General features: G+C 48.1%; 54 protein-coding genes (2 of these 54 running past the window's edge). 40 read left to right on the top strand and 14 right to left on the bottom strand.

Annotated elements, in window-relative coordinates:
* The 3 genes from HA050_RS10885 to HA050_RS10875 form a co-directional block, all read left to right on the top strand.
* A protein-coding gene (locus tag HA050_RS10885; RefSeq protein ID WP_166825736.1) for a sensor histidine kinase crosses the window boundary here: on the top strand, positions 1 to 1,482 show its 3' portion. The gene continues 1,320 nt to the left of window position 1, outside the view; 1,482 of the gene's 2,802 nt are visible here — the last part of the coding sequence; its start codon lies beyond the left edge, outside the window; it ends in the stop codon at positions 1,480 to 1,482.
* A 176-nt stretch (positions 1,483 to 1,658) separates the two neighbouring features.
* Complete coding sequence (gene recG / locus HA050_RS10880) at positions 1,659 to 3,680, top strand: ATP-dependent DNA helicase RecG (protein WP_166825734.1); 2,022 nt, start codon at positions 1,659 to 1,661, stop codon at positions 3,678 to 3,680.
* 139 nt (positions 3,681 to 3,819) lie between these two features.
* The gene (locus HA050_RS10875) at positions 3,820 to 4,386 is read left to right on the top strand and encodes a putative metalloprotease CJM1_0395 family protein (protein WP_166825731.1); all 567 of its coding nucleotides are present in this window, start codon (positions 3,820 to 3,822) and stop codon (positions 4,384 to 4,386) included.
* An 18-nt stretch (positions 4,387 to 4,404) separates the two neighbouring features.
* Here HA050_RS10875 and HA050_RS10870 read toward each other — a convergent pair whose 3' ends face one another.
* Both HA050_RS10870 and HA050_RS10865 read right to left on the bottom strand, forming a co-directional pair.
* Positions 4,405 to 5,160, bottom strand: a complete 756-nt coding sequence (locus HA050_RS10870) for a type IV pili methyl-accepting chemotaxis transducer N-terminal domain-containing protein (protein ID WP_166825729.1) — start codon at positions 5,158 to 5,160, stop codon at positions 4,405 to 4,407.
* A 225-nt stretch (positions 5,161 to 5,385) separates the two neighbouring features.
* Positions 5,386 to 5,688, bottom strand: a complete 303-nt coding sequence (locus HA050_RS10865) for a c-type cytochrome (RefSeq protein WP_166825726.1) — start codon at positions 5,686 to 5,688, stop codon at positions 5,386 to 5,388.
* Between the two features lie 181 nt (positions 5,689 to 5,869).
* Here HA050_RS10865 and cysG point away from each other — a divergent pair, with 181 nt between their 5' ends.
* Positions 5,870 to 7,252 (top strand): siroheme synthase CysG, encoded by a 1,383-nt coding sequence (cysG, locus tag HA050_RS10860; RefSeq protein ID WP_166825723.1) that lies wholly within the window; start codon positions 5,870 to 5,872, stop codon positions 7,250 to 7,252.
* 85 nt (positions 7,253 to 7,337) lie between these two features.
* Here the strand turns inward: cysG and HA050_RS10855 are convergent, their stop codons facing one another.
* From HA050_RS10855 to HA050_RS10845, 3 genes are all read right to left on the bottom strand, one after another.
* Positions 7,338 to 7,841, bottom strand: coding sequence for a M48 family metallopeptidase (locus tag HA050_RS10855; protein WP_166825720.1), 504 nt, complete (start codon positions 7,839 to 7,841; stop codon positions 7,338 to 7,340).
* Between the two features lie 274 nt (positions 7,842 to 8,115).
* Complete coding sequence (locus tag HA050_RS10850; RefSeq protein WP_166825717.1) at positions 8,116 to 8,541, bottom strand: hypothetical protein; 426 nt, start codon at positions 8,539 to 8,541, stop codon at positions 8,116 to 8,118.
* A 3-nt stretch (positions 8,542 to 8,544) separates the two neighbouring features.
* Complete coding sequence (locus HA050_RS10845) at positions 8,545 to 9,474, bottom strand: Nudix family hydrolase (RefSeq protein WP_166825714.1); 930 nt, start codon at positions 9,472 to 9,474, stop codon at positions 8,545 to 8,547.
* A 266-nt stretch (positions 9,475 to 9,740) separates the two neighbouring features.
* Here HA050_RS10845 and HA050_RS10840 point away from each other — a divergent pair, with 266 nt between their 5' ends.
* The gene (locus tag HA050_RS10840) at positions 9,741 to 10,913 is read left to right on the top strand and encodes a PilT/PilU family type 4a pilus ATPase (RefSeq protein ID WP_166825711.1); all 1,173 of its coding nucleotides are present in this window, start codon (positions 9,741 to 9,743) and stop codon (positions 10,911 to 10,913) included.
* Positions 10,914 to 10,959: 46 nt separating this feature from the next.
* Here the strand turns inward: HA050_RS10840 and xseA are convergent, their stop codons facing one another.
* The gene (gene xseA, locus HA050_RS10835; protein WP_166825708.1) at positions 10,960 to 12,315 is read right to left on the bottom strand and encodes an exodeoxyribonuclease VII large subunit; all 1,356 of its coding nucleotides are present in this window, start codon (positions 12,313 to 12,315) and stop codon (positions 10,960 to 10,962) included.
* Positions 12,316 to 12,823: 508 nt separating this feature from the next.
* Between xseA and HA050_RS10830 the strand changes: the two genes are divergently transcribed.
* Genes HA050_RS10830 through adk form a run of 6 tightly spaced genes read left to right on the top strand, consistent with a single transcriptional unit; the run spans position 12,824 to position 16,524 of the window.
* Entirely contained in the window at positions 12,824 to 13,432 is a 609-nt protein-coding gene (locus HA050_RS10830) for a MotA/TolQ/ExbB proton channel family protein (protein WP_099399440.1), read from the top strand.
* 9 nt (positions 13,433 to 13,441) lie between these two features.
* Positions 13,442 to 13,864, top strand: coding sequence for an ExbD/TolR family protein (locus tag HA050_RS10825; protein ID WP_099399441.1), 423 nt, complete (start codon positions 13,442 to 13,444; stop codon positions 13,862 to 13,864).
* A 27-nt stretch (positions 13,865 to 13,891) separates the two neighbouring features.
* Positions 13,892 to 14,884 (top strand): tetraacyldisaccharide 4'-kinase, encoded by a 993-nt coding sequence (gene lpxK, locus HA050_RS10820; protein WP_166825706.1) that lies wholly within the window; start codon positions 13,892 to 13,894, stop codon positions 14,882 to 14,884.
* A gap of 7 nt (positions 14,885 to 14,891) precedes the next feature.
* Positions 14,892 to 15,074, top strand: a complete 183-nt coding sequence (locus HA050_RS10815; RefSeq protein ID WP_099399443.1) for a Trm112 family protein — start codon at positions 14,892 to 14,894, stop codon at positions 15,072 to 15,074.
* Positions 15,071 to 15,841: a 3-deoxy-manno-octulosonate cytidylyltransferase gene (gene kdsB, locus HA050_RS10810; protein WP_166825703.1), complete on the top strand. Its 771-nt coding sequence runs from the start codon at positions 15,071 to 15,073 to the stop codon at positions 15,839 to 15,841. Before HA050_RS10815 ends, kdsB begins: the two co-directional genes overlap by 4 nt.
* Positions 15,842 to 15,867: 26 nt before the next feature.
* Entirely contained in the window at positions 15,868 to 16,524 is a 657-nt protein-coding gene (gene adk, locus HA050_RS10805; protein ID WP_166825700.1) for an adenylate kinase, read from the top strand.
* An 81-nt stretch (positions 16,525 to 16,605) separates the two neighbouring features.
* Here adk and HA050_RS10800 read toward each other — a convergent pair whose 3' ends face one another.
* From HA050_RS10800 to HA050_RS10775, 6 genes are all read right to left on the bottom strand, one after another.
* Entirely contained in the window at positions 16,606 to 17,826 is a 1,221-nt protein-coding gene (locus tag HA050_RS10800) for an EAL and HDOD domain-containing protein (protein ID WP_099398255.1), read from the bottom strand.
* Between the two features lie 104 nt (positions 17,827 to 17,930).
* Positions 17,931 to 19,841 (bottom strand): chemotaxis protein CheA, encoded by a 1,911-nt coding sequence (locus tag HA050_RS10795; protein ID WP_166825697.1) that lies wholly within the window; start codon positions 19,839 to 19,841, stop codon positions 17,931 to 17,933.
* 42 nt (positions 19,842 to 19,883) lie between these two features.
* Entirely contained in the window at positions 19,884 to 20,678 is a 795-nt protein-coding gene (cheZ, locus tag HA050_RS10790) for a protein phosphatase CheZ (protein WP_166825694.1), read from the bottom strand.
* A 33-nt stretch (positions 20,679 to 20,711) separates the two neighbouring features.
* Positions 20,712 to 21,101 carry a chemotaxis response regulator CheY gene (gene cheY, locus HA050_RS10785; RefSeq protein WP_046351200.1) on the bottom strand — a complete coding sequence of 130 codons (390 nt, stop codon included), beginning with the start codon at positions 21,099 to 21,101 and terminating at the stop codon, positions 20,712 to 20,714.
* Positions 21,102 to 21,160: 59 nt separating this feature from the next.
* The gene (locus HA050_RS10780) at positions 21,161 to 22,099 is read right to left on the bottom strand and encodes a chemotaxis protein (protein ID WP_099398252.1); all 939 of its coding nucleotides are present in this window, start codon (positions 22,097 to 22,099) and stop codon (positions 21,161 to 21,163) included.
* A gap of 33 nt (positions 22,100 to 22,132) precedes the next feature.
* On the bottom strand, positions 22,133 to 23,083 hold the full coding sequence (locus HA050_RS10775) for a chemotaxis protein (protein ID WP_115226713.1): 951 nt from the start codon (positions 23,081 to 23,083) through the stop codon (positions 22,133 to 22,135).
* Positions 23,084 to 23,319: 236 nt separating this feature from the next.
* Between HA050_RS10775 and HA050_RS10770 the strand changes: the two genes are divergently transcribed.
* From HA050_RS10770 to fliJ, 18 genes are all read left to right on the top strand, one after another.
* A complete protein-coding gene (locus HA050_RS10770; protein ID WP_205836408.1) occupies positions 23,320 to 24,501 on the top strand; it encodes a sensor histidine kinase in 1,182 nt (393 codons plus the stop codon).
* Positions 24,502 to 24,586: 85 nt separating this feature from the next.
* Positions 24,587 to 24,892, top strand: a complete 306-nt coding sequence (locus HA050_RS10765) for an STAS domain-containing protein (protein WP_099398249.1) — start codon at positions 24,587 to 24,589, stop codon at positions 24,890 to 24,892.
* An 8-nt stretch (positions 24,893 to 24,900) separates the two neighbouring features.
* Positions 24,901 to 26,622 carry a fused response regulator/phosphatase gene (locus HA050_RS10760; protein ID WP_166825688.1) on the top strand — a complete coding sequence of 574 codons (1,722 nt, stop codon included), beginning with the start codon at positions 24,901 to 24,903 and terminating at the stop codon, positions 26,620 to 26,622.
* 258 nt (positions 26,623 to 26,880) lie between these two features.
* Complete coding sequence (locus HA050_RS10755) at positions 26,881 to 28,077, top strand: methyl-accepting chemotaxis protein (RefSeq protein ID WP_166825685.1); 1,197 nt, start codon at positions 26,881 to 26,883, stop codon at positions 28,075 to 28,077.
* A 122-nt stretch (positions 28,078 to 28,199) separates the two neighbouring features.
* Positions 28,200 to 28,565, top strand: a complete 366-nt coding sequence (locus HA050_RS10750; RefSeq protein ID WP_166825683.1) for a response regulator — start codon at positions 28,200 to 28,202, stop codon at positions 28,563 to 28,565.
* Positions 28,566 to 28,599: 34 nt separating this feature from the next.
* Complete coding sequence (cheA, locus tag HA050_RS10745) at positions 28,600 to 30,804, top strand: chemotaxis protein CheA (RefSeq protein WP_166825680.1); 2,205 nt, start codon at positions 28,600 to 28,602, stop codon at positions 30,802 to 30,804.
* A 37-nt stretch (positions 30,805 to 30,841) separates the two neighbouring features.
* Complete coding sequence (locus HA050_RS10740) at positions 30,842 to 31,327, top strand: chemotaxis protein CheW (RefSeq protein WP_115226718.1); 486 nt, start codon at positions 30,842 to 30,844, stop codon at positions 31,325 to 31,327.
* A 22-nt stretch (positions 31,328 to 31,349) separates the two neighbouring features.
* On the top strand, positions 31,350 to 34,265 hold the full coding sequence (locus HA050_RS22345) for a methyl-accepting chemotaxis protein (RefSeq protein ID WP_205836407.1): 2,916 nt from the start codon (positions 31,350 to 31,352) through the stop codon (positions 34,263 to 34,265).
* 284 nt (positions 34,266 to 34,549) lie between these two features.
* The gene (locus HA050_RS10730; protein ID WP_166825677.1) at positions 34,550 to 35,404 is read left to right on the top strand and encodes a CheR family methyltransferase; all 855 of its coding nucleotides are present in this window, start codon (positions 34,550 to 34,552) and stop codon (positions 35,402 to 35,404) included.
* Positions 35,401 to 36,009, top strand: coding sequence for a chemoreceptor glutamine deamidase CheD (cheD, locus tag HA050_RS10725; protein WP_099398241.1), 609 nt, complete (start codon positions 35,401 to 35,403; stop codon positions 36,007 to 36,009). The genes HA050_RS10730 and cheD overlap by 4 nt, the downstream gene beginning before the upstream one ends.
* Positions 36,010 to 36,025: 16 nt before the next feature.
* A complete protein-coding gene (locus HA050_RS10720) occupies positions 36,026 to 37,108 on the top strand; it encodes a protein-glutamate methylesterase/protein-glutamine glutaminase (protein ID WP_166825674.1) in 1,083 nt (360 codons plus the stop codon).
* A gap of 14 nt (positions 37,109 to 37,122) precedes the next feature.
* Entirely contained in the window at positions 37,123 to 38,481 is a 1,359-nt protein-coding gene (locus HA050_RS10715; RefSeq protein ID WP_205836406.1) for a sigma-54-dependent transcriptional regulator, read from the top strand.
* Between the two features lie 154 nt (positions 38,482 to 38,635).
* Complete coding sequence (fliE, locus tag HA050_RS10710; RefSeq protein ID WP_115226722.1) at positions 38,636 to 38,959, top strand: flagellar hook-basal body complex protein FliE; 324 nt, start codon at positions 38,636 to 38,638, stop codon at positions 38,957 to 38,959.
* A gap of 114 nt (positions 38,960 to 39,073) precedes the next feature.
* Entirely contained in the window at positions 39,074 to 40,801 is a 1,728-nt protein-coding gene (gene fliF, locus HA050_RS10705; RefSeq protein WP_166825671.1) for a flagellar basal-body MS-ring/collar protein FliF, read from the top strand.
* Between the two features lie 59 nt (positions 40,802 to 40,860).
* Positions 40,861 to 41,868, top strand: coding sequence for a flagellar motor switch protein FliG (gene fliG / locus HA050_RS10700; protein WP_166825668.1), 1,008 nt, complete (start codon positions 40,861 to 40,863; stop codon positions 41,866 to 41,868).
* 144 nt (positions 41,869 to 42,012) lie between these two features.
* The gene (locus HA050_RS10695; RefSeq protein ID WP_166825666.1) at positions 42,013 to 42,981 is read left to right on the top strand and encodes a flagellar assembly protein FliH; all 969 of its coding nucleotides are present in this window, start codon (positions 42,013 to 42,015) and stop codon (positions 42,979 to 42,981) included.
* 55 nt (positions 42,982 to 43,036) lie between these two features.
* The gene (fliI, locus tag HA050_RS10690; RefSeq protein ID WP_240929050.1) at positions 43,037 to 44,371 is read left to right on the top strand and encodes a flagellar protein export ATPase FliI; all 1,335 of its coding nucleotides are present in this window, start codon (positions 43,037 to 43,039) and stop codon (positions 44,369 to 44,371) included.
* Between the two features lie 18 nt (positions 44,372 to 44,389).
* Positions 44,390 to 44,821: a flagellar export protein FliJ gene (fliJ, locus tag HA050_RS10685; RefSeq protein ID WP_166825663.1), complete on the top strand. Its 432-nt coding sequence runs from the start codon at positions 44,390 to 44,392 to the stop codon at positions 44,819 to 44,821.
* A gap of 338 nt (positions 44,822 to 45,159) precedes the next feature.
* Here fliJ and HA050_RS10680 read toward each other — a convergent pair whose 3' ends face one another.
* On the bottom strand, positions 45,160 to 45,672 hold the full coding sequence (locus HA050_RS10680; protein WP_099398233.1) for a TIGR00645 family protein: 513 nt from the start codon (positions 45,670 to 45,672) through the stop codon (positions 45,160 to 45,162).
* A 233-nt stretch (positions 45,673 to 45,905) separates the two neighbouring features.
* Here HA050_RS10680 and HA050_RS10675 point away from each other — a divergent pair, with 233 nt between their 5' ends.
* The 6 genes from HA050_RS10675 (at position 45,906) to nagE (ending at position 52,319) form a co-directional block, all read left to right on the top strand.
* Entirely contained in the window at positions 45,906 to 46,457 is a 552-nt protein-coding gene (locus HA050_RS10675) for a GbsR/MarR family transcriptional regulator (protein ID WP_099398232.1), read from the top strand.
* A 2-nt stretch (positions 46,458 to 46,459) separates the two neighbouring features.
* Positions 46,460 to 46,645, top strand: coding sequence for a cytochrome oxidase putative small subunit CydP (cydP, locus tag HA050_RS10670; RefSeq protein WP_166825660.1), 186 nt, complete (start codon positions 46,460 to 46,462; stop codon positions 46,643 to 46,645).
* Positions 46,646 to 46,771: 126 nt separating this feature from the next.
* Positions 46,772 to 48,328 (top strand): cytochrome ubiquinol oxidase subunit I, encoded by a 1,557-nt coding sequence (locus tag HA050_RS10665; RefSeq protein ID WP_166825657.1) that lies wholly within the window; start codon positions 46,772 to 46,774, stop codon positions 48,326 to 48,328.
* A 9-nt stretch (positions 48,329 to 48,337) separates the two neighbouring features.
* Positions 48,338 to 49,471: a cytochrome d ubiquinol oxidase subunit II gene (gene cydB / locus HA050_RS10660; RefSeq protein ID WP_205836405.1), complete on the top strand. Its 1,134-nt coding sequence runs from the start codon at positions 48,338 to 48,340 to the stop codon at positions 49,469 to 49,471.
* 95 nt (positions 49,472 to 49,566) lie between these two features.
* Complete coding sequence (gene cydX / locus HA050_RS10655; RefSeq protein ID WP_099398228.1) at positions 49,567 to 49,713, top strand: cytochrome bd-I oxidase subunit CydX; 147 nt, start codon at positions 49,567 to 49,569, stop codon at positions 49,711 to 49,713.
* A gap of 587 nt (positions 49,714 to 50,300) precedes the next feature.
* A complete protein-coding gene (gene nagE / locus HA050_RS10650; RefSeq protein WP_166825654.1) occupies positions 50,301 to 52,319 on the top strand; it encodes an N-acetylglucosamine-specific PTS transporter subunit IIBC in 2,019 nt (672 codons plus the stop codon).
* Positions 52,320 to 52,419: 100 nt separating this feature from the next.
* On the opposite strand, the gene HA050_RS10645 is transcribed toward nagE, so the two are convergent.
* On the bottom strand, positions 52,420 to 53,400 hold the full coding sequence (locus HA050_RS10645) for a malate dehydrogenase (protein WP_166825651.1): 981 nt from the start codon (positions 53,398 to 53,400) through the stop codon (positions 52,420 to 52,422).
* 382 nt (positions 53,401 to 53,782) lie between these two features.
* Here HA050_RS10645 and HA050_RS10640 point away from each other — a divergent pair, with 382 nt between their 5' ends.
* From HA050_RS10640 to HA050_RS10620, 5 genes are all read left to right on the top strand, one after another.
* Positions 53,783 to 54,505 carry a GntR family transcriptional regulator gene (locus HA050_RS10640; RefSeq protein ID WP_166825648.1) on the top strand — a complete coding sequence of 241 codons (723 nt, stop codon included), beginning with the start codon at positions 53,783 to 53,785 and terminating at the stop codon, positions 54,503 to 54,505.
* 129 nt (positions 54,506 to 54,634) lie between these two features.
* Positions 54,635 to 55,009, top strand: coding sequence for a succinate dehydrogenase, cytochrome b556 subunit (gene sdhC / locus HA050_RS10635; protein ID WP_099398257.1), 375 nt, complete (start codon positions 54,635 to 54,637; stop codon positions 55,007 to 55,009).
* Positions 55,003 to 55,350 (top strand): succinate dehydrogenase, hydrophobic membrane anchor protein, encoded by a 348-nt coding sequence (gene sdhD / locus HA050_RS10630; protein ID WP_099398223.1) that lies wholly within the window; start codon positions 55,003 to 55,005, stop codon positions 55,348 to 55,350. The genes sdhC and sdhD overlap by 7 nt, the downstream gene beginning before the upstream one ends.
* Positions 55,351 to 55,353: 3 nt before the next feature.
* Positions 55,354 to 57,117: a succinate dehydrogenase flavoprotein subunit gene (gene sdhA / locus HA050_RS10625; RefSeq protein WP_166825645.1), complete on the top strand. Its 1,764-nt coding sequence runs from the start codon at positions 55,354 to 55,356 to the stop codon at positions 57,115 to 57,117.
* Between the two features lie 25 nt (positions 57,118 to 57,142).
* Positions 57,143 to 57,671, top strand: partial view of a succinate dehydrogenase iron-sulfur subunit gene (locus HA050_RS10620; RefSeq protein ID WP_276527792.1) — the 5' portion only. It continues 167 nt past the right edge of the window; 529 of the gene's 696 nt are visible here — the first part of the coding sequence; its start codon is at positions 57,143 to 57,145; its stop codon lies beyond the right edge, outside the window.

Here is a 57,671-nt window from a genome sequence, read left to right as displayed (position 1 = left end):
GCCTGCGGAGATTTTCCTGAGGCTTATCAAAACAGCCTGGCTGCAGCAGAGGCGCGGAGACAATCGTATTCAGAAGTGGCAGCCAAGCGCGCACTTGCGATGCAGATCAATCACGAAGTAGAGCGGGCCCATGCAGAAACCGAGCATCACAGGAAGGTGGCCAAGGCATTCAGGGAAACCAGTGCTACGCTGGAAACGCTGGGTATGGTTGGCCGTGAAATAACGGCCAGCCTCAATACAGGTGAAGTCTTTGCAGCCCTGCACCGCCATGTTCATCTGCTGCTGGAAGCCAGTAGTTTTGTGGTTTATTTAATCGATGGTCAGGCAGCAGAATTAACCATGGTTTTTGGGCTGGAGCTGGGCGAGCCATTGCCCGCGCTTGTGATTGCTGTGGATCATCCAACTTCAAATATTGCCCGCTGTGCCCGGGAGCGGCAGGCTGTTTTGATTCACCTTGCGTCAGATAATCAGGATACAACGCTGATTCCGGGTACGGTGGATACACAAAGCCTGCTTTATGCGCCTTTAATTGTGTGCGAGCGTTTGCTGGGGGTGATGTCTATTCAGGCTTCGCAAGCCAATGCCTATGGTGAGCGTGAGCTGTCCATTTTTTTAACGCTCTGTGCTTATGGCGCAATTGCGCTTGATAATGCGGCGGCTTATGCAGCAGCAGAAGCGTCTCAAAACCGGGCTGATCAGGCTTTGAGTGAGCTGAGGCAAACTCAGGGTGAGTTAATTCAGCGGGAAAAACTGGCCTCACTGGGCTCATTAGTTGCAGGCATTGCGCATGAGCTTAATACGCCTATTGGAAATAGCTTGCTGGTGGCCAGCACATTAAAGGATGAGTGTCAGCAGTTTATTCAGCAAATTCAGCAGGGTGCAGTTAAGCGTTCAGATTTAGAGCGTTATTGCAAAAGTGCGGAGGAATCGTCTGATTTACTGATGCGTTGTTTGCTTAAAGCGGCAGATTTGATTGCACGCTTTAAGCAGCTGGCGGTTGATCAGACTTCAGACTTACGCCGCTCATTTGATTTACGCACCGAGTGCGAAGATGTGGTGCTGATGCTGACCAGCCGCCTGAGAGGAGCAGGGCATCAGCTCAGGCTGGATGTGCCTGAAGGGCTGCTGATGGACAGTTATCCTGGTGCTTTTGGTCAGGTGCTGAGTAATCTGATTATCAACGCCATCGTTCATGGTCTGGATGGAAAAGAGCAGGGCCTGATTACGATTGAAGGAAGGTCGCAGGGCGATACACATATCGCGCTTATTGTTCAGGATAATGGTAAAGGCATCTCTGCCGAACATTTGGAGCGGGTTTTTGAGCCGTTTTTTACAACGCGTTTCGGTCAGGGGGGCAGTGGTTTGGGTCTGCATATTAGCTACAACATTGTAAATTCTGTTTTGGGTGGCAGTATCAGCGTAAGAAGCCCTTTGGGTGAAGGTGCAAGGTTTGAAATGATTCTGCCGCGATCTGCTGGCTGAGTGTTTGTTTTTGTAAGTCAGAGCCTGAACGGCATGAATTCAGGATTTAGGTGGCAGTTTTTAATGTGGTTTAATTAGAACTTCATCCATATTTGCACGTTAAAGTAATCTCTTCCCTTTCCCTTGCGCTGCTTATGCCCTAAAGTAGCGTTTAATCGAACGATCGTTCAAAAGTCATGGATCTAGCCGCCTTACCCGAAGCACTAAAAAGCCGCCTTACAAAACTGGGGCTGATACGCCCCTTTGATCTGGTGCTGCACTTACCGCTGCGTTACGAAGACGAAACGCATCTTTACCCCATGGTGGATGCGCCTATGGGGCAGTCGGTGCTGGTAGAGGGCACGGTGGAGTCGTGCGAGGTGCAATATAAGCCGCGCAAGCAGCTTGTGGCGCGGGTAAGCGATGCGGGTGGATCACTGAATGTGCGGTTGCTTAATTTTTATCCCAGCGTGGCAAAACAGCTGGCGGCAGGCAAAACGGTGCGCCTTTATGGCGAGATTCGGCGTGGCTTTTTGGGCGACGAGATGGTGCACCCTAAAATACGTGCCGCCAATGAGAAGGGCCTGAACGAAGCTTTAACACCAGTTTACCCGACCACGGCGGGTTTAAATCAATTGCAGCTGGCTAAACTGATTCGTCTTGCGCTAAAGCATTGCGATTTGCGCGACACATTACCAGCAAGGGTGACCGAACCGCTTAACTTGCCAGATTTTGCTTCCAGCGTGCAGCTGCTTCATTCGCCTGCGCCGGATATCCCGCATATTTTACTGACCGAGCGTACACACCCGGCATGGCAGCGCTTAAAGTTTGATGAGCTGTTGGCGCAGCAACTGAGCCTGCGCACAGCCCATGCCGCAAGGCGCGAGCGAACCGCGCCAGTGATTGCGCCTGAGGGCACGCTGGCGGCCGGTTTGCTGTCCAGCCTGCCGTTTTCCTTAACCAGCGCTCAGCAAAAAGTTTTGCAGGAAATCACTCAGGATTTAAATCAGCCTCATCCTATGCAGCGCTTGTTGCAGGGGGATGTAGGCTCGGGAAAAACCATTGTGGCGGCACTGGCGGCTTGCCAGGCCATCGAAGCGGGTTACCAGGTGGCCTTAATGGCGCCGACCGAGATTCTGGCCGAGCAGCACTTTAATAAATTATCCGCATGGTTTGCGCCGCTGGGCATCAAAGTGGCCTGGCTGGCTGGCTCATTAGGGGCAAAAGCCAAGCGCAATGCCATCGAAGACGCCGCCTTGGGTACTGCGCCTTTGGTGGTGGGCACGCACGCTATTTTTCAGGCTAGTGTGACTTTTGCAAAATTGGGTCTTGCGATTGTTGATGAACAGCATCGCTTTGGCGTGGCACAAAGGCTGGCGCTGCGTGAAAAAGGCGGCAGCCCGCATCAGCTGATGATGAGCGCCACGCCGATTCCGCGCACCCTGGCGATGAGCTATTACGCCGATCTGGATGTGAGCGTGATTGACGAGCTGCCACCGGGTCGCACGCCGATAGTGACTAAACTGGTGAGTGATGCACGCCGTGATGAAATCATTCAGCGTATCGCTGCCAAGGTTGAAGAAGGCAGACAGGTGTATTGGGTTTGCCCGCTGATTGAGGAATCTGAGGCACTGCAATTGCAAACGGCGGTGGATACCCATCAACAACTGACTGAAGAATTGGAAGGCATGGTGGTGGGCCTCGTGCATGGCCGCATGAAAACGGCTGAAAAAGCCGAAGTGATGTCTGCTTTTTTAAGAAATGAAGTACAGGTCCTGGTTGCCACGACGGTGATTGAAGTCGGCGTGGATGTGCCAAATGCCAGCCTGATGGTCATTGAACACGCCGAGCGTATGGGCTTATCGCAACTGCATCAGTTACGTGGCCGGGTAGGGCGCGGCGCGCATGCTTCAATGTGTGTATTGCTTTACACCACGCCACTTGGCGAGCTGGCCAAGTCCCGCTTGCGGGTGATTTATGAAAACACCGATGGCTTTGAAATTGCCCGGCAAGACATGGAAATTCGCGGCCCCGGCGAGCTGGCGGGTGTGCGGCAGTCGGGCGTACCGATGCTGCGTTTTGCTGATCTGGAAAAAGACGCTGATTTGCTCGAAGAAGCGCGGGCTGTGGCAGAAGACCTGCTGGCTCATCATATGCCAACAGCGCTGCTGCATTTGGATCGCTGGCTGCCAGGCAGGGAATTGCTGCTAAAGGTTTGATATCAGTGCGTTTTTAATCACTGGTGCAGAATCAAATTTTATAGCACTTTGCAAGGGGTGGCCGATTAAAGGCAGGGGGTTTTGTATTTTTACTGGGGTATAATTTATTTATATCGCATAAATGCGGGCCTTTTTCATCATGAGCGGCATCGGCGTTGTTTCCTCTGCTTCCAGTAACGCACTAAATTTGCTTCGCGGGATAAGTGCTGCCGGGGCTAAAACGTCTGATTTAAATTCGCCTGATTTAAGTAAAAAATCCAAGTCTGCTCAAACTTCCGTCAGTGGCAATACACTTAGCGAATCAGAGCTTGCTACCGTAGAAAATATGGCCAGGCGTGACCGGGAAGTGCGCCAGCACGAGCAGGCTCATTTAGCAGTGTCGGGTGGCCTGGCTACCAGCGGTGCATCGTATTCAATGGAAACAGGGCCGGATGGCAAGCAATATGCCATGGGCGGAGAGGTGAAAATTGATGTGGGCCCTGGCAATACCCCGGAAGAAACACTGAGTAAAGCCAGAATCATTCAGGCGGCTGCACTAGCCCCTGCGGATCCCAGCGGAGCAGATCGCGCTATTGCTGCAGCAGCCGCTGCAATGGCCCAGAACGCGCAGGCAGAAATTGCAAAGCGCAGCCCGACAGAGCAAAAACTGGCGTCTCATTACGGGCAGAACGAATATCCAAAAAGCACTTTGGCAACCTCTGCATGATCTGGTGGTATTAGCAGCCTAGTTGCCCAGTCTTTCGTACTGATTGCTTAATTTATCCATGACTTCAAGTAAACGCTCACTGGTTGTCGCGATGTTATTGTCTGCCTCTGTATCGAGCCCGCTGAGCGCATTTTCTAAAAAGACCCATTGCATCTGTGCTAAATCAAGCTGTTTGATGGTGGCTGGCGTGTTTTGTGATGAAGCACGCAAAGTAATTAAGCCTGCTGCAAATTCTTTCTGGGACTGAGACTGTTGCAGCTTGAGAGCAGGGTTGGCGTGCCAGCTTTGCATGCAGGCGGTTTTGGCCAGACGCTGACTGAGCATGCGTTGTCGCCCGGCGATGCGAATCAATTTACCTTGTGGTTTACCCAGAGAGGCTTCAAGACGCTTAACCAATTCACCAGCATCGTATTGCATTCCTTCGGCGATATCATCAAGTTGCTTGGCGGTATCTGCTTTAGGTGGCGTTTGGGCCAGAGTGCGGAATGTTTGCCACTGTGCTTCTTGCTTTTTTACTGCGGCAATGCCTTCCGAAGTGGAGATGCTTTCCAGTAAATTAGCGAGCTGAACAGAAAATTGATTAATTGAACTGCTGATTTGTTGTTTTGCCACATCGGGATTAACGCCCCGGCCTTGTTGGCAGTAGGCTTTAACAATACGCTGGGTCAGCATGCGCTGGCTGCTGATGGTGTTGATTGCAGCAGGGGCAGTAAGTACGGCTGCCTCGGCAAAAAGAGGCAGAATAAGCAGGGGCAATAGGAATAGGGCACGCATAAAAATCTCATAAAGTAAAAAATCATGCTTCTGTTTAGCATCTGAGCCAAAACAAGCAACCCCCGCCTGGATAAGCCGAAGCAGGGGTTTAAATATTCAGCAGGAATAAAGCCGGAGTTTAGCGTTATCCATAGCGATGCAGAAGCAGGCAAATTACCCATTTAGTGTGTTTAGGCGGCTTTTATTATGCGTGAATATTTGTTGTGAACAGGCGTGTCGGGTAAATTACTTACTGCTCAATACCCATTTTGCTAAATCTTTTGCCTCTGCATCACTCACGGCATTAGGTGGCATTGGCATTGTTCCCCATACGCCGCTCCCGCCTTTTTTAATTTTGTCTGCTAATTTGCCTGAAGCACTGGCATCGCCTTTGTATTTTGCTGCAACATCTTTATAAGCTGGGCCAATGAGTTTTTTATCCATGGTGTGACAGGCAAAGCAGTTTTTGGTTTTTGCTAAATCGGCTGGTGCAATGGCGTAAACACTGCTCGCGCTGAACAGGCAGAGTAATAACAGGGCTTTTTTCATTTTAGAGTCCTAAGTTACTTAAAGTGAAGAAAAATGCAGACAGCATGCTTTTCCCCTTAGTTAAACATAAGCGATGCTTTGCTATATTTGATTTAGATCATATGTATAGCAGGGAGTGATTTTGCATTCATAGAAAGACTGCTTCAAACTAGATGGCAATTGATTTTAAGGCTATTGCTTAATGAATTACTTCCCGCTTTTTCTAAATTTACATGATCAGCATTGCCTTGTTGTGGGGGGAGGGGATGTTGCCGCGTGCAAGATTCGTTTACTTGCTGCCGCTGGCGGAAAAATTACGGTTGTTGCTCCGCAGCTTTGTGAAGAACTGGTGCAGGCCGTGCTTGATAATAAGCTGGTTTATTTAGCGGCCAGTTTTAATGAATCGCAATTACAAAATACACGCCTCGTGATTGCGGCAACCAATAGCGAAGAAGTTAACCGCCATGTTTTCGAGGCCTGTGAAGCGCGCGGTATTTTGGTGAATGCGGTGGATGATCCGGCCAGCTGCCGGTTTATTACGCCTGCTGTTGTAGATCGCTCTCCTTTGATGATAGCTATTTCCACTTCGGGTGGTGTCCCCGTCTTGGCGCGTAATTTACGGGCTCAGCTGGAGGCTTTAATTCCACATGCTTATGGCGATTTAGCAAAAATGGCCGCTGATTTTCGGGATGAAGTCAAAAGTAAATTACTCTCCGTGGGGGCACGTAAGCAGTTTTGGGAAAAAACACTGGCCGGCCCTATTCCGGATATGGTGTTTGCCGGCCAGAATGAGGCTGCCCGCCGGGCTTTGAGTGAATCGCTGTGTGCTGATGCGGATACTCCTTTGCAAGGCGCTGTTTATTTAGTGGGTTGCGGCCCTGGTAATCCGGATTTACTGACGTTTCGGGCTCTGCGTTTGATGCAGCAGGCCGATGTGGTGCTGTACGATAATCTGGTGTCTGCCCCCATTTTAGATATGGTTCGCCGCGATGCAGAGCGGGTGTATGTGGGGAAAAAATCTAATAACCACGCTGTGCCGCAGGAAGAAATTAACCAGCTGCTGGTGCGCTATGCCCTGCAGGGTAAGAAAGTATTGCGGCTGAAAGGAGGGGATCCTTTTATTTTTGGCCGTGGCGGCGAAGAAATTGAAGAGCTGGCCGGGGCGGGGGTCGCCTTTGAAGTGGTGCCGGGCATTACTTCGGCTGCAGGTGCTTCTTGCTATGCGGGTATTCCGCTGACTCACCGTGATTACGCACAATCGGTGACTTTTGTTACAGGGCATCGCCGTGATGGCGAGGTGGAGCTGGATTGGCCGCGCTTAGTCAGCCCGACAGAAACGGTGGTGGTGTATATGGGCGTGGCGCAGGTCGGGAAAATTTGTGCCCAGTTAATAAAGCATGGCAGAAATCCGGACACGCCCGCAGCGATGGTTGAAAAAGCCACGCTTTCAAAACAGCGGGTAGTGGTGGGCACTTTAAGCAATCTGGCGCAAAAGGTGGTTGATCAGGGCATTAAGCCACCTGCACTGATTATTATTGGTGAAGTGGTGAGCTTGCACGATAAGCTGAAGTGGCTGGCTGATTAGCCGCTGAACACGCTGGGGTAAGTCAGATCGTCCGGCTCAGAGTGATGAGCCGGATGGCAGGCCTTAGTGCATGTTCAATAAAGCATTAAAACAATTTCCCGTACCGCTCAATCTGAGTGAGATACAGGCGCAAATCGAATTCCAGCTGATGGTATTGCGGCTCCATATATTCGCATAATTTATAAAATGCCTTGTCGTGCTCTTTTTCTTTTAAATGCGCCAGCTCGTGCACCACAATCATTTTTAAAAATTCTATGGGCACTTCTTTAAACATCGAGGCAATACGGATTTCGTGCTTGGATTTTAGTTTGCTGCCCTGCACGCGCGATATGGTCGTATGCAGGCCAAGTGCATGATTAATGACATGTATTTTGCTGTCGAAAGTGATTTTGCTTAACGGTTCTGTTTTGCGCAAATAATCATTTTTAATATCAAGCACATAATCGTATAACGCTTTATCTGTTTTAATATCATGAGCCGCCGGGTATTTTTTTAAAATAACGCTGGCGAGCTGATTGTTGTCGAGCAGTTGCTGTACTTGAGATTGAATTGCTGCAGGGTACGCGGCTAAATATTTAAGCTGATTCATTGCTGGCCCAGGGTCTGTTGACGTTTCATTCACTGCTGCGTTTGGCCCATTTTTGGGGCTGAACAAGGAGAAAATTGCGACATGGTACGAGTACCATTAGCGATTTTTAACGCAGTGCAGCCCCAAAAATGGGCTAAACCCGAAGGGCTGAGCCGGAAACCGGCCATTCACTGCGTTATGCTCCTCGGAAATAACGGGTTATTGCCTTCGTCGCATGCCTTGTGCCTGGCCGTTTTCCGGCTCAGCGCAATTGTGAATGAAACGTCAACAGACCCTAATGACTGACCGTTGCAATATGAATGCTGCGGCCATCAATATTGAGTTTTAAAAGCCAGTCCTGGCGTTTATTCGTGCACATAGGAAGTGCGGTTTGTGCTGACCAGTGCAGCTGATCGTTACTAATTAAGCGATAGTTATTTGGTCCCATCTCCATGCCTTGCATTTGCCAGCTGGCGTGAACAACACGGGCTTTTCCTGTCAGCTGTAATTGCACGGGTTTATTTGCATTCAGCGGTGCCAGGCTTTTAACCTGATACGCTTGCTCTTCAAAATGAAAGACGCAGCCTTCGTTAAAAACAGGGCAATTAAGGCGTGCTTCGGGCTCATTGTCGGGCGTAAACCAGCCAAATTTATTGCCCATAATGGCCAGTGCCAGCCCCAGTAAAATGAGCAGGCCCCCCATGAATTTGATTACGTTCATTGTTTAAATCCAGGCGGCACGCATTAAGGCTACGCCGTGTGCGCCATGTTGTTGGGCAAGGGCTAAATCATGGGGTTTCATGCCACCCAGTGCATAAACAGGAAGTGGCCAGCCCTGCTGAATAATGGCGTCAAAGCCTTCCCAGCCAAGCGGAGCTTTATCCGGATGAGAGGGCGTTGGGCTGATATGGCCGAGTAAGGCGTAATCCAGTGAGAGTGCGCTGGCGGCGCTTAATTCGGCCGCATTGTGGGTGGATGCGCCTACCCAGTCGAGTGCAGGGCGTTTCTCCAGTTTCAGCAGGCTGCGCGCGGGTAAGTGTACGCCGTCAGCGCCTATGGCAATGGCCAGCTCGCTGGCATCATGCAGCATTAAGCGGGTTTGCTGGCCCTTGCAAATGGCCAGCACTTTTTCTGCAAGCTGGCGGTATTGATCCGCATTGAGCTGGGGTTCGCGCAAAATAAGCCAGCGCGGTTTGTTTTTTGCCAGCGCTGCTAAAAAAGCGGCTTCGCCCAGCCCGGCCATATTAGAAATGGCCATTTCATCAGGCAGGGCCAGGCCCCGTAAAATGGGGCCGTTGGCGGGCAAAATGGGTGAAACATTCAGTTGCCCCGGCTTCTGCCATGCAAATTCCTGGCCTTCATGTGCCGTAATTTTGCCTTCCCAGCCACTGATGCGAAAAAAAGACAGCCGGACGCTAGCGTGCGGATAGTCAAAGGTTTGTACTATCCACGGTGTTGCCGCCGTAACCGCTATACCCATTTCCTCGGCTAATTCGCGTTTCAGAGCGTCCAGCTCACTCTCACCGCTTTCAAGTTTGCCCCCGGGGAATTCCCAGTAACCTGCGTAGGGTTTGCCAGCCGGGCGGCTGCCGAGCAGAAACGTGCCATCGGCACGCAATAAAATGCCAGCTGCTACATGAGTAATTTTGCGCATAAATCTTTTTTATGGGGGCTTGGAACGGCGCATTTTACAGCAAGACTCCGGGTTTTCCCGCTTTGACGTAAATACTACGGAGGATCGGCCGGAAAAGGACGTACTGCTAAAGAACAGGCTCTCTTTGTCAGTAATTCATGGGATTGGCCGTAAGAAAAATGCCTGTATCATGTCGTCGCTTTGTCTGATTAATTGCAAAGTCAATAAGATACAGGGCGTGGAAGCAACTACGCTATCAGCAGCCTCTTTGTGTAAAGGTTTTAAAAATGGCACCAGAACAAGCCAGTAAAACGATTAATGATCTGCTTCGCATGATGTTGCAACATAAAGCATCAGATCTTTTTATTGCCGATGATTTTCCACCTGCGATGAAAATTAATGGCAGGTTAACGCCTGTTGGAAACCAGAAGTTAAATGGCGTGATTTCCAAAGCATTAGCCTACTCAATTATGCGCGCTGATCAGATTGAAGAATTTGAGCGTGATTATGAGTGTAATTTTGCGATCAACCCTGAGGGCATAGGCCGCTTTCGGGTCAATGTATTTATGCAGCAAGAAAAAGTTGGCATGGTATTACGGGTAATTACCAGCAAGATTCCTGATTTTGATGAATTAAAATTGCCACCTATTTTGAAAGACGTGGTGCTGGCAAAACGTGGCCTTGTGCTGTTGGTAGGGGGGACGGGATCGGGTAAATCAACCACGATGGCTGCCATGATTGATTACAGAAATCAAAACACCCATGGCCATATCATTACGATTGAAGATCCGATTGAATATGTGCATAAAAGTAAAAATTGCTTAGTCACGCACCGGGAAGTAGGGCGGGACACCAAGCATTGGTTTGCTGCACTTAAAAATACTTTAAGGCAAGCGCCTGATGTGATTCTGATTGGTGAAATTCGCGACCGGGATACCATGGAATACGCGCTGTCTTTTGCCGAAACCGGCCACCTTTGCATGGGTACTCTTCACGCCAATAGTGCCAATCAGGCGTTGGAGCGGATTGTGAATTTCTTCCCCGAAGAGCGTCACCCGCAAATTTATATGGATTTGTCACTGAACATGCGGGGCATGATTTCACAGCGACTAATCCCCACTCCGGACGGCAAAGGGCGGGTGGCTGCGATTGAAGTCTTGCTGAATTCGCCTTTGGTCGCTGATATGATTTTTAAAGGCGATGTGGGCGGTGTGAAAACGGCGATGCTTAAATCCGAAGAATTGGGCATGCAAACCTTTGACTCGGCGCTGTTTCATTTATATGAGGATGGCCGGATCAGCCTTGAAGAAGCGCTTAAAAATGCCGATTCAATTAATGAATTGCGTTTGCGGGTTAAATTAAAGAGTAAAGATTCTAAAGATGTATCGCATGATGAGCTGGGGCATTTAAGTCTGGTTGCAGAGGCAGAGCCTGAAGAGGAAGAAGGCAAGGCTGAGTAAAGCATCATTACGGGGATGGCTTTTTGCCACCCCGCATTGTTGGTGCTTATATTTCAAGTGAACCCTGTCGTTCAGAGTCTTTAACGACCATGACATCAACGGCGCTGTCAGCAAATTGCAGCGATAGTACTTCGCCGTGGCTGAGCTGTGCACCATGGCGCACAATTTGGCCATCCGGGCGGCTGACCAGTGCGTAACCCCTTGCCAGTACCGATTGCGGGTTCCATGGCTCAAGCCGGGCGGTCAGCATGGCCAGTTTTTGCCTGCGCTGCTCAATAAGCCGCGGCATGGTTTGTAAAAGCTGGCGGGATAAACGCTGCAGTTGTGCTTGCTGTTGCTCTGGTCTGGGTTTGAGATGGCTCAGATTCAGTGAGAGTTGCTTCAGGCGGTAATTGTTTTTTTCCAGTATTCGCACCGGCAGTAAATGTAAACGCTGGCTGAGCGCTTGCAAGTGGCTTTTTTGCTGGCGCAAACGCTCGCCAGGGTGCTGTAAACGACGCGACAAGGTGTCTGTTTCCTGCATTTTTCTTTGCAGCAGCCGCTCGATGGATCTGTGCAGCAGGCCTTGCTGGCTGGCGAGTTTTGCCAGCCATTCGCTGCGGTTGGGGCTGACTAATTCGGCGGCGGCCGTGGGGGTTGCGGCGCGTACGTCAGCAACAAAATCGGCGATGCTGAAGTCTGTTTCATGCCCTACACCACTGACGACTGGAATATCGCAGGCTGCAATGGCCCGGGCAACAATTTCTTCATTAAACGCCCATAAATCTTCCAGGCTGCCTCCGCCGCGGCACACAATCAGCACATCCACTTCTTTTCGCTCATTTGCCTTGCGAATGGCGCTGGCAATTTGCGGCGCAGCGTCCAGCCCCTGCACGGGGCTTGGGTAAAGGATGATGGGCAGGCTGGGCATGCGGCGTTTAAGTGTAGCGATTACGTCTGAAAGCGCTGCCGCTGCGGGTGATGTGACAATACCAATGGCGCGTGGAAATACAGGCAGCGCTTTTTTGCGTGAACTTGCAAATAAGCCTTCGCTTTCGAGCTTTTGTTTGAGTTTTTCGTAGGCAGCAAAAAGTGCGCCAAGGCCCGCTGGCCGGAGGGCTTCGATGGTGAGCTGAAAATCACCCCGTGCTTCATATAACGAAACCAGCGCACGGGCTTCAACCTGCATGCCTTCACGGGGCTGAAAATCAATTAAGGCTGCCCGGTTTCTAAACATCACGCACCTTACTTGAGCATTTGCATCTTTTAAGCTGAAGTAACAATGGCCGGAGTCATAGCGCTTAAAATTTGAAATTTCTCCTGCTACCCACAACAAAGGAAAACCATTTTCCAGCAGCGTTTTGGCGCGGCGGTTGAGTTCTGCGATGGTTAAAATGACGCTATTTGTACTTGACAAATTCATGACAATCTCGATTTGGCTCTGTTTAATCCACAAAATGGCTCAAACTAACGATCTGCGTCAGATAGTGAGAGTTGTAGTAGAGGGTTTTGTTGTAACTTATTGATTTTAAAATATATTAATGAATCATTGTGCAGCAGGTGTAGTCGAGTGCATGGCTGCTATTTATGGTGATTAGGCTTATTTGGGCGTTTTGTGCACAAAGTTATCCACAGTGTATTGACAAATAAAAAACCATTTCAGATCACGGGCTTAGCTATTGTTTTTGTTTGTTTGCAGTCTGCTGTTAAAATGCTGCGCTTATTGTTTTAGCCGCCAGGCTTTAACGACCGTTTTGTAAGCTTATATAAGGTCTATCTGGTAGATTTGGGCCTTTTTTTATCTGTCAATCGAAGTTGCTCATTTTGATGCCGGCTAAGGAAAATGTTTGCACTTGAGTGCGGCGCTTCCCCCGGCCCGTGATTACCGTTAAAGTGACGCGCTTCTAATCGCTTCTCAGGATTAAACTATTATGCTTGCTATTATTGAAGCGGCCGGCTGGCCGATCTGGCTGATTATTGCCGCTTCTATTGCTACCGTCACCATCATCATCGAGCGCATGTTAACACTGCGCCAAAGCCAGATTTTACCAAAAGGCTTGCTTGCGAGTGTTGTGCAAGAATATCGCAGCCGTGGTGTGAGTGCAGAAATGCTGGCCAAGCTCTCAAGCTCCAGCCCATTAGGACGGGTGTTGTCTGCCGGCCTTAAGAATGTACGCAGTTCGCGTGAAATTATGAAAGAGTCCATTGAAGAAGTGGGCAGCTCGGTTTCACATGAACTTGAGCGTTATTTGCCTATGCTGGGCACTTTGGCTGCTGTAACGCCCTTGCTGGGACTCTTTGGTACGGTTATCGGTATGATCGAAATCTTTGGCTCGCAAGCGCCTGCGGGGGCCGCTAATCCTGCTGCCCTGGCTCATGGTATTTCCGTTGCACTTTACAATACCGCCTTCGGGATTATGGTGGCTGTGCCTGCATTGATTTTCTACCGCTTCTTTCGCACTAAGGTTGACAGCTACCTGGTTGAAATGGAACAGCAGGCTGTGAAGCTGGTTGAAATTGTGCACGGCGATCGCAATTAAGGGCACATCATGAATTTTCGTAAAGGCCGTAATCGCGAAGAACCAGAAATTAACTTTGTGCCGTTAATCGACGTGCTGTTGGTTATTTTGATCTTCCTGATGGCAACCACGACGTATTCCAAGTTCGCCGAGCTGAAAATCACTTTACCCACCGCTGATGCTGAAAAAACGGCAGAGAATCAGCCCAAAACGATTAATGTGGCGATTTCAGCAAATGGCCAGTATAGCGTGAACGGCAATGCGGCAACATTCAGTACGGCCGATGATTTTGCTATGCTCTTGCGCCGGGCCGCAGGTGAAACGCAGGACCCCATGATTATCATTAATGCAGATGCGCAAAGTGCGCATCAGAGTGTGGTGAATGTTATGGAAGCTGCGCGATTGGCGGGCTATGGCAAGCTGACGTTTGCTACTCAGACGAATGCCAAATAAGGATCGCGTTTTTAAGCAGGGGTGCTTATGTTAATTGACCGGATTTGGTATACATCCCGGCACCCCTTGTCTTATTTGCTCCGGCCATTGGCCTGGATTTTTGCTGGCTTGGGCACGCTTAGGCGTGCTTTGTTTCGTGTGGGATTTAAGCAGAGCATCCGCTTGCCTGTGCCCGTGATTGTCGTTGGCAACATTACGGCTGGTGGCACGGGTAAAACACCGCTGACGCTTTATCTGGCCAGGCAATTGCAATCGCTTGGTTATCGCCCTGGAATCGTGTCGCGCGGCTATGGTGGCAAAGCGCAGCAGCCGCTTTGTGTGTCGGGCGGCAGTGATCCGCTTATTTGCGGGGACGAGCCCATTCTGCTGGCTAGGTCAGGTGTGCCTGTATACGTATTCAGTGATCGTGCAGCAGCAGGCCAGGCTTTGCTGTCGGCTTGTCCTGATGTGGATGTTTTACTGTGTGATGATGGCTTGCAGCATTATCGCCTGCAGCGCGATATTGAGCTTTGCGTGGTCGATGGTGAGCGCGGTTTTGGTAATGGCGCTTTAATCCCGGCAGGACCTTTGCGCGAGCCTGTTTCCAGGCTGAAAAAGCTTGATGCGGTGATTGTAAATGGCCGGAATGATTCGATCAGCCATCCCTGTTTATTTCAAATGTCTTTGCAGCCTGGCGTGCTTTATTCGCCAGTGTATGCCCCGCGGCATGCATGGCAAGGTTTGCGGGTGGCTGCTGTCTGTGGTATTGGTAATCCCGCACGGTTTTTTAATACGCTGAAGACCTTGGGCCTGGTTTTTAGCGAGCATGCTTTTGCCGACCACCATGCGTTTGTTGCTGCAGATTTGCCGGATGCAGACATTATTGTGGTGACTGAAAAAGATGCGGTAAAGCTGGCTGTGCTGGCTGATGTTAGAATATGGGTCTTGCCCGTGATTGCGGAGCTGACGCCAGATTTGGCTGGCTGGCTTGGCACTGAAATAGCGCGGCTTAAGCATCAGATGATGAATATTAATGAGTGAGAAAATAATGGACGCAAAATTACTGGAAATTCTTGTTTGCCCGGTTTGCAAAGGCCCGCTGGCTTATGAGAAAAGCGCTCAGGAACTGATCTGTAAAGCCGATCGCCTCGCTTATGCCATTAAAGATGGCATTCCTGTGATGTTGCAGGCTGAAGCGCGTGAGCTGGAAGCCACGGAAGAAGTTCGGTGAGTTTTGTAGCCCTTATTCCTGCGCGGCTTAAATCCACACGCCTGCCAGATAAGCCTCTGGCTGATATTGGTGGTAAGCCTATGATTGTGCGGGTGATTGAGCAGGCGCTTAAATCCTCTGCCCGCCTGGTTTGCGTAGCCACAGATGATGAGCAGATCAAGGCAGCTGTAGAAGCTGCTGGCTATACCGCCATTTTAACGCGCAGCGATCACCCCAGCGGAACGGATCGCCTTGCTGAGGCGATTGAGCATCTGGGCTTGCCGGATGATGCGGTCGTTGTGAATGTGCAGGGCGATGAACCTCTGATCGATCCATTACTGATCGACGCGGTTGCGGCTAAATTAATTGCAGATCGCAGCCTGGCTATGTCTACAGCCTGCCATGCAATAAGCAACAGCGCCGATTTTTTAAATTCAAATGTTGTGAAAGTTGTGTTGGATGCAAAACAGCGTGCGATGTATTTCAGCCGTGCCGCTATCCCCTGGCCGCGTGATGCATTTATGCATGATCAGGCTGTTTTGCCTGCTGAACTTACACCTTTACGCCATATTGGTATTTATGGCTATCGGGCAGAATTTTTACGTACTTACCAAAAACTGTCGCCATCTTGCATCGAATCTATCGAAGCGCTGGAACAACTGCGTGTGCTGTGGCATGGTTATAGCATTGGTGTGCACATTTCGGCTGATGCCCCGCTTGCGGGTGTCGATACTCCCGAAGATCTGGCGCGTGTACGTGATGCTTTTGCCCGTTTATCTAAAATCTAAAAAACATTAACCACTAGGGAAAAATAATGAGATTAATTCTTCTGGGTGCACCAGGCGCCGGTAAGGGCACGCAAGCAACTTACATCAAAGAAAAATACAATATTCCGCAAATCTCGACTGGTGATATGCTGCGCGCCGCTGTAAAAGCAGGTACGCCACTGGGTTTGGAAGCTAAATCCATTATGGATGCGGGTGGTTTGGTGCGTGATGACATCATTATTGGACTGGTGAAAGAGCGCATCACTGATGCAGATTGTGCCAATGGCTTTTTGTTTGATGGTTTTCCGCGCACAGTCCCGCAAGCTGACGCAATGAAAGAAGCCGGTGTTGTTATTGATTACGTGGTTGAAATTGATGTGCCTGATGAAGCGATTGTTGATCGTATGGCCGGCCGTCGTGTACACGTGGCATCCGGGCGTACTTATCATGTGAAATTTAACCCGCCTAAGGTTGAAGGTGTGGATGATTTAACGGGCGAGGCTTTGATTCAGCGTGCTGATGATGAAGAAGAAACCGTTAAAAAGCGCTTGTCGGTTTACCATGAACAAACTGAAGTGCTGGTAGGTTACTACGGTGAAATGGCGGCCAGTGGTGATGCAACTGCACCTAAATATGTAAAAGTAAATGGCGTGGGTGAGGTTGAAGCCATTCGTGACCAGCTTTTCGCTGCACTGGGTGCTTAATCCAGCATAATCATGCCGCCTTTTGTGTAAAGGCGGGCAAAAAAAGCCGCGAATTTCGCGGCTTTTTTTACGTCTGAAAAATTACACGCCTAAATCTTCAACCCACTTCAGTGCCTGTACATGCGAGCGGTTAAGCATATCTGGCGTGAGCTGGAGCTGCTCACACAGAAAAGGAACTTCTGTCATGTTCGGGTCTTCACAGGCCTCGGCGAGTGCCAGAAACGGCCCGTAAATACCGGTTCTGGTCATGAGCGCATCGGTTACATTTTCCGGAAGAATCAGCGTTTCCAGGATTCTTTCCATTGGCATATCAAGCAGCACATCGAGCAGAGAGAATACGCCAACAATAAATAAGTTATCTCTGTCCTGCCCGTCGAGCAAATGTGCGCCAAGTAATTCAACTAAGCGGCCGCGTGTTATCGCGGTTTTAAGTAATGCAGGGGGGGAGCCATTATCTGCGCCTGCTGTGACTAACAGCAGCGTCAGCCAGCGATAAAGCTTTTGATAGCCTAGTATCGTCACAGCATGGCGGAAAGACTGAATTTCACACGAGAGGCCAAAGCCAACCGAATTAATATAACGCAGTAGTTTAAAGGACAAAGCAACATCGCGTTTAAGCGCGTTTTCAATGTCTTTTAATTCTGCATTATTGCGCAGCATATTTAATAAATTAAGGATATTGGCATAACTTGGGTTGATGACTTTGGCGGCAAGTGTTTCAGGATGAGCAAAGTAATAGCCCTGGAAGCATTCAAAGCCTAATTCCATACATTGCTTGAATTCATCTTTTGTTTCTACTTTTTCAGCAACCTGCAGTGCTTTTGAGCAGCGCAACTCTTTAGAAAGAGCAGGTACTTGCGACATGCCTAAAAGCTGAATATCCAGTTTGATGTAGTCGGCAAATTCTAAAAACGGTGCAGTTTGAGGGGTAAGTACAAAATCATCCAGCGCAATTGAAAAACCAAGCTCTTTAAGGTTTTGTAAACGGGCGAGCAATTGCGGAGTAGCTTCGGTTGTTTCAACAACTTCTAAAATCACGCGTTCAGGATGAAGTAATTCAAGGAAATTACTTTCAAGCATTGATTCAGCAACGTTAATAAAAGCAAGCTTATTACCAACCAGCCAATCCGTACCCATATTACTGAGTGTGTTGACCAGAACATTGGTGCCAGCCTGCATATCGCTGGAGAAGTTAGCGGTAACCGCTTCTTGATTAAGCCGAAACAGCAGCTCATAGCCAATAATTTCTTGCTGGCGGTTGAGGATGGGTTGCCTGCCGATAAATGCGTGGTCTTGCGTCATATTTTTGAAACACCCTGTGCGCGATGCCGGGCTGGCATTCGCATCGGAAAATAATATCAGTTTGCACCCGGGATATGAGCATACCCCGGGTATTTACTTAAAGATTAAAGCGTTTTTTCAAGGAAGCGTGAGGTGCGAATAGCCGAGTTATCTGCATCTGCAGCACCTAATAAGTCTTCCATATCAAGAACCAGTACAACCGAGCCATCGCCGGACAGTGTTGCCCCTGCAACGCCTTTAGGGCGGATGTTTTGCAGTGGCTTGATCACCACATCATCCCGGCCGATAAAGCTGTCTACGGCCAGAATAAACGAGTGTTCTGCTGATTGCATCAGTACCCCAAACTGAGGAAGCTGCACTTCTTCCCAGCCGAGCAGGCTGGCTAAAGAGCGTACAGAGAGAATTTCGTCGCGGACAACAATCGTGGCCCGGCCGGATACTTCCTGAATTTGCTCGTGGCGGATAGGAATGATTTCCCGCACCATAGCCAGCGGCACTGCAAACGGCTGGCCACACACACGAACCACAAGCACAGGCAAAATAGCCAGTGTCAGTGGCAAGGAAATCGTGAAGCGCGAGCCTTCGCCAACAATAGACTGGATATCGATACGGCCATTTAAACGCTGGATATTGGTTTTAACAACATCCATCCCTACGCCGCGGCCAGAGACGCTTGAAACCTGGTCTTTGGTTGAAAAACCGGGCATGAAGATCAGTTGCAGGCTTTGTTTATCGTCGAGGCTGTTTGCCGTTTCGATATCAATCAGGCCTTTTTCAACTGCTTTTTTACGGATCACGTCAGGGCGCATTCCGCGTCCGTCATCGGTGATGGAGATCAGAATATGGTCGCCCACCTGGGTGGCGGATAATTCAACAATGGCTTTTGCCGGTTTTCCGCTGGTTTTGCGATCTTCCATGGTTTCAATACCATGATCGACTGCATTGCGAACCAAGTGGACCAGAGGATCATTCAGATCCTCCAGCATGGTTTTATCCAGCTCTGTTTCTTCACCAGAAATAACCAGTTCAACATCTTTGCCAAGCTGACGAGCAAGGTCACGAGCCAAACGCGGGTATTTCTGGAAAAGACGTCCGATCGGCTGCATGCGGGTTTTCATAACCGCATTTTGCAGATCACCTACAAGCAGATCCAGCTGGCTGATGGCCTCATCCATTGCTTTGAGGGTATTGCTGTCCATCTTGCCAGCCATAATATCGGTGCGTAATGTGGTGAGGCGGTTTTTGGTGAGACCAATTTCGCCTGACAAATTAAGCACCTGATCCAGACGGACAGTGTCAATCCGGATGGTGGCTTCCTGCGGTGCCGCCGCAGTTTGTTGTTGCTGCTGTTGCTGTTGTTGTTGGGGAGGAGCTGCCACAGCTGTTTTGGCAACAGGGGCGGGTTTTAAGCTATTCATTGGGTCAGAAACAACTTGTTCCATGGCTGCAGGCTCATGCTGTATGACATTAACAGGTGCAGTAATTGCTGCACCCGGGGCTTCGTTTTTACCAAGTAAGGCATTATAAAGAGCATCCCAATCCGGCCCCTCACTTGCCAGGTGAACTGCCGGCGCAGCAGGAGCCGGGGCCGCAACAGCCACAGCTACTGTTTCAAGCGGGCGGCCTTCAAGTACGGCATCCAGTGCGGCAATGAGCTCTTCAGGTGCATTATTGGGCAGCGCACCTTTGGCAAGGGCACCAAACATATCACGCACCACGCCGGTAGCAGCCATGATGGTGTCCATGATTTCCGGGGTAAGTATAAGCTCCAGCGTGCGAAGCTTATCAAACAGGTTTTCAGTACGATGACAAAGCCTGACCATTGCATCGACATTCAGAAAACCTGCTCCGCCTTTAATGGTGTGGAACCCTCTGAAAATATCATTCAGCAGGTTTTTATCATTTGGTCGTTTTTCAAGCTCTACAAGCTTGTTGTCGACTTCAGACAGGAGCTCAGACGCTTCTGTTAAAAAATCTTGCAGCAGATCTTCCATGCCGCCAAAGTCAGTGCTCATCTTCGCTCCCCCAAAGGTTGCGTACATTCATTTTAAAGGTGCTTAGAAACCCAGACTTTCTAATAAGTCATCAACCTGGCCCTGATTAGTCACAATATCTGTGCGGCCTTCAGGATTGATTACTGGTCCATTCAGGAGCGATGCCTCTTCGTCCGGCCTGAGCCCTTCGACCTTTGCGCCGCCCTGTGGAGAGAACATCAGCAGGAAGTCCATCAGATGAGCTTCCATTTGCTTGGACATATCCAGTACTTTTTTAATCACTTGCCCGGTCAGATCCTGGAAGTCTTGTGCCATCATGATTTCCAGCATTTTGCTGCTGACCTGATCAGAGCCTGTGACCGTTTCATTTAAGTGAGTGCGGGTTTTTTCAACCAGTGCTTTAAACTCATCAACAGAAAGCTGATTTGCTAAAAGCTTATCCCACTGACCGCTTAATGCTTTGGCATCGTCACTGATTTTGTCCTGAATAGGCTTTGCAGCATCCAGAGCATTGAGTGTGCGATCAGCCGCCTGCTCGGTTAGCGTTGCGATATAGGAAAGGCGGTCACGGGCGTCGGGAATATCATTCGCCGCTTTTTCCAGTGATTTATCCAAACCTAATTCTTTGAGCGTATCGTGCAATTTTCGAGTTAAATGCCCAATGTGTGAAAACATGGCACGGGCAGGATCATTGAGTTCTTCGGCAGTAAGCGTTGGCACAGTACTTGCGGCGACAGGGGCGGTAACAGCAACCGGCGCAGGCTCTGTGGGTTCACTATCCTGATTGGAATGAACGATACTATCGAAAAGTGCTTCCAGGTCAGCGGAATCTCCGCTATTTAGTGCATGATCGTTCACAGTCGCCTCCGGTGCGTCTGTCAGGTTCTTGTTCTACTTGCTCATGTTGGCGAAAACTTTCTTCAGTTTTTCATCCAATGTAGCCGCTGTGAATGGTTTTACGATGTATCCGTTGGCGCCTGCCGTAGCCGCTTCAATGATGTTTTCTTTTTTCGCTTCTGCGGTCACCATCATCACAGGCAAGTGTTTGAGCTGTGCGTCTGCACGAATAGCGCGCAAAAGCTCAATGCCTGTCATATTCGGCATATTCCAGTCTGTAACCACAAATTCAAAAGAACCATTCTTTAGCTTATGCAATGCAACTTGACCGTCTTCGGCTTCGTCTACATTTGAAAAGCCCAGCTCTTTCAAAAGGTTACGCACAATACGGCGCATTGTGGAGAAATCATCCACCACTAAAATACGCAGGTTACTATCTGCCATGTGTTACTCCATGTCGTTTACATAAGGTGTGTAAACGGCTTGTTTTTATTAATCTGAAACTAACCAACCAGTAAGGGGGTGATGGTGTCGGCTAGAATGACCGGGTCGAATTTTGCCACATATGCATCTACACCAACACTGCTACCCATTGCTCTGTTTGCATTTGAAGATAATGATGAATGCATAACAATAGGGATGCCCTGGAATCGGTTATCGGATTTAATGTGCTTAGTCAGAACATATCCGTCCATTTCCGGCATTTCAGCATCGACTAAAATCATTTTTAATTTTTCACGAAGACGCTCGCCGTCATGTGTGGCGCGATTCGCCAAATTTTGTAATTTATCCCAAGCTTCCCGACCATTATTTGCCTGATGATATTTCACGCCAATTTTATCGAGTACGCTGATGATTTCCTTGCGGGCCACCATAGAGTCATCCACAAAAAACATGAATGTTTCAGGGTTAATGGAGGCGCGTTGCAGATCAGGGATAATTGGCTCGCCAATAACACTGGCTAATATTTGCTCTACATCTAAGATTGAAACAAGTTTGCCATCGGGTAATTCAGTTAAAGCGGTAATCAGCTGCTGATTGCCAGCTAACATGGTTTCCGGTGCACGCACTTTATCCCAGTCCACACGGATAATTCTATCCACTTCGTGAACCAGGAAAGCTTGCGTGTGTTTGGAAAACTCGGTCACAATCATTGTGCTTGTGGCATCAGCCGCAGGCGTTTCTTGTGTCGCTACAAATTTTGCCAGTGCAATGACCGGGATAATATTACCACGCAAAGAAAGCACACCTTCAACGCCTAAAGGCATATTGGGTGTTTTGGTAATTTTTGGCGTTTGCGATACTTCGCGTACTTTAAATACATTAATGCCAAATATTTCGCGTGTGCCCAAAGTAAACAGCAGGATTTCCATTTTATTGGAGCCCGCCAGTTTCGTTCTGGCATCGATGCTTTCAAGCAAGTTTGTTTGATTACTGGACATGAAGGGCCTCCCTTATATTGCGTTTTAATCTGCTCATTCACTGAGAAGGAAGTTGGCGATGGCTTCAGATAAGCGATGGGGCTCAAATTTTGCTACATAGCCATCTACACCCACGGATTGCCCAAGTTTTTGGTTTGAAGCGCCGGATAATGAGGAGTGCATCAGCACTGGAATACCGGCAAATCGCGGATCGCTCTTAATGAGTTTTGTGAGCATATAGCCATCCATTTCTGGCATTTCCACATCGGTAAGAACCAGCTGCACCATATCTTTTACAACTTTACCCTGCAGATCAGCAGATTGCGCAATACGCTGCAATTCATCCCATGCACGTTTTCCATTGATAGTTGATATGTGCTTGATTTTCATTGCATCAAGCGTCATTTCAATCTGCCGCCGTGCAACAACGGAATCATCGGCAAGGAAAACTGTTTTTGTGGTTAAACTTTTATCCTGAATAATCGTGTCAGGATCAATTCTGTCTGATCCGGGAATCGATTCAGCAAGTACCTTTTCAACATCCATCATCATCACAAGCTTGTTGTTTTCAAGCTCGGTTACAGCGACAACTAAGCCTCCCATTTGCGACATCAGCATATCAGGCGGCACACGCATCTGAGACCAGTCAAGCCGCAAAATGGTATCTACTGCTTCAACCAGAAAGCCTTGTGTATGACCGTTGTATTCTGAAACGATCATAATTTCAGGCCGCGTTGAGGTCGATATACCCGCATATCGTGCAAGATCAATAACGGGAACTAAGGTGCCCCGTAAGCTGACCATGCCCTCAATGGAAGGAGGCATATCAGGCGCCTTCGTGATTTCAGGCGTTCGCATGACTTCCCGAACTTTGAAGACATTAATGGCGAAATTTTCCCTCCGGCCGGTTCGCTCATCCTGTCCGAGAGTAAATAAGAGAATTTCCAGCTTGTTGGTACCAGCAAGCTTTGTACGAGCATCAATATTTTTTAATAAGTCAGACACGGAGTGGCTCCAAGCTGCGTTTAAGTATTCTTAACCGACTGTGTGTAGGGGTGGAACATTTAGGAAGCAGCTGTACAAACACAATAAAGAAGCGATTATAGCCGTAAGACAGGAACTAAATAAACTTTCACTAATATTATGACTGAGTTTACGAATTTGTGGGTAGATCATTATTTTGCTCAACTGTCTAGTCACTTTATAATGTAAAAACAAAAAAGCAACAAGAAAGGTGTTATATGCCGAATCCCAAAATGGCTATTGATCCCCGTGAGTTAGAAAGTGCTTTTTCACTTTTTACTGAAGCATCAAATCAGCTTAGTCTCGCGTACGCAGATTTGCAGCAGCAAGTTGTTTCTCTTACCGGTCAATTGGAAATTGCCAATGGCAATTTACGAAGGGAGCTGGATGAGAAGGCGGCATTATCAAGGCGTTTATCTGTATTACTGGAGCGATTGCCAGGAGGCGTGGTTGAATTAAATGAGCAGGGGGTTGTGGTTGAATTGAATCCTGCAGCACGTTCAATGATGCAGAATCTGTCACTTGGCTGCGTGTGGCAGGAATATATTGGCGGCTTTTTACAGCCCACAAATGTACCTGACCTGTGGCTGTCTCAATCCTCAAAAGGGGAGCGAAGACTCAGTATTGTTGTGAATAATATGCCAGGTGAATTTGGGAAAATCATGCTGGTGCATGATATTAGTGATACTTGGGAATTACAGCGGGCATTAACGCAACACAAACGCCTGGCAGCGATGGGGGAAATGGCCGCGGGGCTGGCGCATCAATTACGTACCCCTTTGGCGACAGCCCTCTTGTATTCAACACACCTAGCCAAACCTGCATTAAGTGACAGCGACCGGCATAAATTCGGGCAAAAAAATTTAGCCCGCTTAAGACATCTGGAAGTACTGATTCAAAATATGCTGAGCTTTGTGCGCGGGCATGAGGTGCCTGCGGAGCCAGTTATCCTCTCGGGTTTACTGAGGGAAGCGCAGCAATTAATGCTGCCGCAGCTGCAGGCACAGGACATGAATTGTGTTTTAGATTTGCCGCTGGAGTACGAACATTTGGTTGTTAATGCCAATCATAAAGAGCTTTTGGGTTGTGTGACCAATTTGATTGATAATGCAAGGCTTGCCTCAAAGCCCGGAGATGTGATCGAACTCTTTTTATCTGCACGGGAAAATATGGCGGAGCTGAGGGTGGAAGATCATGGCTGTGGCATGTCTTCAGAGGTGCAGGAGCGTTTATTTGAGCCCTTTTTTACCACCAGAAAAGAAGGTACAGGGCTGGGACTGGCGATTGTCAGCAATTTGCTGGCTCGCTTAGGCGGAGAGATTGGCGTAAATTCCAACCTTGGAACCGGTAGTTCGTTTACGATACGGTTGCCAGTTTTGTATTGCCCGACTAAGGTATGAAAGCAAGACCACTTATTTAACTTTCTCATATCTTGTTTTTTTGTTGTGATTTTAAACATGTAACTTTCATGGAGTTGAGGTTTGTATGACGCCAACTGTGCAGATTGAAGGGGATGTGGGCCGTGTAGTCCTCTCCGGACAGTTCGATTTCAGCGCCCACCGCGAGTTTCGCCAGGTATGTGAAACGCTGATTAGTAACCCAGGCATTAAAGAAGTCCTCGTTGACTTTCAAAACGTAAATTATCTGGACAGCTCCGCGCTTGGTATGTTGTTGTTACTTAAAGAAAAAATTGGTGCTGCCAGTAAGAGTTTAGCCTTGGTGAACTGTAGGGATTCGGTCAAACAGGTATTGGATATTGCCTGCTTTGGTAAGATTTTTATCATACGTTGAAGCGTGCAATGAAAATTCTGGTCGTTGACGATACTGAATCCGTACTCCTGCTCATCTCTCGTTTTGTAGAGGCGTTAGGGCACAAGGCTATTCAGGCTCGCAACGGGCTGGAGGCACTGGAAACCTGGCGGCGGGAAAGGCCTGATCTGGTGCTGATGGACATGATGATGCCTGTCATGTCGGGTTTGGAGGCGGCTGTAGCGATAAAGCATGAGGCACATGAAACGTGGGTGCCGATTGTTTTTGTTACAGGAGTCGGGGAAGAAAACAAGCTTGCTGAGGCGATTGAGCAGGGGGCGGATGATTACATCAATAAACCTGTTAATTTTCGTGTGCTTGAAGCCAAGTTAAAAGCATTTAGCCGTACCTTAGAATTAAATCGAAAAGTCAGAGAGCAATCTCTTAAATTGGCAGATTACTATGATCGTGCAGAAGAAGAAAAACGCGTGGTCAGCCATTTAATGGAGCAAATGGTCAATGCCGAATTGCTTTATGATCCCCAGTTTGAATACTATCTGTCCCCTGCGGAAAGTCTGTCAGGCGATTTAATCGCTGCGGCCAGAACGCCTGGTCAGGCTTTATATCTGATGCTGGCAGATGGTATTGGTCACGGGCTGACCGCCGCACTGAATGTATTGCCCCTCACTCAGCCTTTTTATACGATGACCGAAAAAGGCTATACCATCTCCGATATTTTAATTGAAATGAATAATAAAGTGAGACAAGTTCTGCCCATAGGGCGATTTGTTGCACTGGTTCTTATTTCAATTGACGAATCAGCAGGCTGTATTGAGGTGTGGAACGGAGGGATGCCCTCGGTTCACGTGATATCCCCTCTGGGCGAAATAAAACACACCTGGAAATCATCGCATTTACCCCTTGGTATTGTGCCTACAAACTCGATGGACGTGATGACGGATCGTTATTATTTTAACGAGCCTGCATGCCTTGCCGCTTATTCAGACGGCCTGATTGAGGCAAGGCACTCCAGCAAAGGCGATTATGGTTTAGAGCGGCTGCTGCAGGTCCTGGCTGAAGCACCCGCCGATCAGCGGCTGCAGCATGCAAAAAATGATTTAGCCCGCTTTCTGGATGGAGAGGCTCATCATGATGATATTTCTCTGGTGCTTGCCTATTTTGGTGACAGGCCAATTGCAAGGTCTAAAGAGCGCATCACTGCGGTTGTGGAAGAAGTGAATATTTCGACACTGGCTGCATTAGGAGAAAGTGCCTGGAGATACAGTGTTGCACTGGGGGTGGATGAAATCCGGCATATCAATACCGTGCCCTTTATGATGAATTTTATTGGCGGCGTAAGATCACTGGCATACAGCCAGTCTGATGTTTTTCTGATACTGACCGAGCTGTTTGTCAACGCACTTGATCATGGCGTTTTGGGCCTTAATTCGGCAATGAAACGTGGTGCAGACGGAATGGAGCAGTATTTATGCGAACGGGCCAATCGTTTGGAAATGCTGACTGAAGGCCGGATAGAAATTGATTTAACCGGATTACATCATGATGGCAAAGATGTTTTAAGAATACGGGTTAAAGACAGTGGCCCTGGTTTTGACTGGTCGCAGCTTTGTTCAGGTGATGTAGAATTAAGTCACCATTTGGCTTTTGGCCGTGGAATTGCATTGGTGCGCTCGCTCTGTGCTTCAGCCCAATATCATGGCACGGGCAATGAAGTTGTTGCTTACTATATTCCTCGTACAGAAACCGTATAAATTGCCATCTATCTTTTTTTAGCTCCCTTTATTTCCTCGTTTACAAATTGAAGTCATCTTTCGGCCACAAATAATGTGGTTTTTTGTTTTATTGATCCGATCTCCTGCCTGTCCCCTCCGCTTATATTCCTTCTATACCTGCTTCATTAATCGGTCCTGTATGGTTTTGGTTTCAATTCCTGCAGGATAAGCTATCTTTATTAAATGCAGAAGGAGGCATTTTGTTATTGATAGCCGGTATTAAATCTGAGGTTTTTTATGCCTAAAAAGTCCCTTCATCTATTGATTCTCTTCGCCGTTTTTGTAAGCGTAGTGGTGATAATGATTGTATGGAGTAATACATCTCCATGGTTATTTACTGCCTGCGGTTTAATTGCAGCCTGGGGGCCGTTACTTATTTTGAAATTTACAGAACATACTCCTGCAATAGTGAAAGAAGCGGCACAGTATCAAGACCTTCATCATATGGGGGGCTCCTTACAAAAACAATCTGATATGTGTCTTTTTTCCGCATCGCAATTGCAGCTGGCAGATGATGAGATGAAGCGGGCAGTAGAGATTTTTGCCGATGCAATTCCTGCGTTACTAAATGGTTTTGTTGAAATTGCGGATCAATCACGCTTACAAAAAGAAATGGCAGAGTCACTTTTTAAACATACAGCAGGTGAGGGAAGTGGCAGTTTTGAAGCTTTTGTAACAGAAACATCTGAAATTTTGACGGTTTTTGTAGAAAGTATTATTTCCAATTCTTACACCGCGATGGGGTTGGTGGATCAAATGGAAAAGGTAGGAAAAGTGGTGGAGGAGGTGCTGGGGGTTTTAAATGAAATTGAATCAATTGCTAAGCAGACTAATTTATTAGCTTTAAATGCCGCGATTGAGGCGGCCAGGGCTGGTGAGGCTGGCAGGGGCTTTGCAGTGGTCGCTGATGAGGTGAGGGCGCTTTCAATGCGCACCAATCACTTTAGTCGGCAGATTCGCGGTAATGTCCGGCAAATTCATGAATCAGTATCTATAGCAGAGGAGGCAATTATGAAATTGGCTTCTCAGGATATGAGTAAATCAATGCAGTCAAAGGTGCAAGTAGAGAAAACAATGGCTGGCATTGGGGATATGAATAAAAACGTTGAGACGGTTGTGAATGAATTAGCCCAAATTGCGAATCAGGTGGAGCATGGGGTTTCTAATGCGGTCCGGGGCTTACAGTTTCAGGATTTGGTCAATCAGCTTTTATTACATGCGAAAGGCCGCGTTGCCGCTCAGTCTGAAATACAGGAAGCACTGGCATTAATTTATGGCTATATTGCAAATCAGAAAAACCCGGTTAAGGCTTGGAAAGAAAAAATAGCAGAATTACAAGCACTTGGCGAGCGCTCCATATTGCTGGCTGATGCATTGCATAAAAATCCAGTCGCCCAGGAAAGTATGAGTAGTGGCGATATCGATTTATTTTGATGATTTCATTGTAATACCCTGCTGAGGTCTTTTTTGCATAGATTCCTTTAATAGAAATGTAAAGGTTGAATGCTTGATTTTTTAAACACGTGTATAGCGATTAATACATAGTTGGAGGGAATATGGCTAAAAAGATTCTGACCGTTGATGATTCTGCATCGATTCGGCAAATGGTGGTGTTTACCCTGAAAAGTGCAGGTTACGATGTGGTTGAGGCCAGTGATGGAAATTTAGGCGTTCAGCAGGCAAAAAAAATGCAGGTTGATTTAATTCTGACCGATCAGAATATGCCCGGCATGGATGGCCTGACCCTGATAAAAACGCTGCGTGCTACGCCACAATATAAAACTATTCCCATGCTTATGCTCACGACCGAATCGAGCGACGCCATGAAAATGCAGGGCAAAACGGCAGGTGCAACAGGTTGGTTGGTAAAACCATTTGACCCTCAGAAATTACTCGAAGTGGTACGCAAAGTGATTGGTTAGTTGTAAAACCCAGCTTGCCACTGAAGGAGGGGGTATGGCGATCGATATGAGCCAGTTTATTGCAGTTTTCTTTGATGAAGCTGCAGAGCATCTTGCAACAATGGAATCCATTTTGCTTAAGCTCAGCCTAGATGAGCCGGATAGTGAAGATTTAAATGCCATTTTTCGTGCGGCTCATTCGATTAAAGGCGGAGCAGCTACCTTCGGTTTTACCGATTTAGCGGGCGTCACTCATATTCTTGAAAACCTGCTGGATAGAATTCGTAAAAATGAGCTCGATCTTCGGGCGGATATGATCGATGTGTTTTTGCGCAGCGGCGACGTACTGCAAAATATTCTGGCCGCTCACCGCGATGGGGGTGTTGCAGATTTAGAGGCAGCCAAAGAGATTACCTGCTTACTTGAAAAGTTTGCGAATGAATCGGGGGGGGATGAGGCGCAAGCAGTTAATGCCGCACCAGATAGTCATAATGGCTTGCAAATTATTATTTCTGCTGGCGGGCAGTTTGATCATTCTTCTGTCATGCATGCTTTGCAGGGGTACGGGGAAGTACGCTCCTGTATTGAAGGCGGGGCTGAAAGCGATTGGATCTATCAGATTGTGACTCAGGCTTCGTCACAAGAAATTATCGCTACTCTGGCTTTTGCAGTAGAGCACTCACGTATTCAAATTATTCAGCCAGAAATTTCTGCATCCTCTGCCAAGCCGAGCGATGGTGATGGCTATGGTTTTTTCACCGATGATGAGCCGGTTAAACCTGCCGGATTAGAAGACGGTGATGGTTATGGCTTTTTTAGCGATGATAAGCCCGCAGCTGGCAGCCAGGATGGTGAGGGCTACGGTTTCTTTACGGATATTGCTCCTCCGCCAGCCCCTGCTGAAACGGTGACGGATGGTGCAGGTTATGGCTTTTTTGAGCCCCGCCCAAAGGTGCTTGCCCCTGCAGGTGTTGCTGTGGAAGTGGTTAAAGTTGCAGAGGTGAAAACAGAAGAGGCAGAGCCTCAGACGGCTAAGTCTAAAGCTTCTTCAGGTGCTGCGGCCAAGCCCGCTGCTGCTGCAGATACTTCGATTCGTGTTAGCGTAGAAAAAGTAGATCAATTGCTTAATTTAGTGGGTGAGTTAGTCATCACCCAATCGATGCTGGTACAAACTGCTCTGAATCTGGATCCGGTACTGCATGAAAATATGCTTTCAGGTGTCGGGCAGTTAGAGCGCAATACCCGTGAGCTGCAAGAATCGGTCATGTCGATTCGCATGATGCCTATTTCCTTTGTATTCAGCCGCTTCCCTCGCCTCGTCAGAGATTTAGCAGGCAAATTAAATAAAAAAATTGAATTAAAACTCATTGGCGAAAGCACAGAATTAGATAAAGGGTTTATTGAAAAACTATCAGATCCTTTAACTCACCTGGTGAGAAACAGCTTAGATCATGGAATTGAATTACCAGAGGATCGTATCGCTAAAGGTAAATCCCCAACTGGAACGCTGACATTAAGAGCGTTTCATCAGGGGGGGAATATTGTGATTGAGGTGGCTGATGATGGCGCAGGATTAAATCGCGAGCGTATTTTAGCCAAAGCGCGTGAGCGCGATATTCCGGTTAGCGATGCCATGACCGATAGTGAAGTATGGCTGCTGATCTTTGAGGCGGGCTTTTCTACTGCGGCGCAGGTGACTGATGTATCCGGCCGGGGTGTGGGAATGGATGTGGTGCGGCGGAATATTCAATCCATGGGCGGGCGGATTGAAATCAGCTCTATGTACGGAATTGGCTCAACTATGAGTATTCGATTGCCGCTGACTTTAGCTATTTTAGATGGAATGTCTATTTCTGTTGGCGAAGAGATTTATTTAATTCCACTCGCTTTTATTATTGAATCCTTGCAGCCCCGGCCCGATGAAGTAAAAACAATGGCAGGCAAAGGCAGGGTGATTAATGTACGTGGCGAATATCTGCCTTTAATCGCACTGCATGAAATATTTAATGTGCCGCCTAAAGTGACTCAGTTTCATGAAGGCCTGGTCATTATATTAGAAGCAGAAGGTGAGAAAGTCGCCATGTTTGTTGATGATTTATTAGGCCAGCATCAGGTGGTGGTTAAAAACCTGGAAACAAATTATCGAAAAGTTCCCGGGGTGGCGGGTGCCACCATTATGGGTGATGGCCACGTTGCATTTATTCTGGATGTAGCCCAGCTGGTGCATATTAGTCAGGGGCTTTCGCGGGCTGTTGCTTAAGTGTTTCTGATCGCATTCATTTAATAGAGGACTGAAGATGGATAATGGTTTGGATCACCCGGATGCCGCTCGCGAGATTTTGGTTTTTGCATTAGGCAGCGAAGAGTACGGCATTGATATTTTAAAGGTGCAGGAAATTCGTGGCTATGATGCAGTAACAAGCATCGCAAATGTGCCTGCATTTATTAAGGGCGTTATTAATTTACGTGGCAATATTGTGCCTATTGTTGATTTAAGAATTAAGTTTGGTCTGGGCAATATTATGTATGACCATTTCACCGTAGTCATTATTCTGAATGTGGCTAATCGGACGGTAGGTATTGTAGTAGATGGTGTTTCTGATGTTTTAACTTTGGCGGCTAATCACGTTAAACCGGCTCCGGAATTTGGTGCGGTTCTCGATACTGCCTATATACAGGGATTAGGCACTTTAGAGGAGCGCATGATTATCCTCGTTGATATTGAGAAGCTAATGACCAGCAGCGATATGTCATTGGTGGATCATGTTGCCGTAACCGCTTAATTGATGATTTAAGGAGCGTACTATGTTTAATCTCTTTTCAGATCCGGCCAAAGAAGAAGCAAGCAGAAAGCAGATTCTGAGTTTGCAGGATGAAGTGCAGGAATTAAGAGCCAGAGCCATGAAGGCAGAGCTTGCATTTGATCCGCTTAAAGAAGAAGCTTCTAAAAAGCAAGTTTTAAGCCTGCAGGAGGAGTTGCAGGAATTTAAAGCTAAAATGAATGCAATTGAAAGATCGCAGGCTGTGATTGAATTCGATCTTAATGGGAAAATACTGACAGCAAATGATAATTTTTTAAATTGTCTGGGCTATCGGTTAAGTGAAATAAAAGATCAGCACCATAGTATATTTGTTGATCCTGTTCAAAGACAGTCTTCTGAATACATCGCTTTTTGGGATAAATTGCGGCGCGGAGACTTTGATTCGGGTGTTTATAAACGAATCAGCAAGAGTGGGAAAATGGTATGGATTCAGGCCAGCTATAACCCTGTATTTGATGCAAATGGAAAACCTTATAAAGTTATTAAATTTGCTGCTGATATGACGCAAGCAGTTGAAAGTGCAAATTTAAAATCCGCTTTAGATGTTGCATCTACCAATGTCATGATGGCAGATGAAAGTTATAATATTATTTATACCAATGCCTCTATGGAGGCCATGCTCAGTAAGGCTGAGAGTGATATTCGCAAAGATTTACCTGCTTTTTCTGCTGCTAAAGTATTGGGCAGCAGTATTGATGTGTTTCATAAAAGTCCGGCATTTCAGCGCAATATGCTGACCGGTTTAAGCGCGGTGCATGAAACACAATTGGAATTAGGCGGACGGACTTTCAGGCTTTTGGTAACGCCTGTTTTTTCTGCAAGCAGGGCAAGGATAGGTACGGTAGTGGAATGGCAGGACAGAACTGAGTCGCTGGCTATGGCTAATAAGGCCAGCCTGCTTGCGGCAAGTAATTCACGGATTAAGTCTGCATTAGATAGTGTGGCTTCTAATGTGATGATTGCTGATAACGATAGAAACATTATTTATACGAATAAAGCCGTAATGGATATGTTATCTGTTGCTGAGGCGGATATTCGTAAAGATCTGCCTCAGTTCAGCGCAAGACAGTTGCAGTCTGGTGAGGTAAATGTAGATATATTCCATAAAAACCCGGCACATCAAAAAGATATGCTGGCTAATTTACGTGGCGTATATAAAACACGAATTGTTGTTGGCGGGCGTACATTTGGTTTAATTGCCTCTCCGGTGCTTGATGAAGAAAATAACCGTTTGGGCACAGTGGTGGAATGGCAGGATTTATCGGCTGAATTGCATGCCCAGGCTGTAGAAGAAAAACGTCAGGAAACTGAGCGAAAAATCAGCGCAGATAATAGCCGGATTAAAGCTGCTCTGGATGGTTGTACAACAAATGTAATGATCGCTAATAATGAGCGTGAAATTATTTATATGAATAAGTCGGTCAGCTCTATGCTGAGCGCAGCACAAAATGAATTGCGTAAAGTATTGCCCCAGTTTGATGTCAGTAAATTGATTGGCCAGAATGTGGATGTATTCCATAAAAATCCGGCACATCAGCGCGATATGCTGGCGAATTTACGTGGTACATATACCACTGAAATTGTGGTGGGCGGGCATACATTTAAATTGGTAGCAAATCCGGTTCATGACGAGCAGGGTGTGCGCCAGGGTACGGTTGTGGAGTGGCTTGACCGCACTATAGAAGTAGCGGTTGAGTCAGAAATTGCGGGCATCGTAGAGGCTGCTGCAATACATGGTGATTTCTCTAAACGTGCCTCACTGGAAGGTAAGGAAGGCTTTACCCTCAAACTGTGCGAAGGTATGAATCAGCTGATGTCTTCTAATGAAAAGGGCCTTGCTGATGTGGTGCGGGTATTGGGAGCACTGGCTCGAGGCGATTTGTCTGAAACGATTAATGATGATTACAAAGGCACACTGGGGCAATTAAAAGATGATTGCAATTTAACCGGTGAGCGCTTATCTGAAATCGTTATGCAAATTAAAGATTCGGTTGGCCTGATTAATACCGCATCACAGGAAATTGCTGCAGGTAATAACAATTTGTCCAGCCGTACCGAGCAACAGGCAGCAAGTCTTGAGGAAACGGCCTCCAGCATGGAAGAGCTGACGGGCACGGTGAAACAAAATGCTGAAAACGCCAGACAAGCCAATCAGTTGGCTATTGGCGCGTCAGATATCGCTGTCAAAGGCGGCGGGGTTGTTGAGCAAGTCGTTTCTACGATGTCCGAGATCAATAACAGTGCCAAAAAGATTGTTGATATTATTTCTGTGATTGATGGCATTGCCTTCCAGACCAATATTCTGGCTCTGAACGCTGCAGTTGAAGCGGCAAGGGCGGGCGAGCAGGGCAGGGGCTTTGCGGTGGTGGCCAGCGAGGTACGTAATCTGGCACAGCGCTCTGCCGCAGCCGCTAAGGAAATTAAATCGCTGATTGGCGATTCGGTTGTGAAGGTTGAATCGGGCTCACGTTTGGTGGATGAAGCCGGGCGCACCATGCAAGAGGTGGTGACTGCTGTTCGCCGTGTAACCGATATCATGAGTGAAATTTCCGCTGCCAGTGCAGAGCAAAGCTCGGGGATTGAGCAGGTCAATCAGGCTGTGGTGCAGATGGACGAAAACACTCAGCAAAATGCTGCTCTTGTTGAAGAGGCCGCAGCCGCTGCCGAGAGTCTTGAAGAGCAGGCGGGCAGCCTGGCTGATGCCATCGCTGTGTTTAAAGTGGGGGCGGCTTATCAGCATGCAGGCGTCGCCACGAAACAGCTGGCCGCGCCGCGTAGTAGTGCACCAGTGGCACGCTCTCCTCAGATCAGCCGTACACCTGCACCGCAAAAGTCAGGCAGTACCGGTAAAAAATTGCCAGGACCTACTGCGGATGATGGTGATTGGGAAGAGTTTTAATCTGATTTGGCCTGAGGGCTGCGGGGCTTAAAAACCCGCGAGGGGCACGGTTTGAGGCAGGTTTCACGGGTTTTTGAGGCGAATCGTTTACTGAGAAAATGTGTGAAATCTGGCCTTATCCGGCGGGGCCTCAAGCGGTATTAAGCCCGCAAGTCTTTCGGAGGGCAGATTATGCAGATCTGCCTTTTTTAATTCAGCCATTCAGGCCTTGGTATCGTGCCCTGATACAAGAAAGTACAAATGGCCGGCTGTAAATCCCGTCGCGATAAAATGAGTTTGCCAATATGAGCAATGAGCGAGAGCAAGATTTTATATTTACCGATGCAGATTTTCGCCGGGTTGTGAATATCATTTATGCCCGGGCGGGAATACGCTTAAATGAAAGTAAGCAATCCATGGTATACAGCCGTTTAGCACGGCGTTTAAGAGCGCTGAATTTAGAAAAATTTAGTGATTACCTGAATTTTCTGGAGGCAGAACCAAAGCACGAAGAATGGCAACAATTTACAAATGCTTTGACGACTAATTTAACTTTTTTTTTCAGAGAAAAACATCATTTTGAAATGCTCACTGATCAGCTGCATAAATTACATGGCCCGGTGCGCATTTGGTGCTCTGCATCGAGTACCGGAGAAGAACCGTATTCCTTGGCAATGACAGCAGTGGAGGCTTATGGCAGGCTCAGGCCTGAGGTAGAGATTATTGCATCTGATTTAGATACTCATGTATTGTCTAAAGCGAAAAATGGCATATATTCAATGGATAAATTAGATAAAGTTTCCCCTGAAAGATGCAAAACTTTCTTTCTGAAAGGCAAAGGTGAAAACATCGGGCAGGCCAGGGTCAGAAAAGAATTAAGAGAAATGATCGAATTTAAACAAATTAATTTATTGGCGCATTCATGGCCTTTAACACCTTATTTTGATGCGATTTTTTGCAGAAATGTCATGATTTATTTTGATCAGGCAACCCAGCGGGTCATGCTGGAAAAAATGGGCAGGCTATTAAAACCGAATGGCTTATTGTATGTGGGCCATTCAGAAAACCTGCATCATATGTCCGAGTGGTTTCACTCCTGCGGTAAAACGGTCTATCGGCTTACCGATAAAGCCATTCATGAGTGGGGATTGTCAAAATGAGTAAGGGCTATGAGGAGGTATTGGCACCCACTCTTTACTTTGATAAAAGTTTTGATATTGATGCTGCAAAGCTTTTGCCTGGTGAATATTATGTAACCGGGCGGAATATGCTTCTTGTCACTGTGCTGGGTTCATGTGTGGCCGCGTGTATCCGGGATAGAAAAACAGGTGTGGGTGGCATGAATCACTTTATGCTGCCAGAGGCTGCCGACGAGGCAACGGCAATGGCGGGTCTGGCAACACGCTATGGCACTTATGCAATGGAAATGCTGATTAACCAAATTATGAAAATGGGCGGATCTAAAAGCTCATTAGAAGCAAAGGTTTTTGGCGGCGGCAATGTATTGAGAGGTTTTACTGTATCTAATATTGGGCAGAAAAATGTTGATTTTGTCCGCTCATTTCTGGATCTGGAAAGAATACCCGTTGTGTCGGAAGATTTGCTGGATATATTTCCGCGTAAAGTTTATTTTTTTCCGCAAACAGGACGGGTATTGGTTAAAAAATTAAAAGCCGTACACAACAATACAATTGTTGACCGGGAAAAAGATTACAGCTCAAGATTGCAATATGCTAAGCAGGGTGGAGATGTTGATCTGTTTTAATTGCGGAAATTAAATCATGAAAAAAAAGGTCCGGGTGATTGTCATTGATGATTCCGCTTTAATGAGGAATCTGCTTACAGAAATTATTAATGAAGCACCTGATTTAGAGTGTGTGGCCACAGCACCTGATCCGCTTATTGCAAGAGAAAAAATTCGTGAGCTTAATCCTGATGTCATTACGCTTGATATCGAAATGCCTAAAATGGATGGGCTGGAATTTCTTGAAAGGCTGATGCGGCTTAAACCCACGCCGGTGATTATGATATCCTCTTTAACTGAACAGGGTTCAGAAGCGGCTCTCCGCGCCCTGGAATTGGGGGCGGTTGATATTATTGCCAAGCCAAAATTGGATATTGTGCGTGGGATTCAAGGATATGCCGATGATATTCGGGAAAAAATACGTTGCGCAGCGGGGGCAAAAGTGAAGCCAATGTTCAGCAGCAATGTCATGCCAAATAATTCGGCGGATGTGGTTCTTCCAAAAGTATCCCGGCCGATTTTAAAAACTGAAAAACTGATTATCGTTGGTGCGTCAACGGGGGGGACTGAGGCCCTTAAAGAGTTCTTAATGCCGATGCCGCCTGATGCTCCGGCTATTCTGATTGCCCAGCATATGCCAGAGATGTTTACCAAGTCTTTTGCTAACAGGCTGAATACCCTGTGCAGCATTACGGTTAAAGAAGCCGAGCATGGTGAGCGGGTATTGCCAGGGCATGCCTATATTGCTCCGGGGCATTCCCATCTTTTATTGGGTGTATCCGGGGCGAACTATGTTTGCCACCTGTCGCAGGGGGAAACCGTAAACCGCCATCGCCCTTCTGTTGATGTGTTGTTCAGGTCTGTAGCTAATCTGGCAGGGAAAAACGCAATTGGCGTGATTCTGACGGGCATGGGCAAAGATGGTGCGGCCGGGATGCTGGAGATGAAGCAGGCGGGGGCCTATAACTATGCACAGGATGAAGCTTCGTGTGTGGTGTTTGGTATGCCCAAAGAAGCAATTGCGCTGGGTGGTGTGCATGAAGTGCTGCCACTGAAAGAAATCTCTGGCCGGGTGCTGGCTTTTCTAACCCTGCACGGCGGGCGTAATGTACGAATTTGAAAGTGATATGCCAGATGAATTTAGCAATATTAATTGTTGAAGATGATGATAGTTTAAGAGAAGCGCTGGCTGATACGCTGGAATTGGGTGGCTACTCGGTGCTTGTGGCTGAAGATGGCAGTGATGCGCTGCAGGTTCTGGCAAACCACCGTGTGGGGCTTGTGCTCTCCGATGTGCAAATGCAGCCTATGGATGGCGAAAGGCTGTTGCAGGAAATTAAGCTGCTCTATCCTTATTTGCCTGTAATTCTAATGACCGCCTATGGGGTGATCGAAAAAGCGGTTGCCGCATTACATTCCGGTGCATGTCATTATCTCCCCAAGCCGTTTGAGCCCGATCGCTTATTGCAGGAAGTAGCGAAATACATGCTGCCGGACAGCGATGATGAAGAGGTGATTGCGGAAGATCCGGCCATGCTCAGTCTTTTAGATATGGCAAGGCGCGTCGCGCTTTCTGATGCCTCGGTCATGATTACGGGTGAATCAGGCACAGGTAAAGAAGTACTGGCGCAATTTTTACATCGCAACAGTGGCAGGGCGGCCCGGCCATTTGTGGCTATTAATTGTGCGGCTATTCCTGAACAACTCTTAGAATCAACATTGTTTGGCCATGAAAAAGGCTCGTTTACTGGTGCTGCAAATCAGCACCTGGGTAAATTTGAGCAGGCCAATGGCGGCACATTATTGCTGGATGAGATATCAGAAATGCCTCTGGCTCTGCAGGCCAAATTACTGCGTGTGCTGCAAGAGCGTGAAGTGGAGCGGGTAGGTGGCAATAAGCCGGTGCAAATTGATATTCGCGTGCTGGCCACGTCGAATCGGGATATGAAGCTGGAAGTGGCTGCCGGGCGTTTTCGTGAGGATTTGTTTTATCGTCTGAATGTTTTTCCTTTGCAGCTTCCCAGCCTTCGTGAGCGCAGCGATGATATTTTGCCGCTGGCTAAAGCGATGCTTGCGAGGCATGCGGCAAGGCAAAAACGGCGCGTACCGGTATTGTCGTGTGCGGCAGAGGCCGCATTGCTTGCTAACGGCTGGGAAGGCAATATTCGCGAATTAGATAATGTGATGCAGCGGGCGCTTATTCTGGCTCCGGGCGATGAAATCGCTGTTGAGCATCTTTATTTGCCGCAAACAGCATCTCTTAAGGCGGCAAATATTGCCGGTGAGACGGTTCCGGCCGATGTTTTGCCGCAGAGCGACGTGCCGGCTGTCGTAAGTGATATCAAAGAGCTGGAGAAAAGACATATATTGGAAACACTCAAGTCGCTGGGTGGTGCGCGCAAATCAACCGCAGAAAAGCTGGGCATGAGTGAAAGAACGTTACGTTATAAATTACAGCAGTATCGTGAACAAAACCCGGATTTATCCATTTGAGTTGAAGGTGGCTCAGGAATTGCTTGCAGTAGCTTAGTCGGAGCACCTACAATTTCAAAACAGGGCATTAGTCCGTTGTTGCCGCTGCCATTTTGGCTTTATTAATGCTTATGGCCGGATCAATTGATTAACTGCTTAAAAGGGGATATAAGTCATGAGCGTGCAAGGAATCGATCAGGTTCTTGGCGAATTAAAAGCAATGTCTGCACTCGCAGGAGGGCAGGCCGCAAACCAGACGCAGCCTGTTGCGGGCGCGCCTGACTTTGCGTCAATGCTTAAGTCTTCTTTGGATCAGGTAAACCAGGTACAGCAAGACGCTCAGGCGCAACAGCTTGCGTTTCAGTCCGGTGCACCAGAAGCCAATCTGCAGGATGTAATGGTATCCTTGCAAAAAGCCAGCCTTTCTTTCCAAACGATGGTGCAGGTACGCAATAAGCTTGTCAGTGCTTATCAGGAAGTCATGAGTATGCAGGTCTGATGCCCCGGCTCTGTCCGGAGCCCCAGCTAGCCTGAGTATTTCGTGAAAGCATTGCTGAAATATTTAGACTAGAATTTAGACAGGCTCATCAAAGCCTGCATGGGATTTCGACGTATGGCAGAGGTAAGTGCAGCGGCAGATAATAATCTGATTACAGCAAGAGGCTTCGGTGTAGCGCGTGAGCGTTTCGCTGCGTTATCCTCTGGGCGAAAGATCGGCCTGATGGTTGCTGTGGCTGCTGTAATTGCATTAATTGTGGGCAATATGCTGTGGTCAAAAGAGCCTGCCTATCGCATTTTGTTTACCAATATTCCGGATAAAGATGGCGGTGCCATCGTTCAATCTCTGCAGCAAATGAATGTGCCCTATAAGCTTGATCCGGGCGGCACTATTTCTGTAGCAGCCGATAAGATTTATGACGTCAGATTAAAACTCGCAGCTCAAGGATTACCTAAATCGGGTAATGCAGGCTTTGAATTACTCGATAATCAAAAATTTGGTGTTTCGCAATTTGCCGAGCAGGTTAATTATCAGCGAGCTATTGAAGGTGAATTAGCCCGCTCAATTGAAACGGTTGCATCCGTCAGCAAAGCGCGCGTGCATTTGGCGATGCCCAAACAGACAGTGTTTTTGCGTGATCAGCAAAAGCCAACGGCATCTGTGATGCTGACTCTTCACCCCGGCCGGATTTTAGATGGCGGGCAGGTGGCAGGGATTATTCATTTAGTATCGTCCAGCGTGCCTGAGCTGCCGATTAAAAACGTAACGATTGTGGACCAGGACGGTAATTTATTATCTAAATTGCCAGAAATGAGCCAGAACAATTTAGATCCGCGGCAATTGCTTTATGTGCAGCATGTGGAAAAAGGCTTTGTTGAGCGTGTTGAAACCATTCTTGCTCCGCTGGTGGGTAAGGAAAATGTAAAAGCCGAAGTGACAGCTCAAATTGATTTTGCCGAAGTTGAGCAAACATCAGAATCCTTTAAACCTAATTCGCCCCCGAACAGCTCGGCCATGCGCAGCCAGCAAACGCTCGATTTACAAGGTAAATCCAGTAATGAATCAGCGGGTGGTGTGCCTGGCGCATTATCAAACCAGCCACCAGGCGCTGCTGCTGCACCTATAACGGCACCTGCAGCATCAGGAGCCTCTGAAGCTGCCGTCACAGGCACTGCCAATAGCCGTAAAGAAGCAACAATTAATTATGAAGTAGATAAAACCATTCAGCATGTGAAACAGCAGGTGGGTGGGGTAAAACGGCTGTCTGCAGCGGTGGTGCTGAACTATAAGCCGGGTAAGGATAAATCCGGAAAGATGACTTATCTGCCGTTCAGCCCGCAAGAAATGACTCAGATTAATAATCTGGTACGGGAAGCGATAGGGTACAACAAGGAGCGTGGTGACTCGGTGAATGTGGTGAATGCTGCATTTGCAGATTCTCTGCCTTTGGAAGAAAAGAAAATACAGGACAAAGCGCTGGCGTATATTCAGACCAATGCCACAGATGTGGGTAAATTAGCGCTGATTGCCGTCGTTGTTCTTTATTTATTGTTCTTTGTGCTGCGGCCATTAATGAAAGATATGGCCAAAACGCGCGAAGAAGCGCGTATTCAGGAGCTGGATTTTGGCGAAACACTTGGGCCTGATGGCGAGAAGCTGAAGGCCGACGAGCAGTCGCCTGAAGAAGACGAAAATCAAAACCGTATGGCCGCCTTTGCCGAGCTGTTGCAGCAGGCTAAAGAGCTGGCTAAAGATGATCCGCGTATGGTTGCGACTATCTTGCGTGAATGGATGCTGAATACCGATGATAAAGGCGGCGGCGATCCGAATAAAAAGCCCTAGTGCAAAACAGTAGTAAAGCAGCCGTATTTTGATATTAAGAGCGCCTTGAGGAGCAAACCATGGCTGCCGATTTAAGTGATGAAGGCGTGCGTAAAAGCGCATTGCTCCTGATGACATTAGGCGAAGATGTTGCCGTTGAAGTATTTAAATTTTTAGGTCCTAAGGAAGTACAGAAGCTGGGCTTTGCAGTGGCAGGAATGGAGGCCGTTAAGCGTGAAGAGATTGACGTGGTGCTGGGGGATTTTATTGCCTCCACGCAAAACCGCGCCAACTTGGGCGCTGCGGATGAGTATATTCGCTCTGTGTTAACCAAAGCTCTGGGTACAGATAAAGCCGCAAATTTGCTCGATCGCATTTTGCAGGGTAATGATAATAATGGGATTGAATCTCTTAAATGGATGGATTCGTCTGCTGTTGCTGAGCTGATTAAAAACGAGCACCCGCAAATTATCGCTACAATTCTGGTGCATCTGGAGTCCGATCAGTCTTCTGAAATTCTGAGTTATTTTGTAGAGCGTCAGCGCAATGATGTGTTGCTGCGGATTGCCACGCTGGAAGGCGTGCAGCCTGTTGCGCTCAAAGAATTAAATGATGTGCTGACCCAATTGATGTCTGGCTCCGATAAGCTGAAAAAGAGCGCCATGGGTGGTGTGCAAATGGCGGCCGATATTCTTAACTTTATGGGTGGCGTGGTTGAAGCCTCGGCCATTGCTAGTGTTCGTGATTACGACCCGGAGCTGGCGCAAAAAATTCAGGACAAAATGTTTACCTTCGACAATATTCTGGATATTGACGATCGCGGTATTCAGCTGTTAATGCGTGAAATTCAATCTGATTCCCTCGTGATTTCGCTCAAGGGCACCAGCCAGGCGCTCAAGGAAAAGATTTTCAAAAATATGTCTTCACGGGCTGCGGAAATGTTGCGCGATGATCTGGAAGCGCGCGGGCCGGTTAAGTTGTCAGAAGTTGAAGCAGAGCAAAAAGAAATCCTTAAAATCGTTCGCCGCTTGGCAGATGAAGGCCAGATTGTGCTGGGCGGTAAGGGTGATGAAGGGTTAGTTGAATAATGGTCTTATCAAAAAGCCGCATTGCTCTGGCAGTGCGGTGCTGCATACTCAGAATATCTGCATACCTGTTAAATTTTTGTCGCGTCGATTTTTTAAATGCTTGCCTTGTTTTTCCAGGGTACTGCGCAGTTTCGGGGCGTCCAGATGAGTAATCCGCGCGTGATTCCACGCGAGCAATTAAGCGCATGGGAAAAATGGGAACTCGCTTCTCTGAATGAGGCTGAGGCGGAAGCCGCAGCGTTAAAGGAAGAGGAAGAGGTTGCAGAGCCTGTGCCAGAAGAATTGGCGGCGCCAGAAGAAGAGGTGTTTTTCGAAGAAGAGCATGAATTAGAGCCGCTCCCCACCGAGCCGGTGGATGTGCCCGATGCCGATGTATCTTTCCCTACTGCAGAAGAGATAGAAGCGATTGTTCAGCGCGCCCAAAGCGAAGGTTTTGAGGCGGGTCTTGAGGCCGGGCGTTTAGTGGCTGAAGACGAAGCAAATCGTTTGCGCTCGGTTTTGGAAAGCGTTGAAAGCACTTTGCAAAAAGCGGAGGCGGCATTATCGAATGAAGTGCTTGATCTGGCCGTGGTGATTGCCCGCCAAATGGTGAGGGACGAGCTGAATCATTCGCCTGAGCGCTTATTGCCTATTTTGCGCGAAGCATTAGCCAGCCTGCCGGCTGCGCGTTCTCCATCGCGTGTGTTTCTGAATCCTGATGATCTTATTGCGGTTGAGGGCATGCTGGGCGGCGATTTGCCTGGCGATACATGGCGTTTATTGCCTGATAAGCAGCTGGAAACTGGAGGCTGCCGGATAGAAACTCCTGATTCTGCGGTTGATTTATCCCTGCCTGTGCGCTGGCAAAATATTCTGCGGGTCTTAGGGCGTGGTGACAGAGCCGACCTTGGCTGGGCCGGACAGTCTGCTGAGCCTGCGCTTGCCCTTGAAAATGAGCCCGCTGAATTGCCTGCTGCCGAAGCTGCACCAGAAGCTGCGCCTTTTTCGCAATTGGATAATCAGCCCGCCTTAGTTCCTGATGAGGAGTCCGAGGCTTCTTCAGAGGGACTTTCAGCAGAGGATTCTGATCCTGCTGCAGAAGAGTCCGCCATTGAATCTGAACATCATGACTGAAGCCTTGCAGGGTTGCAGCCAGTATCTGGCCGATTGCAAAGATGCGGTGCGCTGGATGCGTCCATGGCTGCCGCGCGGGCGCCTGGTCAGAGTGTCGGGTTTGGTGCTTGAAGCTGTGGGCCTGCGGCTGGCCATTGGCTCGTCTTGTGATGTGATGACACCCAGCGGCGCTTCGGTTGAGGCTGTGGTGGTCGGCTTTAATGAAGACCGTCTTTTTCTGATGCCGATTGCTGAAATTTATGGCGTAGAGCCTGGCGCGCAAGTGGTGCCGCATGAAGATGTGGAAGCGTGGGTGCCAGGCTATGGTCATCCGCGCCCGCCGCAGCGCCGTTTAGAAGATCATGGGCGCCAGATGCCGGTAGGCTGGGGCTTGCTTGGCCGGGTTTTAGATGGCTTAGGCAGGCCGCTTGATGGCAAGGGGCGGATCGAGCACGATGACTATATGCCACTGTTTGCCCGCCCCTATAACCCGATGACGCGTGAACCAGTACGGCATGTGATGGATGTGGGCGTGCGGGCGATTAATGCCATGCTGACGGTCGGGCGTGGCCAGCGTTTGGGTCTGTTTGCAGGCTCTGGTGTGGGTAAATCGGTGCTGCTGGGCATGATGGCACGCTACACCACGGCCGATGTGGTGGTGGTGGGCCTGATTGGTGAGCGTGGCCGGGAAGTAAAAGATTTTATTGAAAATATTCTGGGTGATGAAGGCTTGCAGCGCTCGGTTGTGGTGGCCGCGCCTGCAGACACGCCGCCCTTGCTGCGCTTATATGGCGCAGCCTATGCCACATCGATTGCCGAATATTTTAGAAATCAGGGCAAGCATGTATTACTGATTATGGATTCGCTCACGCGCTATGCGATGGCACAACGTGAAATTGCCCTGGCTGTGGGCGAGCCGCCGGCCACTAAAGGCTATCCGGCATCGGTGTTTGCCCGCTTGCCGCAATTGGTTGAGCGTGCGGGCAATGCCGAAGAGGGCGGAGGCTCAATTACTGCGTTTTATACTGTTTTATCCGAAGGCGATGATCAGCAAGACCCGATCGCCGATAATGCCCGTGCAATTTTGGATGGTCACTTTGTGCTGAGCCGCCAGCTGGCCGAGGCAGGGCATTATCCGGCGATTGATATCGAAGCTTCGATCAGCCGTGTGATGAACGATATTATTTCGCCCGAAGAATTCACCGTGGTTCGCCGCTTTAAATATCTTTACTCCCGCTATCAGCGCAGCCGGGATTTGATCAGCGTGGGTGCTTATGTGCCGGGCTCTGATCCTGTTCTGGATGAAGCCATTCGGCGTAATCCCAGCTTTGAAGCCTTTTTGCAGCAGGGTATTGGCGAGTGCGAACGCTATGATGGGGCTAGAATGAAGCTTTATCAGCTCTTGATGTAATCAGCAGGGATGAGTGCAGTGGCTCAGTTTCGTTTTGCCTTTTTACTTGAGCTTGCCATCGGTGCAAGAGAAGACGCTGCAAGGCTTATGCAGGCATCTCAGGCCAATTGGCTGAGTGCTCAGGGTAAGCTAGAGCAGGTTGATCAGTACCGGGTTGAGTATCGTGCCCGCTTGCTGGGCAGCGGTCAGGGCGGCATGAGTATTGTCCAGTGGCGGGATTTTCAGCTGTTTCTGGCTAAACTGGACGATGTTGCATTGTCGCAGCAACTGGAAATTGAACGCCTTGCCAGCATGTATGAGGCGCGCCGCGATGCGTGGCTGGAATGTGAAAAAAAAGTAAAGGCGTTTGAGGCCTTAAAGCAGCGGCACTTATCTGCTGAAATGCAAAAAGAATTGCGTAATGAGCAGCGTATTAATGATGAATTTAATACACGGCAGCGCCCCCGCTGATTCTGTATGTTGATATCTTCTGCTTTATCCACGGATAAATCTTGTCTGAGTAAGGATAAGATGTGGATAACTGTCTTAGTGTGCTGTTTTATAGGGTAAAAAAACAGCTGCCTTATTTTTAATCAGTTCATGATTATCTCAAATGCATATCAGGGTAAATGTCTGGCTTTTTTGCCTATGGCATATTGGCTTGCTGCTGGCATGTATTGATTGCCAGGCCGCACTCTGATTGATTGCAAATTGTCTGTTAAACATTCTGTTCACCAGCCTCAGAATAAGAGTGCATCGCCTGAAGTGGTGAACAGAATCTGCTTAATGATTATCTTTTTGCCAAGCTGTTAATGCTTCGGGCTGCCTGCCGCAATTCTGTCCATCACGGCAAATAATACCCCGGAAATCACAAAGGTCAGGTGGATGCCGATTAACCATGCCAGCTCTGTGTGATCGGTGGATTTAATATTCATAAATGCTTTAAGCAAATCAATGGCTGAAATGGCCACAATTGAGCCAATTAATTTCAGCTTTAAATCCGCATAGCTTACTTTTCCCATCCACGATGGCTTATCAACCGAGCTGTGGGCAATATCAAGTTTCGATATGAAATTTTCATATCCGCTGAAAATCACAATTAATAAAAGGTTGGCCACCAGGGTAACGTCTACCATGCCTAAGATGGCAATAATTAAATTGCCATCTCCATAAATCAGCGCATTAAACATACCAAATAATTCTTTAATCATTTTGGCAAACAGGGCAAGCAGACCCAGAATCAGCGCTAAATAAAAGGGCGCCAGCAGCCATCGGCTCTGAAAAATAATCCTTTCCAAAATATCTTCAACACGGTTTTGCATTTACTGCCTCCAAAATGAGGCTGTAATCATGGCGTCTCTTTGCAAGCAAAGCAAGATTTAAACAGCGGGGTTCAGTATGCCATCGCGCAGGTCGCTTGCCCGTTGCGGGCCGGTATGACTGGGCGCGCAGAGATTATGCCATCTGCTTGCCTGCTCTAAGCGGGAAAGTTTTGTATTGCTTATAATCAAAGAAGTTTCTATAATTTCAGTAATTACTGAAAATTGGAACGATTATGAACCTCTCGCCGATTAATGAACGATTTGTTTTGCATTTTGGTGAAATGGGCAGCCGTTGGGGGGTGAATCGCACAGTAGGGCAAATGTATGCGTTACTGTTTCTATCGCCTAAGCCATTGAATTCAGATGAAATTGCCGAGCAGCTTGGTTTTTCCCGCTCCAATGTCAGCATGGGAATGAAAGAGTTGTTGTCCTGGAAGCTGTGCAAATTAGTGCATAAGCCAGGTGACAGGCGTGATTATTTTGAAACGCCAAAAGATGTTTGGGAGATATTCCGCTCTTTGGTCGAGGAAAAGCGCAAGCGCGAAATCGAGCCCACGCTGACTTTGCTGCGCGATGCCCTCATGGACGAGGCTATGAGCGATGAAGACCGCCATGCTCAGCAACGTATGCGCGAAATGCACGAGCTGATTGAGCTGGCGACAGGCTGGTTTGACGAGGTGCAGCATCTCTCACCGGAAACCTTAGAAAACTTGATGCGCCTGGGTTCTAAGGTGCAAAAAGTATTGAGCTTTGCCGGAGCGTTGCGGCCAGGAAACAGGGATTAACTATGCAAATAAGCAAGCGTCTGCCTTTGTGGCAAGAAATCACCATTATTTTGCTGATTAAAATGGCCTTGTTATTTGTGATTTGGAAGTGCTTTTTTTCTCAGCCTGTTGCCCGTCATATGCTGGTGCCGCAATCCATGATGACAGAGCGGTTTACGAGTGCGGCTTCTGCTCCGGCTCAGCGTTAGCTGAATCGATTACCGGTATAGCCTGATGGGTGTTTGCATCGGGTGACAGGGTAAACATTTCATGGCTTCGCCCGGGCGGGGAGCTTGTTTTCCAGAACCAAGTTAATCATTACACAGGACACTTTTATGATTCCCGCTGCTGAAGTGGTGGAATTGTCGCGTATGCAATTTGGATTAACCGCGATGTTCCATTTTTTATTTGTGCCATTAACAATGGGCTTGTCATGGATATTGGTGATCTGTGAAGCCGCCTATGTGATGACAGGTAAAGAAATATATAAGGACATGACCCGGTTCTGGGGAAAGTTATTTGGTATTAATTTTGCAATGGGGGTCACAACAGGCTTAACCCTTGAATTTCAGTTTGGAACAAACTGGGCCTATTACTCGCATTATGTGGGCGACATATTTGGCGTGCCATTAGCGATTGAAGGCATGATGGCCTTCTTTTTGGAATCTACCTTTGTAGGTTTATTCTTTTTTGGCTGGGACAGGCTTTCAAAAGTACAACATCTGGGCGTCACTTTTTTAGTGGCGCTGGGGTCAAATATTTCGGCCTTATGGATTTTGATTGCCAATGGCTGGATGCAAAATCCGGTTGGCGCCGAATTTAATTACATTACCATGCGAATGGAATTAACCAGTCTGGCCGAGGTGTTTTTTAACCCGGTAGCACAGGTTAAGTTTGTGCATACCGTGGCGGCGGGTTATGTGGCGGCCTCTATGTTTGTGCTGGGGGTATCCAGCTGGTATCTGTTAAAAGCAAGGGATACAGGTTTTGCGCTGCGCTCTTTTGCCATTGCTTCAGCATTTGGCCTTGCATCTATTTTATCTGTGATTGTGCTGGGGGATGAATCCGGCTACACCACGGGTGAAGTGCAGAAAGTCAAGCTGGCGGCAATGGAAGGGCAGTGGGATACGCAGCCTGCGCCTGCCGCATTAACTTTGTTTGGGATTCCGAATCAAAAAGAAGAACGCGTTGATTTTGAGGTGAGTATTCCCTACGCGCTGGGCTTAATTGCCACCCGCTCAACAACGGAAAAAGTAACCGGGATTAAAGATTTAAAAATTGAATACGAGCAAAGAGTCAGGAATGGTATTCAGGCTTATGCAGCATTAACCCGTTTAAAGGCAGGTGATAAAACGGCCCATGATGCATTTGAAGCGCATAAGGCGGATCTGGGCTATGGCTTATTGCTGAAAAAATATACCAGCAATGTGGTGGATGCAACGCCTGCACAAATTAAAGCAGCCGCCGCAGATACGATTCCCAATGTTGCGCCTATTTTCTGGTCTTTCCGCATTATGGTAGGGCTGGGGATGCTGTTCTTATTTATTTTTAGTATGTCGTTTTATTTCCTGGCCAAAAGGAATCTCGCTCCGCAACGCTGGTTATTGCACCTGGCTGTATGGTCGATTCCACTGCCATGGGTGGCAATTGAAGCGGGCTGGCTGGTGGCTGAGTATGGCCGTCAGCCGTGGACAATATCGGGCATTCTGCCCACCTTTATGTCGGCTTCTGCGCTGAGCAGCGGGCAATTGCATTTCAGTATGATTGGCTTAACGCTGATGTATACCAGCCTGTTTGCGATAGAAATGTATCTGATGCTGAAATATATCCGCCTTGGGCCGGCCAGCCTGCATACAGGGCGTTATTTTGGTGAAAAAACTTCGCACGCTTAAGGAAAAATCATGCTCGATTATGAAGTCTTGAAGTTGATTTGGTGGGGGTTGATGGTTTTTCTGCTCATTGGTTTTACCCTTACCGGTGGTTTTGATCTGGGTGTGGCTATTTTATTGCCTTTTGTTGGCAAAACGGATGAGGAGCGCCGCCTGGTTATTAACTCGGTTGGGCCAACCTGGGAGGGGAATCAGGTTTGGCTGGTTACGGTGGGGGCTGCTTTATTTGCGGCATGGCCCCTGTTGTATGCAGCAGCGTTTTCGGTGATGTATGTTGCGCTGATGTTTGTACTGTTTGCCCTGTTTTTACGTCCGGTTGGTTTTGATTATCGCAGCAAGCTGGAAAACCCGCGCTGGCGCAGTGGCTGGGATTGGGCGCTGTTTGTGGGGAGTGTGGTGCCCACGCTGGTGTTTGGTGTGGCGATAGGCAATTTATTTATCGGCCTGCCATTTCAGTTTGACGATAGTCTGCGGGTGAGTTATTCGGGGCATTTTTATGATTTATTAAATCCATTCTCGCTCTATTGTGGTTTGGCAGCCATTGCCATGCTGATCTTGCACGGCGCAAGTTTCTTAACGGTGAAAACCCGGGATCAAGTGCAGGAAAGGGCGAGAAAGGCAACCATCATTGCCGGCTGCGCTTTGGCTCTCTTGTTCGCTTTGGGCGGTGTATGGCTTAAAGAGCTGGATGCATGGCAGATTGTGAGGATGGGGCCTGCGGGCGATGCACTTAATCCGCTGGATAAAACAGTGGCCATCGTAAAAGGGGCATGGTTAAGTAACTTCAGTCTTTATCCATCGGCCTGGCTGGTTCCGGCTGCGGGTGTGGTTGCAGCTTTACTGGCGGCATTTGCCAGCTGGCGGCATTCACCGCTGATTGCGTTTATTTTAAGTGGCATGGCCAGTGTGGCGGTGCTGTGCACTACGGCAATTGCTTTATTCCCGTTTATTCTGCCTTCTACATTAGATGCCGCATCCAGCCTGACTGTTTGGGATGCTGTATCCAGCCAGAAAACCTTGGGTGTGATGCTGGGTGTAGTGGTGATCTTTGTGCCGATTATTATGATGTATACCGCATGGGTTTATCGGGTGATGCGCGGGCCGGTGTCTGTTAAGCGGCTTCAGGAAGATACTCACAGTTATTAATTTATTTCAGTGCCATAAAGGCAGGCCCGGATGGCGGGCTTGTATTCATCAGAGCTTCTTTGTGGTTAAAGAAATCAGCAAAATGGGGTGTGCAAATGTGGTATTTTTCCTGGATTTTGGGTGTGGGTCTGGCCCTGGCTTTTGGCCTGATCAATGTAATGTGGTTTGAGAGTACGCATGCATTTGGGGGCGAAAAAGAAACAGAGGCGCAGGAGCGCTTTGAAAAGTATGGTAAGAAATAGGCGATTGTTGGTTTCTTTGTTTTATGTCAAATAAATGTTGCTGAGAGAAAAATTAGCAGCCCGTTCGCGGGCTGCTTTTTATTTGCGTTTATTTATTGCTTTGTAATTTTTTGTTGCAAGGGGCTGATTTTGGATTGTCCCGGCGGGGAGAAAAGTAACAAAAGGTAAGTTGCAGCCGGAATGATCCCGGCATTTGAGTTTTCTCAATACCTGCGTAAGGTGAATTCTGTAGATTTTAATGCGTAAAAATAAGTGATTAATCATGCGGTTTTTTTGATTATTTATTTGTTAAGCATTTGTTTTATGTTAATGAAATTTGTCAGATTGTTTTAATTTAGTGCATTATTTTTTTCATATTCTTGCTATTTGTTAGCGCAAGTCATTTTTATACAAGGGCTTGTTTATCTTTTGATTGCCAATTACTACCGCGCAGTGAATAATCCAGCTTGTTTGGTGATGTAAGGTGTATCGACTACGGTCACTTGCAAAGGTTATGACAACTTTGCCACCTCGCACTTCAAAACGGTTATTCAACGATTAGAGCTGCGCTTACACTCGTTGCTTGAGCAAGATAAAAAGGGGATGTTATGAATATTCTGGGCTATTTACAGAAAATCGGCCGTGCGCTGATGGTGCCGGTGGCGACTCTGCCAGCCGCCGCTATTTTAATGGGTATCGGTTATTGGATTGACCCGAATGGCTGGGGGAGCAATAGTGCATTAGCGGCCTTTCTGATTAAATCGGGTGCTGCAATTATCGACAATATGTCGATTTTATTTGCTGTTGGTATTGCCTATGGTATGTCCAAAGATAAAGACGGTGCGGCGGCTTTATCTGGCTTGGTTGGTTATTACGTACTGACCACATTACTTTCACCGGGCGCAGTTTCGCAGATTCAGGGTATCCCTTTGGATCAGGTGCCTAAAGCCTTTGCCAAAATTAACAACCAGTTTGTTGGTATTTTGGTGGGTGTAATTTCTGCTGAGCTTTATAACCGCTTTAGTGGTGTTGAGCTGCATAAAGCACTGGCTTTCTTTAGTGGCCGCCGCTTAGTGCCTATCGTCACTTCGGTTGTGATGCTGGTTGTGGCTTTCCCGCTGATGTATATCTGGCCACTTGTATTTAATGGCTTGGTACATTTTGGTGAAAGCATTATGGGTATGGGCCCTCTGGGGGCCGGTATCTATGCATTCTTTAACCGTCTGCTGATTCCGGTTGGCTTGCATCACGCACTCAACAGCGTGTTCTGGTTCGACGTTGCGGGTATTAACGACATTCCTAACTTCCTTGGTGGCGCTAAGTCCCTTGCTGAAGGTAAGGCTGTGCTGGGTGTAACCGGTATGTATCAGGCTGGTTTCTTCCCGATCATGATGTTCGGTTTGCCAGGTGCTGCTTTAGCTATTTATCACTCTGCTAAACCACAAAACAAAACACGCGTTGCGTCATTGATGATTGCTGCTGCATTTGCTGCATTCTTTACTGGTGTGACAGAGCCGCTTGAATTCTCATTCATGTTTGTGGCTCCGCTGCTTTACTTACTGCATGCTGTGCTGACTGGTTTGTCAGTTTATATCGCTGCAAGTATGCAATGGATTGCTGGTTTTGGTTTCAGTGCCGGTTTGGTTGACTTGGTGCTGTCCACTAAGAATCCGCTGGCTAAAGATATTCTGATGCTGATCGTGCAAGGCTTTGCGTTCTTTGCGATTTACTACTTCAGCTTCCGTTTTGCGATCAAGGCGTTCAACTTGAAAACACCGGGTCAGGAAGATGAAGAAGAAGGCGCTGCAGAAGGTGATGCTTCGCCAGTAAGTGGTGATACAGATTCACTGGCTCATGCTTATATCGCTTTGATTGGCGGTGGCGCAAACGTTGTGGCGATTGATGCTTGCATTACACGCCTGCGCTTAACACTGAACGATACTGCTGGCGTGGATGAAGCTGCAGCTAAGCGTCTTGGCGCTTCAGGTGTAATCAAGCTTAATAAACAAAATGTACAAATTATCGTTGGACCAAAGGCCGAGCTGATTGCAACACGCATGACTCAGTTGCTGGCAGGTAAAGGTATTAGCGCAGCAATCCCTGCTGCAGCGCCAGCGGCTCCTGTTGCTAAGGCGGCTGTTGCGGCTCCGGCTCAAAAAGTAACAGGCGATTTAGTATTGCTTGCTCCTTTGAGTGGCGAAGTTGTGACGCTGCTGGATGTGCCTGATGCTGCGTTCTCCAGCAAGGCAGTGGGTGAAGGTCTGGCGATTCGTCCAAGCAGCAATCTGGTGCTGGCCCCTGTGGATGGTGTGATTGCTAAAATCTTTAACACTAACCATGCATTTGCACTGATCGCAGATAATGGTGCTGAGCTGATTGTGCACATTGGTCTGGATACTGTGAAGCTGGGCGGCAAGGGTTTCACACGCTTACTTGAGCAAGGTTCACGCGTTAAAGCGGGTGATGCGGTGCTTGAGCTGGATCTGGAATACCTGTCACAACATGCAGTTTCAATCATCAGCCCGATTGTGCTGAGCAATGTTGATCAGTTTGACAGCGTGGCACAGTTTGCAACTGGCCATGTAGAAGCAGGTAAGACAGCGCTCTATACCATTAAAGCGAAATAAGTCTGCTTTAGCGGGAATAGAAAAAGGCGAACCCTCGGGTTCGCCTTTTTTACGTTGTGTGCTTTATACAACAGAACGTAAATTTTTTAGTTAAAAATAATTAAGCAAGTAAGTGCTTCACTGCATCACGCTCTTCAGACAATTCTTTTGCGCTTGCATCCATACGGGCACGGCTGAAGTCGCTGATTTCCAGCCCTTCAACGATGGTGTACTTGCCGTCTTTACAAGTAACAGGGTAGCCAAAAATCAAATCGCTGTAGCCATACTCGCCATTGGCCGGAACGCCCATCGTGACCCAGTCACCATCCGTAGTGCCAAGTACCCAGTTACGGATATGGTCAATCGCCGCATTGGCTGCAGAAGCTGCAGAAGACAAACCGCGAGCCTTAATAATGGCTGCGCCACGTTGCTGAACAGTAGGGATAAAGTCTGTTTCCAGCCATTTCTGATCATTGATCAGGGCAGAAGCGCTTTGACCTTTCACTGTTGCATGGAACAGGTCCGGGTATTGAGTAGCGGAGTGATTGCCCCAGATGATCATCTTGTTGACATCGGTTACCGCTGAAGATGTTTTCTGTGCGATTTGAGTCAGGGCACGGTTGTGATCCAGACGCATCATGGCGGTGAAGTTAGCCGGGTTTAGATCCGGCGCGTTTTTCATGGCAATGTAAGCATTGGTATTGGCTGGATTACCCACTACCAGTACTTTCACGTCACGGGAAGCCACTTCATTCAGTGCTTTACCTTGCGCGGTAAAGATAGCGCCATTGGCTTCCAGCAAGTCTTTACGCTCCATGCCCGGGCCGCGCGGACGTGCGCCAACCAGAAGGGCGATGTCTGCATCTTTAAACGCTACTTTTGGATCGTCACTTTGCACAATGCCGTGCAAGAGTGGGAATGCGCAGTCATCCAGCTCCATGACCACACCGTTCAGTGCAGGCAAGGAAGGGGTGATATCCAGCAATTGCAGGATCACAGGCTGATCTGCGCCAAGCATCGCGCCTGATGCAATACGGAATAAAAGGCTATAACCAATCTGGCCGGCAGCGCCGGTAACGGCAACGCGAATAGGGGTCTTCATGAGGATCACTCCGATATTGGTGTGTGAACGATGCTGGGGTTTTCAGCGCTTGCACTTCAACCGCACAGATAACACTTTGTATGCAAATAATCAGAAAAATGGCCAGCTGGTCTGATGCACTTATCTACTTATTTGTAGAGCAAATGTGAGTATCCTGCTTTGTTATGAAGTGCTGCTGCAGTACACCCCGCATGCTTATTTTTACACGGTTTAAAGTATGTTTTAGCTACTCTGTAAGCCTAGCAGAGAAAGTTTATCACGCGTATCCGTGCTTTGCGCACGTTTTGCTGCCAGAGCAAATATATTGTTGTGTATCTTTTGTCTTATATAAGACTGTAGTAGACTATGATGCTACAACATGATAAAAAGCAACCTGTCCTCAATGAGCAAACTTGCAGCCATCCCTTTATATCGTCAGGTTATTCGTGAAGTTACTACGGCAGTGGATGCTGGCGAGTGGAATGCAGATGAAAGTTTGCCCAGCGAAAATGATTTAGCCCGCCGTTTTGGCGTAAGCCAGGGAACGGTGAGAAAAGCACTCGATGTGCTGGTGTTAGAAGGCGTTCTGTATCGCCGCCAGGGTGTGGGTACTTTTGTGTCGGATGCCAGTGATTTTTTGGCGCAGGCGATGTTTGTCCCTTTGTCTGGCTACGGCGGTGAAAAGCCAAAAATTGAAATGCTGGGCTGCGTACGGATTCATGCAGGCGAGCAGCTGGCAGAAATACTGGGTTTAAGGCGTGGTGCAGCCTTATGGCAAGTCAGGCGCTTATTGCGTGTTGCCGGCACCGTGATTGGTCTGGAAGAAATGTTTTTACCCGAAGCTAATTTTCCAAATCTGGAAATGCGCAGAATCCGGGAGTTACGCGGTAATTTGCGTGAACTATGCTGGCGTGACTTTGGGATGCGCTTAAAAGATGGCGAAGTTCGCTATCGTGCAGTGCCCGCAGCCAGTGCTGAAGCCAGGTTATTGCAAGTTGAAGTACATGAGCCTTTGCTTCAGCTTGTGCGTCTTGCAAGGGATTTTGATGGAAAGCCGCAAGTTTGGAGTGTGGCCTGGTTCAGATCAGAGCAATTGGCATTTCAGGCTCCGCCTGAGCAGGCTTAATTTGCAAACAGAACTGAGCTTTATGAATTTGTAGTTGAGTAAGTAGTAAAAGGCAGGTCGGTGATGTCGGACGGTTTAAGAAACAGATCGTGCACGCTGACAGAAGTAAAACTTAAAGAGGAAGTGCGCATGCAAAAAACACGCCCCAAGCACCTGGAGATCGCGAAGATTCGTCTTCCTTTGCCAGGGATTATCTCCATTCTTCATCGCGTGAGTGGCGCGCTGATGTTTCTGGCGATTCCCTTTATGCTCTACGCTCTGGAAGGTTCTTTAGCCTCGAGTGAGCGTTTTGATGCATTCAGATCCTGTATTTCAAACCCCCTTGTAAAAATTGCGCTGTTGGGTGTTTTGTGGGCTTTCTTGCATCACGTCTGCGCAGGCGTTCGTTTCTTGTTTTTAGATATTCATAAGGGCCTGGAGCTGAAAACGGCACGCCTTACAGCCAAAATTGTGCTGGTGGTAAGCCTGGTGCTGACGGTCGTGATTGGGGGTCTGGTATGGTAAATCGTCAAGTAGTCGGGGCCCATTACGGCCTGAAAGACTGGCTGGTTCAGCGCGTAACTGCCGTGATTATGCTGGTTTACACTGTTGCCCTCGTTGCGTTTTTATTGCTGGCCGGTGGTACTTCTTTTGAAGCATGGCAGCAGCTGTTTGCCTGTACATGGGTGAAAGTGCTGACCACTATCAGCCTGTTTGCATTGCTTTGGCATGCATGGGTGGGTGTGCGTGATATCTGGATGGATTATCTCCAGCACGTTGGTTTACGTTTAACGATGCACGTGCTGACGCTGTTATGGCTGGCAGGTAGCTTGGTTTATATGATTAAAGTTGTGTGGGGTGCATAAGCGATGACCGTTCCTATTCGTAAATTTGATGCTGTCATCGTTGGCGCAGGTGGCGCAGGCCTTCGTGCCGCATTGCAGCTCTCTGAAGCAGGCCTGAAAACCGCTGTTTTATCCAAAGTATTTCCAACCCGCTCGCACACCGTTGCGGCGCAGGGTGGTATTTCCGCTTCTCTTGGTAATGTTCAGGAAGACAAGTGGGAATGGCATATGTACGACACCGTTAAAGGGTCGGACTGGCTGGGCGACCAGGATGCGATTGAATTTATGTGCCGTCAGGCTCCTGAAGTGGTGGTGGAGCTTGAGCACTTTGGCATGCCTTTTGACCGCCTTGAAAACGGCAAGATCTATCAGCGCCCATTCGGCGGCCATATGGCCGGCTTTGGTAAAACACCGGTACAACGCGCCTGTGCCGCGGCTGACCGTACCGGTCATGCCATGTTGCACACGCTGTATCAGCGTAATGTGCGCGCCAATACTCAATTTTTTGTGGAATGGATGGCGCTGGATCTGATTCGTGATGAAGCTGGCGAAGTCGTTGGTGTGACTGCCTTAGAAATGGAAACCGGCGAAGTGTCGATTATCCACGCCAAGGCTGTGTTGTTTGCGACTGGCGGTGCTGGCCGTATTTTCTCTGCTTCTACCAATGCCTTTATTAATACCGGCGATGGCCTCGGCATGACCGTGCGTGCAGGGATTCCGCTGGAAGACATGGAATTCTGGCAATTCCACCCAACTGGCGTGGCCGGTGCGGGTGTATTGATTACCGAAGGCGTGCGCGGTGAAGGCGGCATCTTGCTCAATTCCGAGGGCGAGCGCTTTATGGAGCGTTATGCTCCGAACGCCAAAGACCTGGCTTCCCGTGACGTGGTTTCACGCGCAATGGCGCTGGAAATTCTGGAAGGCCGCGGCTGTGGCAAAGAAAAAGACCATGTATTGCTGAAGCTGGATCATTTGGGCCCGGACATCATCAAGCAACGTCTGCCAGGTATTCGTGAAATTGCCATTAAGTTTGCCGGTGTTGATCCGATTCAGGATCCGATTCCAGTCGTACCAACCTGCCACTATCAAATGGGCGGTATTCCGACCAACTATAAGGGCGAAGTAGTTGCGCCAGTCGGCGATGATCCGGAAGTGCGTATCAAGGGCTTTTACGCGGCTGGTGAATGTGCATGCGCTTCGGTGCACGGTGCAAACCGCTTGGGTACAAACTCCCTGCTGGATCTGGTGGTGTTTGGTAAGGCTGCGGGTAATTCGATTATTGACTTCATCAAAAACGAGCGTCCTGAGCTGCGTCCATTGCCTGCTAATGCGGCTGAGTTCTCCTTAGCCCGTCTGGCCCGTTTGGAAAACCAAACCGGTGGCGAAGAAGTGGCCGATGTACGTAATGCCATGCAAAAAGTGGTGCAATTGCGTGCCGGTGTATTCCGTAATTCAGAGAATCTTGCCAAGGGCGTGGAAGAAATCAAAGCCGTGGCAGAGCGCGTGAAACGCACTCAGATTGCAGACAAATCCAAAGTATTTAACACCGCACGTGTTGAAGCGCTGGAGCTGGATAACCTGATCGAAGTGGCGGTTGCAACGCTGATTTGTGCTGAAGCGCGCAAGGAAAGCCGTGGTGCACATGCGCATGATGATTTTCCGGATCGTCATGATGAATGGATGAAGCACACCATGTTTGATGGCACAAGCCGTACGCTGTCTTACAAGCCCGTTCACACCAAACCGCTGACGGTCGATTATATCGAACCGCAAAAACGCGTTTACTAAAAGCATCAGGAGAAAACCGATGAAGATGCATTTCAAGCTCTATCGCTACAACCCTGATGTGGACGCTAAGCCGTACATGCAGGATTACCATGTTGAACTGGAACCTTCCGATAAGAAATTATTAGATGGTCTGGTTCGCCTGAAGGCACAAGACGACAGCCTGAGCTTTCGCCGCTCTTGCCGCGAAGGAATTTGCGGTTCAGATGCGATGAATATTAATGGTAAAAATGGTCTGGCCTGTATTACAGACATCGCCAGCCTGAAGCAGCCGGTAGAGATTCGCCCGCTGCCAGGTTTGCCGGTGATTCGTGACTTAATCGTTGATATGACTCAGTTCTTTAAGCAATATCACTCGATTAAGCCCTATGTGCAAAACGATAATCCGCCGCCTGATCGCGAACGCCTGCAATCGCCGGAAGACCGTAAAGAGCTGGATGGTTTGTACGAGTGCATTTTATGTGCTTGCTGCTCAACATCCTGCCCGTCATTCTGGTGGAATCCGGATAAATTTGTAGGTCCGGCTGGTTTGCTGGCAGCTTACCGATTCATTGCGG

The organism is Iodobacter violaceini (assembly GCF_011601265.1).
Taxonomy (GTDB): domain Bacteria; phylum Pseudomonadota; class Gammaproteobacteria; order Burkholderiales; family Chitinibacteraceae; genus Iodobacter; species Iodobacter violaceini.
This window is presented reverse-complemented; position numbering and strand designations above follow the sequence as displayed.

Excerpts from the sequence above, each read along its gene's own strand:
- recG (WP_166825734.1), top strand. The coding sequence starts at position 1,659 with ATGGATCTAGCCGCCTTACCCGAAGCACTAAAAAGCCGCCTTACAAAA.
- HA050_RS10875 (WP_166825731.1), top strand. The coding sequence starts at position 3,820 with ATGAGCGGCATCGGCGTTGTTTCCTCTGCTTCCAGTAACGCACTAAAT.
- HA050_RS10870 (WP_166825729.1), bottom strand. The coding sequence starts at position 5,160 with ATGCGTGCCCTATTCCTATTGCCCCTGCTTATTCTGCCTCTTTTTGCC.
- HA050_RS10865 (WP_166825726.1), bottom strand. The coding sequence starts at position 5,688 with ATGAAAAAAGCCCTGTTATTACTCTGCCTGTTCAGCGCGAGCAGTGTT.
- cysG (WP_166825723.1), top strand. The coding sequence starts at position 5,870 with ATGAATTACTTCCCGCTTTTTCTAAATTTACATGATCAGCATTGCCTT.
- HA050_RS10855 (WP_166825720.1), bottom strand. The coding sequence starts at position 7,841 with ATGAATCAGCTTAAATATTTAGCCGCGTACCCTGCAGCAATTCAATCT.
- HA050_RS10850 (WP_166825717.1), bottom strand. The coding sequence starts at position 8,541 with ATGAACGTAATCAAATTCATGGGGGGCCTGCTCATTTTACTGGGGCTG.
- HA050_RS10845 (WP_166825714.1), bottom strand. The coding sequence starts at position 9,474 with ATGCGCAAAATTACTCATGTAGCAGCTGGCATTTTATTGCGTGCCGAT.
- HA050_RS10840 (WP_166825711.1), top strand. The coding sequence starts at position 9,741 with ATGGCACCAGAACAAGCCAGTAAAACGATTAATGATCTGCTTCGCATG.
- xseA (WP_166825708.1), bottom strand. The coding sequence starts at position 12,315 with ATGAATTTGTCAAGTACAAATAGCGTCATTTTAACCATCGCAGAACTC.
- HA050_RS10830 (WP_099399440.1), top strand. The coding sequence starts at position 12,824 with ATGCTTGCTATTATTGAAGCGGCCGGCTGGCCGATCTGGCTGATTATT.
- HA050_RS10825 (WP_099399441.1), top strand. The coding sequence starts at position 13,442 with ATGAATTTTCGTAAAGGCCGTAATCGCGAAGAACCAGAAATTAACTTT.
- lpxK (WP_166825706.1), top strand. The coding sequence starts at position 13,892 with ATGTTAATTGACCGGATTTGGTATACATCCCGGCACCCCTTGTCTTAT.
- HA050_RS10815 (WP_099399443.1), top strand. The coding sequence starts at position 14,892 with ATGGACGCAAAATTACTGGAAATTCTTGTTTGCCCGGTTTGCAAAGGC.
- adk (WP_166825700.1), top strand. The coding sequence starts at position 15,868 with ATGAGATTAATTCTTCTGGGTGCACCAGGCGCCGGTAAGGGCACGCAA.
- HA050_RS10800 (WP_099398255.1), bottom strand. The coding sequence starts at position 17,826 with ATGACGCAAGACCACGCATTTATCGGCAGGCAACCCATCCTCAACCGC.
- HA050_RS10795 (WP_166825697.1), bottom strand. The coding sequence starts at position 19,841 with ATGAGCACTGACTTTGGCGGCATGGAAGATCTGCTGCAAGATTTTTTA.
- cheY (WP_046351200.1), bottom strand. The coding sequence starts at position 21,101 with ATGGCAGATAGTAACCTGCGTATTTTAGTGGTGGATGATTTCTCCACA.
- HA050_RS10780 (WP_099398252.1), bottom strand. The coding sequence starts at position 22,099 with ATGTCCAGTAATCAAACAAACTTGCTTGAAAGCATCGATGCCAGAACG.
- HA050_RS10770 (WP_205836408.1), top strand. The coding sequence starts at position 23,320 with ATGCCGAATCCCAAAATGGCTATTGATCCCCGTGAGTTAGAAAGTGCT.
- HA050_RS10765 (WP_099398249.1), top strand. The coding sequence starts at position 24,587 with ATGACGCCAACTGTGCAGATTGAAGGGGATGTGGGCCGTGTAGTCCTC.
- HA050_RS10760 (WP_166825688.1), top strand. The coding sequence starts at position 24,901 with ATGAAAATTCTGGTCGTTGACGATACTGAATCCGTACTCCTGCTCATC.
- HA050_RS10755 (WP_166825685.1), top strand. The coding sequence starts at position 26,881 with ATGCCTAAAAAGTCCCTTCATCTATTGATTCTCTTCGCCGTTTTTGTA.
- HA050_RS10750 (WP_166825683.1), top strand. The coding sequence starts at position 28,200 with ATGGCTAAAAAGATTCTGACCGTTGATGATTCTGCATCGATTCGGCAA.
- cheA (WP_166825680.1), top strand. The coding sequence starts at position 28,600 with ATGGCGATCGATATGAGCCAGTTTATTGCAGTTTTCTTTGATGAAGCT.
- HA050_RS10740 (WP_115226718.1), top strand. The coding sequence starts at position 30,842 with ATGGATAATGGTTTGGATCACCCGGATGCCGCTCGCGAGATTTTGGTT.
- HA050_RS22345 (WP_205836407.1), top strand. The coding sequence starts at position 31,350 with ATGTTTAATCTCTTTTCAGATCCGGCCAAAGAAGAAGCAAGCAGAAAG.
- HA050_RS10730 (WP_166825677.1), top strand. The coding sequence starts at position 34,550 with ATGAGCAATGAGCGAGAGCAAGATTTTATATTTACCGATGCAGATTTT.
- cheD (WP_099398241.1), top strand. The coding sequence starts at position 35,401 with ATGAGTAAGGGCTATGAGGAGGTATTGGCACCCACTCTTTACTTTGAT.
- HA050_RS10720 (WP_166825674.1), top strand. The coding sequence starts at position 36,026 with ATGAAAAAAAAGGTCCGGGTGATTGTCATTGATGATTCCGCTTTAATG.
- HA050_RS10715 (WP_205836406.1), top strand. The coding sequence starts at position 37,123 with ATGAATTTAGCAATATTAATTGTTGAAGATGATGATAGTTTAAGAGAA.
- fliE (WP_115226722.1), top strand. The coding sequence starts at position 38,636 with ATGAGCGTGCAAGGAATCGATCAGGTTCTTGGCGAATTAAAAGCAATG.
- fliF (WP_166825671.1), top strand. The coding sequence starts at position 39,074 with ATGGCAGAGGTAAGTGCAGCGGCAGATAATAATCTGATTACAGCAAGA.
- fliG (WP_166825668.1), top strand. The coding sequence starts at position 40,861 with ATGGCTGCCGATTTAAGTGATGAAGGCGTGCGTAAAAGCGCATTGCTC.
- HA050_RS10695 (WP_166825666.1), top strand. The coding sequence starts at position 42,013 with ATGAGTAATCCGCGCGTGATTCCACGCGAGCAATTAAGCGCATGGGAA.
- fliI (WP_240929050.1), top strand. The coding sequence starts at position 43,037 with ATGCGTCCATGGCTGCCGCGCGGGCGCCTGGTCAGAGTGTCGGGTTTG.
- HA050_RS10680 (WP_099398233.1), bottom strand. The coding sequence starts at position 45,672 with ATGCAAAACCGTGTTGAAGATATTTTGGAAAGGATTATTTTTCAGAGC.
- HA050_RS10675 (WP_099398232.1), top strand. The coding sequence starts at position 45,906 with ATGAACCTCTCGCCGATTAATGAACGATTTGTTTTGCATTTTGGTGAA.
- cydP (WP_166825660.1), top strand. The coding sequence starts at position 46,460 with ATGCAAATAAGCAAGCGTCTGCCTTTGTGGCAAGAAATCACCATTATT.
- HA050_RS10665 (WP_166825657.1), top strand. The coding sequence starts at position 46,772 with ATGATTCCCGCTGCTGAAGTGGTGGAATTGTCGCGTATGCAATTTGGA.
- cydB (WP_205836405.1), top strand. The coding sequence starts at position 48,338 with ATGCTCGATTATGAAGTCTTGAAGTTGATTTGGTGGGGGTTGATGGTT.
- cydX (WP_099398228.1), top strand. The coding sequence starts at position 49,567 with ATGTGGTATTTTTCCTGGATTTTGGGTGTGGGTCTGGCCCTGGCTTTT.
- nagE (WP_166825654.1), top strand. The coding sequence starts at position 50,301 with ATGAATATTCTGGGCTATTTACAGAAAATCGGCCGTGCGCTGATGGTG.
- HA050_RS10645 (WP_166825651.1), bottom strand. The coding sequence starts at position 53,400 with ATGAAGACCCCTATTCGCGTTGCCGTTACCGGCGCTGCCGGCCAGATT.
- HA050_RS10640 (WP_166825648.1), top strand. The coding sequence starts at position 53,783 with ATGAGCAAACTTGCAGCCATCCCTTTATATCGTCAGGTTATTCGTGAA.
- sdhC (WP_099398257.1), top strand. The coding sequence starts at position 54,635 with ATGCAAAAAACACGCCCCAAGCACCTGGAGATCGCGAAGATTCGTCTT.
- sdhD (WP_099398223.1), top strand. The coding sequence starts at position 55,003 with ATGGTAAATCGTCAAGTAGTCGGGGCCCATTACGGCCTGAAAGACTGG.
- sdhA (WP_166825645.1), top strand. The coding sequence starts at position 55,354 with ATGACCGTTCCTATTCGTAAATTTGATGCTGTCATCGTTGGCGCAGGT.